Annotated in this window: 49 protein-coding genes (2 of these 49 running past the window's edge); 41 read left to right on the plus strand and 8 right to left on the minus strand. The window is 67.6% G+C overall.

The window, feature by feature from the left end; translation table 11 throughout:
* Both ASD15_RS05930 and ASD15_RS05935 read right to left on the minus strand, forming a co-directional pair.
* Positions 1-201, minus strand: the 5' portion of a protein-coding gene (locus tag ASD15_RS05930) for a DUF2249 domain-containing protein (RefSeq protein WP_057153882.1). Its footprint begins 63 nt before the window's first position; 201 of the gene's 264 nt are visible here — the first part of the coding sequence; its start codon is at positions 199-201; its stop codon lies beyond the left edge, outside the window.
* Between the two features lie 66 nt (positions 202-267).
* Complete coding sequence (locus ASD15_RS05935) at positions 268-2,550, minus strand: nitric-oxide reductase large subunit (protein WP_057153883.1); 2,283 nt, start codon at positions 2,548-2,550, stop codon at positions 268-270.
* Positions 2,551-2,708: 158 nt separating this feature from the next.
* On the opposite strand from ASD15_RS05935, the gene ASD15_RS05940 reads away from it, so the two are divergent.
* The 6 genes from ASD15_RS05940 (at position 2,709) to ASD15_RS05965 (ending at position 8,760) form a co-directional block, all read left to right on the plus strand.
* Positions 2,709-3,212, plus strand: coding sequence for an Rrf2 family transcriptional regulator (locus tag ASD15_RS05940; RefSeq protein ID WP_082551600.1), 504 nt, complete (start codon positions 2,709-2,711; stop codon positions 3,210-3,212).
* A 78-nt stretch (positions 3,213-3,290) separates the two neighbouring features.
* Positions 3,291-4,553, plus strand: coding sequence for a nitrate/nitrite transporter (locus ASD15_RS05945; protein WP_057153884.1), 1,263 nt, complete (start codon positions 3,291-3,293; stop codon positions 4,551-4,553).
* 21 nt (positions 4,554-4,574) lie between these two features.
* Entirely contained in the window at positions 4,575-5,960 is a 1,386-nt protein-coding gene (locus ASD15_RS05950) for a NarK family nitrate/nitrite MFS transporter (RefSeq protein ID WP_057153885.1), read from the plus strand.
* The gene (gene hemN / locus ASD15_RS05955) at positions 5,954-7,390 is read left to right on the plus strand and encodes an oxygen-independent coproporphyrinogen III oxidase (protein ID WP_057153886.1); all 1,437 of its coding nucleotides are present in this window, start codon (positions 5,954-5,956) and stop codon (positions 7,388-7,390) included. The genes ASD15_RS05950 and hemN overlap by 7 nt, the downstream gene beginning before the upstream one ends.
* A 19-nt stretch (positions 7,391-7,409) precedes the next feature.
* Complete coding sequence (locus ASD15_RS05960; RefSeq protein WP_057153887.1) at positions 7,410-8,096, plus strand: Crp/Fnr family transcriptional regulator; 687 nt, start codon at positions 7,410-7,412, stop codon at positions 8,094-8,096.
* A gap of 10 nt (positions 8,097-8,106) precedes the next feature.
* The gene (locus tag ASD15_RS05965) at positions 8,107-8,760 is read left to right on the plus strand and encodes a carbonic anhydrase (RefSeq protein ID WP_057153888.1); all 654 of its coding nucleotides are present in this window, start codon (positions 8,107-8,109) and stop codon (positions 8,758-8,760) included.
* Between the two features lie 371 nt (positions 8,761-9,131).
* On the opposite strand, the gene ASD15_RS05970 is transcribed toward ASD15_RS05965, so the two are convergent.
* Positions 9,132-9,521: a hypothetical protein gene (locus ASD15_RS05970; protein WP_057153889.1), complete on the minus strand. Its 390-nt coding sequence runs from the start codon at positions 9,519-9,521 to the stop codon at positions 9,132-9,134.
* A gap of 222 nt (positions 9,522-9,743) precedes the next feature.
* Between ASD15_RS05970 and ASD15_RS32170 the strand changes: the two genes are divergently transcribed.
* The 9 genes from ASD15_RS32170 to ASD15_RS06010 all read left to right on the plus strand — a co-directional run bounded on the left by ASD15_RS32170 (position 9,744) and on the right by ASD15_RS06010 (position 21,474).
* Positions 9,744-9,983: a hypothetical protein gene (locus tag ASD15_RS32170; protein ID WP_157200833.1), complete on the plus strand. Its 240-nt coding sequence runs from the start codon at positions 9,744-9,746 to the stop codon at positions 9,981-9,983.
* Positions 9,984-10,150: 167 nt separating this feature from the next.
* Entirely contained in the window at positions 10,151-13,858 is a 3,708-nt protein-coding gene (locus ASD15_RS05975) for a nitrate reductase subunit alpha (RefSeq protein WP_057153890.1), read from the plus strand.
* Complete coding sequence (gene narH / locus ASD15_RS05980) at positions 13,855-15,411, plus strand: nitrate reductase subunit beta (RefSeq protein ID WP_057153891.1); 1,557 nt, start codon at positions 13,855-13,857, stop codon at positions 15,409-15,411. The genes ASD15_RS05975 and narH overlap by 4 nt, the downstream gene beginning before the upstream one ends.
* Positions 15,412-15,478: 67 nt before the next feature.
* Positions 15,479-16,159: a nitrate reductase molybdenum cofactor assembly chaperone gene (gene narJ, locus ASD15_RS05985; protein WP_057153967.1), complete on the plus strand. Its 681-nt coding sequence runs from the start codon at positions 15,479-15,481 to the stop codon at positions 16,157-16,159.
* 10 nt (positions 16,160-16,169) lie between these two features.
* Complete coding sequence (narI, locus tag ASD15_RS05990; protein WP_057153892.1) at positions 16,170-16,853, plus strand: respiratory nitrate reductase subunit gamma; 684 nt, start codon at positions 16,170-16,172, stop codon at positions 16,851-16,853.
* A 10-nt stretch (positions 16,854-16,863) separates the two neighbouring features.
* Entirely contained in the window at positions 16,864-17,628 is a 765-nt protein-coding gene (locus ASD15_RS05995) for a peptidylprolyl isomerase (RefSeq protein ID WP_057153893.1), read from the plus strand.
* 132 nt (positions 17,629-17,760) lie between these two features.
* On the plus strand, positions 17,761-18,735 hold the full coding sequence (gene moaA, locus ASD15_RS06000) for a GTP 3',8-cyclase MoaA (protein ID WP_057153894.1): 975 nt from the start codon (positions 17,761-17,763) through the stop codon (positions 18,733-18,735).
* Positions 18,736-18,797: 62 nt separating this feature from the next.
* Complete coding sequence (locus tag ASD15_RS06005; protein ID WP_057153895.1) at positions 18,798-20,780, plus strand: type IV pili methyl-accepting chemotaxis transducer N-terminal domain-containing protein; 1,983 nt, start codon at positions 18,798-18,800, stop codon at positions 20,778-20,780.
* 28 nt (positions 20,781-20,808) lie between these two features.
* Positions 20,809-21,474, plus strand: a complete 666-nt coding sequence (locus tag ASD15_RS06010) for a response regulator (protein WP_057153896.1) — start codon at positions 20,809-20,811, stop codon at positions 21,472-21,474.
* Positions 21,475-21,523: 49 nt separating this feature from the next.
* On the opposite strand, the gene ASD15_RS06015 is transcribed toward ASD15_RS06010, so the two are convergent.
* Positions 21,524-21,775: a heavy-metal-associated domain-containing protein gene (locus ASD15_RS06015; RefSeq protein ID WP_082551601.1), complete on the minus strand. Its 252-nt coding sequence runs from the start codon at positions 21,773-21,775 to the stop codon at positions 21,524-21,526.
* A 189-nt stretch (positions 21,776-21,964) separates the two neighbouring features.
* Between ASD15_RS06015 and ASD15_RS06020 the strand changes: the two genes are divergently transcribed.
* From ASD15_RS06020 to ASD15_RS06105, 18 genes are all read left to right on the plus strand, one after another.
* On the plus strand, positions 21,965-23,227 hold the full coding sequence (locus ASD15_RS06020) for an NnrS family protein (RefSeq protein ID WP_057153897.1): 1,263 nt from the start codon (positions 21,965-21,967) through the stop codon (positions 23,225-23,227).
* 1 nt (position 23,228) lies between these two features.
* Positions 23,229-23,600, plus strand: coding sequence for a hypothetical protein (locus ASD15_RS06025; protein ID WP_057153898.1), 372 nt, complete (start codon positions 23,229-23,231; stop codon positions 23,598-23,600).
* Positions 23,601-23,714: 114 nt separating this feature from the next.
* Positions 23,715-25,172 (plus strand): Gfo/Idh/MocA family protein, encoded by a 1,458-nt coding sequence (locus ASD15_RS06030; protein WP_057153899.1) that lies wholly within the window; start codon positions 23,715-23,717, stop codon positions 25,170-25,172.
* Positions 25,173-25,367: 195 nt separating this feature from the next.
* Positions 25,368-28,280, plus strand: a complete 2,913-nt coding sequence (locus ASD15_RS06035; protein WP_057153900.1) for a TonB-dependent receptor domain-containing protein — start codon at positions 25,368-25,370, stop codon at positions 28,278-28,280.
* Positions 28,281-28,377: 97 nt separating this feature from the next.
* Complete coding sequence (locus ASD15_RS06040; RefSeq protein WP_057153901.1) at positions 28,378-30,627, plus strand: hypothetical protein; 2,250 nt, start codon at positions 28,378-28,380, stop codon at positions 30,625-30,627.
* Positions 30,624-32,219 carry a DUF5060 domain-containing protein gene (locus ASD15_RS06045; protein ID WP_082551602.1) on the plus strand — a complete coding sequence of 532 codons (1,596 nt, stop codon included), beginning with the start codon at positions 30,624-30,626 and terminating at the stop codon, positions 32,217-32,219. The genes ASD15_RS06040 and ASD15_RS06045 overlap by 4 nt, the downstream gene beginning before the upstream one ends.
* Before the next feature lie 11 nt (positions 32,220-32,230).
* Entirely contained in the window at positions 32,231-33,634 is a 1,404-nt protein-coding gene (gene pelA, locus ASD15_RS06050; RefSeq protein WP_229418077.1) for a pectate lyase, read from the plus strand.
* 152 nt (positions 33,635-33,786) lie between these two features.
* On the plus strand, positions 33,787-35,424 hold the full coding sequence (locus ASD15_RS33635) for a methyl-accepting chemotaxis protein (RefSeq protein ID WP_082551603.1): 1,638 nt from the start codon (positions 33,787-33,789) through the stop codon (positions 35,422-35,424).
* Positions 35,425-35,503: 79 nt separating this feature from the next.
* Positions 35,504-36,751, plus strand: a complete 1,248-nt coding sequence (locus tag ASD15_RS06060) for a hypothetical protein (protein ID WP_157200834.1) — start codon at positions 35,504-35,506, stop codon at positions 36,749-36,751.
* An 85-nt stretch (positions 36,752-36,836) separates the two neighbouring features.
* Positions 36,837-38,210, plus strand: a complete 1,374-nt coding sequence (locus tag ASD15_RS06065; protein ID WP_057153903.1) for a 3-oxoacyl-ACP reductase — start codon at positions 36,837-36,839, stop codon at positions 38,208-38,210.
* 91 nt (positions 38,211-38,301) lie between these two features.
* Positions 38,302-38,967, plus strand: coding sequence for a response regulator (locus tag ASD15_RS06070; protein WP_057153904.1), 666 nt, complete (start codon positions 38,302-38,304; stop codon positions 38,965-38,967).
* A gap of 23 nt (positions 38,968-38,990) precedes the next feature.
* A complete protein-coding gene (locus ASD15_RS06075; RefSeq protein WP_162249881.1) occupies positions 38,991-39,764 on the plus strand; it encodes a helix-turn-helix transcriptional regulator in 774 nt (257 codons plus the stop codon).
* On the plus strand, positions 39,761-40,666 hold the full coding sequence (locus tag ASD15_RS06080; RefSeq protein WP_057153906.1) for a cohesin domain-containing protein: 906 nt from the start codon (positions 39,761-39,763) through the stop codon (positions 40,664-40,666). Before ASD15_RS06075 ends, ASD15_RS06080 begins: the two co-directional genes overlap by 4 nt.
* Positions 40,667-40,819: 153 nt before the next feature.
* A complete protein-coding gene (locus tag ASD15_RS06085; RefSeq protein WP_082551604.1) occupies positions 40,820-42,610 on the plus strand; it encodes a metallophosphoesterase in 1,791 nt (596 codons plus the stop codon).
* Positions 42,611-42,625: 15 nt separating this feature from the next.
* Positions 42,626-43,231: a cohesin domain-containing protein gene (locus ASD15_RS06090; protein WP_057153907.1), complete on the plus strand. Its 606-nt coding sequence runs from the start codon at positions 42,626-42,628 to the stop codon at positions 43,229-43,231.
* Between the two features lie 74 nt (positions 43,232-43,305).
* Positions 43,306-44,478 (plus strand): kelch repeat-containing protein, encoded by a 1,173-nt coding sequence (locus ASD15_RS06095; protein ID WP_162249882.1) that lies wholly within the window; start codon positions 43,306-43,308, stop codon positions 44,476-44,478.
* A 100-nt stretch (positions 44,479-44,578) separates the two neighbouring features.
* Positions 44,579-47,101 carry a beta-galactosidase GalB gene (gene galB, locus ASD15_RS06100; RefSeq protein WP_057153909.1) on the plus strand — a complete coding sequence of 841 codons (2,523 nt, stop codon included), beginning with the start codon at positions 44,579-44,581 and terminating at the stop codon, positions 47,099-47,101.
* An 83-nt stretch (positions 47,102-47,184) separates the two neighbouring features.
* Positions 47,185-47,592, plus strand: coding sequence for a DUF3597 domain-containing protein (locus ASD15_RS06105; protein ID WP_057153910.1), 408 nt, complete (start codon positions 47,185-47,187; stop codon positions 47,590-47,592).
* Positions 47,593-47,612: 20 nt separating this feature from the next.
* Here the strand turns inward: ASD15_RS06105 and ASD15_RS06110 are convergent, their stop codons facing one another.
* Both ASD15_RS06110 and ASD15_RS06115 read right to left on the minus strand, forming a co-directional pair.
* Entirely contained in the window at positions 47,613-48,611 is a 999-nt protein-coding gene (locus ASD15_RS06110) for an MBL fold metallo-hydrolase (protein WP_057153971.1), read from the minus strand.
* An 11-nt stretch (positions 48,612-48,622) separates the two neighbouring features.
* Positions 48,623-49,444: an alpha/beta fold hydrolase gene (locus tag ASD15_RS06115; protein ID WP_157200841.1), complete on the minus strand. Its 822-nt coding sequence runs from the start codon at positions 49,442-49,444 to the stop codon at positions 48,623-48,625.
* Between the two features lie 192 nt (positions 49,445-49,636).
* On the opposite strand from ASD15_RS06115, the gene ASD15_RS06120 reads away from it, so the two are divergent.
* The 6 genes from ASD15_RS06120 to ASD15_RS06145 all read left to right on the plus strand — a co-directional run bounded on the left by ASD15_RS06120 (position 49,637) and on the right by ASD15_RS06145 (position 55,681).
* Entirely contained in the window at positions 49,637-50,722 is a 1,086-nt protein-coding gene (locus ASD15_RS06120) for a sensor histidine kinase (protein ID WP_082551606.1), read from the plus strand.
* The gene (locus ASD15_RS06125; RefSeq protein WP_057153913.1) at positions 50,719-51,333 is read left to right on the plus strand and encodes a response regulator transcription factor; all 615 of its coding nucleotides are present in this window, start codon (positions 50,719-50,721) and stop codon (positions 51,331-51,333) included. Before ASD15_RS06120 ends, ASD15_RS06125 begins: the two co-directional genes overlap by 4 nt.
* A gap of 95 nt (positions 51,334-51,428) precedes the next feature.
* Positions 51,429-51,869 (plus strand): response regulator transcription factor, encoded by a 441-nt coding sequence (locus tag ASD15_RS06130; RefSeq protein WP_057153914.1) that lies wholly within the window; start codon positions 51,429-51,431, stop codon positions 51,867-51,869.
* 9 nt (positions 51,870-51,878) lie between these two features.
* Entirely contained in the window at positions 51,879-53,375 is a 1,497-nt protein-coding gene (locus tag ASD15_RS06135; RefSeq protein WP_057153915.1) for a bifunctional diguanylate cyclase/phosphodiesterase, read from the plus strand.
* 33 nt (positions 53,376-53,408) lie between these two features.
* A complete protein-coding gene (locus tag ASD15_RS06140) occupies positions 53,409-55,106 on the plus strand; it encodes a methyl-accepting chemotaxis protein (protein ID WP_057153916.1) in 1,698 nt (565 codons plus the stop codon).
* Complete coding sequence (locus ASD15_RS06145) at positions 55,103-55,681, plus strand: response regulator transcription factor (protein ID WP_057153917.1); 579 nt, start codon at positions 55,103-55,105, stop codon at positions 55,679-55,681. Before ASD15_RS06140 ends, ASD15_RS06145 begins: the two co-directional genes overlap by 4 nt.
* Before the next feature lie 15 nt (positions 55,682-55,696).
* Here ASD15_RS06145 and ASD15_RS06150 read toward each other — a convergent pair whose 3' ends face one another.
* Positions 55,697-56,191 carry an Ohr family peroxiredoxin gene (locus tag ASD15_RS06150; RefSeq protein WP_057153918.1) on the minus strand — a complete coding sequence of 165 codons (495 nt, stop codon included), beginning with the start codon at positions 56,189-56,191 and terminating at the stop codon, positions 55,697-55,699.
* A 280-nt stretch (positions 56,192-56,471) separates the two neighbouring features.
* Between ASD15_RS06150 and ASD15_RS06155 the strand changes: the two genes are divergently transcribed.
* Complete coding sequence (locus tag ASD15_RS06155) at positions 56,472-56,951, plus strand: carboxymuconolactone decarboxylase family protein (RefSeq protein ID WP_057153972.1); 480 nt, start codon at positions 56,472-56,474, stop codon at positions 56,949-56,951.
* Between the two features lie 56 nt (positions 56,952-57,007).
* Positions 57,008-57,658: a response regulator transcription factor gene (locus ASD15_RS06160; RefSeq protein ID WP_057153919.1), complete on the plus strand. Its 651-nt coding sequence runs from the start codon at positions 57,008-57,010 to the stop codon at positions 57,656-57,658.
* Here ASD15_RS06160 and ASD15_RS06165 read toward each other — a convergent pair.
* Positions 57,642-57,671, minus strand: the end of a protein-coding gene (locus ASD15_RS06165; protein ID WP_057153920.1) for an Ohr family peroxiredoxin. It continues 465 nt past the right edge of the window; only the last 30 of its 495 coding nucleotides appear in the window; its start codon lies off the right edge, out of view; its stop codon occupies positions 57,642-57,644. The two genes, ASD15_RS06160 and ASD15_RS06165, sit on opposite strands and share 17 nt — an antisense overlap.

The raw sequence follows: 57,671 nt of genomic DNA on the forward strand, positions 1-57,671 counted from the left end.
GCGCACGCGGGGGCCGAAGACCTGGTCGATCTGGCGCAGCAGCGGCAGCGGGTCATGGTCGTTACAGAAGCGCATCACCTCGCCGGGCTGCAGGGATTGCAGCGCGCCGAAGATGGCGGCATGGCGGAAACGCTTGGACACGCCGCGCGCGTCAAAAGGATAGATGCCGGTGGCGGTGGGAGCGGAACAATCGTGGGGCATGGCGAAACTCCTTGAAGTTGAAGGGGGGCGGCATAGCGCCCCCGGGCTTGCGAAATCGTTACGGGATCAGGACTGGCGGACCGCGGCGGCGCCGGGTGCCGCCACGGCGGCGCGCGGCTGGCCGGCGCGCAGCAGGCGCCATGCGAACAGCGCCAGGAACAGCGTGCCGGCTGCGAACACCACGTCGCCTGGCACGCGCATCCAGACCAGGGTTTCCATCAGCGGCGAGTGCACCACTTCAGGCGAACGGGCGAACCACATGCCGGTGCTGATGCTGGCCCAGGCCTGGTAGACGCCGGCCGGCGCCAGCGACAGGAACACCATCATGGCCAGGCCGATGTTCAGGCACCAGAACATGGGGCTGAGCAGGCGGTCCGACCAGGCGGCGCGCTCGCTCATGCCGCGCAGGCAGAACAGCAGCAGTCCGATGCCGAGCATGCCGTACACGCCAAACAGCGCGGCGTGGCCGTGGGCGGCGGTCATGTTCAGGCCCTGCATGTAGTACAGCGCGATCGGGGTGTTGATGGCAAAGCCCAGCAGGCCGGCGCCCACCGTGTTCCAGAAGCCCACGGCGATGAAGCACAGGATGGCCCAGCGGTAGCTGGAGACCCACGGCGCGGCCTTGCTGCGCTGGTAGTTGCGCCAGGCTTCGATGCCGAGCATGGACAGCGGCACCACTTCCAGCGCGGAGAACATGGAGCCGATGGCGATGACGAAGGTAGGCGTGCCGGTGAAGTACAGGTGGTGCAGGGTGCCCAGGATGCCGCCGAACAGGAACACGATGGTCTCCAGCACGATGGCGCTGTTGGCGGCCGCCGCGCGGATCAGGCCCAGGCGGGTGAACAGCAGGGCGATGACGGCCGTGGCGAACACTTCGAAGAAGCCTTCCACCCACAGGTGCACCAGCCACCAGCGCCAGTATTCAACCATCGAGTAGTGGGTGCTGCGGCCCCAGGTAAGCGAAGTGGCATAGAAGCCGCCGATGCACAGCGCCGACAGGAACACCATGACAATCAGGCCGCGGCTGTCGGACGGCTTCTTCAGCGCCGGCCACAGCGCGCGGCCCAGCAGCGTGACCCAGAACAGCAGGCCGACGAACAACAGGATCTGCCAGATGCGGCCCATGCTGGTGAACTCCAGGCCCTGGTTGCCGAGCCAGAAGGCAAAGGCGCTGCCCCTGTGCTGCAGGGTGCCCAGCCAGCCGCTGACGGTGGACCCGGCCACGATGAACAGCAGCGCGTAGAACAGCACGTTTACGCCCAGCTTCTGGTATTTCGGTTCATGCCCCGAAATGGCGGGCGCGATATACAGGCCGGTGGCCAGCCAGGCGGTGGCGATCCACAGCACCGCGAACTGGGTGTGGATGGTGCGGCTGACCACGAAGGGCAGCACGTCGGCCAGCGGCAGGCCGAAGAAGCTCTGGCCCTCGACCGCATAGTGGGCGGTGATGACGCCCATGGCGACCTGCACCAGGATCAGCGCGATCACCACGAAGAAGTACTTGCGCGTGGCGCGCATGGACGGCGTGGGGGCCAGCTTGAGCAGCGGGTCGGCCTTGGCCGGCACCGGATCGGCTTCCTCGCTGCTGCGCGCATGGAACATCACCATGGCGGCGATGGCGCCCAGCATCAGCACGATGCTGGCCACCGACCAGATGCCGGCGCTGGCGCCGGGACGGTTGCCCACCAGGGGCTCGTGCGGCCAGTTGCTGGTGTAGCTCAGGCCCGCTTCGCCGGGACGGTCGGTGGCGGCCGCCCAGGCCGACCAGAACACGAAGGCCGGCAGCGCCGCCAGTTCTTCCGGATCGGTGAGCGAGTTGGCTGTCATGGCGTATTGCTCGCGCAGGGCGTCGAGCGCGCGGTCGTCGCCGAACAGGCCGGTATAGTGGCGCGCCACTTCCTGCACCGCGTCGGCGCGGTCCGGCGAGAGCACGATGGCGCCGCGGCCGGGATCATACGTATTGCTGCGCATTTCCTGCTGCACGCGCGCGTCCAGCGCGGCCTGGGCCGGCTTGCCGAGCGACTCGTAGGGCGCCTTGTGCTCGCGCAGGGCCCAGATCTGGCGCAGCGCCAGTGCCTCGCGGTGCAGCCAGTCGGCCGACCAGTCCGGCGCCACATAGCTGCCGTGGCCCCAGACAGTGCCCAGCTGCTGGCCGCCGGCCGCCAGCCAGGCCTGCTGGCCGCGCTGCACTTGCCCCTCGGAGTAGAGCAGGCGTCCTTCGGTACTGACGATTCGTTGCGGGATGGGCGGGGCGGCCAGGTAAATCTCGGCGCCGACCCAGCCCAGGACGGCAAAGGACAGGGCGCAGATGACTGCGAGCCAGGTCCAGAGTTTGCGCGTAGCGTGCATGGTTTCCTCGGTATGGTTGGTTGGGACAGTGCGATTTTTAGCCAGGCCGACAAAACAGGCAAATGAAATGCAGCTTTTCTTGATCTGGGTTATGTCCGGGCTTTCCGGGCGGGGCAATAATGGCGCCAATAGCAAACAGATACGCCAGGGAGCCCGCCATGAGATTGAGCAGTTACACCGACTACACGCTGCGCACGCTGATGTTCCTGGCGCGCCGGGGCGGCAGTGCGGCCACCATCCAGGACATCGCCGACCTGCACGGCCTGTCGCGCCACCACCTGGGCAAGGTGGTGATGGACCTGGCGCGCGGCGGCCTGGTGCGCACCTTGCGCGGGCGCGGCGGCGGCATCACGCTGGGTGTGGCGCCGGGCGCCATCAATATCGGCGCAGTGGTGCGCCGCACCGAGACCGGTTTCGACATGGCCGCCTGTTTCGGCGCCACCGGGCAGGTGTGCGCGCACCAGGGCTGCTGCGGGCTGAAAGGCGCCCTGGAGGCAGCCACCGCCGCCTACCTGGCGCGGCTGGACGCGCTCACGCTGGCCGATCTGGTGCCGGGCAGGGGGCCGGCGATGGCGGCGGTGCCGATGACCGGCCCCAAACCGTCGCCGATTCCCGGACTAGTCATTTCGGACGAGGCGGCTAGCCTTTTTGCCTTGCCGTGATACACCTCCGGCCAATATCGGGGCGCCGCGCCGCCGCGTAACCTGACGTCATCCGATAGTCTGTCAGGGAGAACCAAGGTGGCACTCAATAACAAGGAAGGCACAGCGGTCCGCGTGCTGGCCAGCAGCACGTTCGCATTCACCATCTGCTTCGCGGTGTGGATGATGTTCGCGGTGCTCGGCATTCCCATCAAAAAATCGCTGGGTCTGAACGAGACCCAATTCGGCCTGCTGGCCGCCATGCCCGTGCTGAGCGGCTCGCTGGTGCGGGTGCCGCTGGGGATCTGGTGCGACCGCTACGGCGGCCGCATCGTATTCTTCCTGCTGATGCTGGCCACCGTGCCGGCCATCTACCTGATCGGCCTGGCCACCGAGTACTGGCAGTTCCTGGCGCTGGGCCTGATGATAGGCCTGGCCGGCGGCTCCTTCTCGGTTGGCACTCCCTACGTGGCGCGCTGGTTCCCGAAAGAGCGGCGCGGCCTGGCCATGGGCATTTTCGGCGCCGGCAACTCCGGCTCCGCGCTGACCAAGTTCGTGGCGCCGGCCATCATCGCGGCGTGGGGCTGGCAGTCGCTGCCCGCCGTGTACGCGGCCGGCATGCTGATCACCGCCATCGCCTTCTGGATGTTCAGCGCCACCGATCCCTCGCACAACGTGGCCGGCACGGTCAGTTTCGCCCAGCAGATGAAGGTGCTCAAGGACCGCCGCGTGTGGCGCTACTGCCAGTACTACTCGGTGGTGTTCGGCGGCTACGTCGGCCTGGCGCTGTGGATGACCAAATACTACGTGGCCGAATACGGCTTCGACCTGCGGCTGGCCGCGCTGCTGGCGGCCTGCTTCTCGCTGCCGGGCGGCGTGCTGCGCGCGCTGGGCGGCTGGATCTCGGACCGCTACGGCGCCTATCAGGTCACCTGGTGGGTGATGTGGGTGTGCTGGGTGTGCTTCTTCCTGCTGTCCTATCCGCCAACGTCGATGGTGGTCAAGACCGTCAACGGCCCGCTGCAGATGGACCTGGCGCTCACGCCCTGGATGTTTACCGCGCTGCTGTTCGTGGTCGGCATCGCCATGGCCATCGGCAAAGCCTCGGTGTTCAAGTTCATCGGCGATGAATTCGCCGACAACATCGGCGCCGTCTCCGGCGTGGTCGGCCTGGCCGGCGGCCTGGGAGGCTTCGTGCTGCCCATCATGTTCGGCGCGCTGCTGGACCTGACCGGCGTGCGTTCAAGCGCCTTCATGCTGCTGTACGGCACCGTGTGCGTCTCGCTGGTGTCCATGCATTACTCGTTTGGCCGCTCCGGTACCCCGTCGGCCGCCCAAGCGCCCTTGGCCAAAGCTGCCTAATCCTCGTTTTCAGGAGAAATCATGAGCAAATATCTAATCAGTACCTGGGAGCCCGAAGCACCGTCCTTCTGGCGCGACGGCGGGCGCGACACCGCCAACCGCAACCTGTGGATCTCCATCCCCGCGCTGGCGCTGGCCTTCGCGGTGTGGATGGTGTGGAGCGTGGTGGTGGTCAACCTGCCGGCCATCGGCTTCCAGTACAGCACCAACCAGCTGTTCTGGCTGACCGCGCTGCCCGGCCTGTCCGGCGCCACCTTGCGCATCTTCTATTCCTTCATGGTGCCCATCTTCGGCGGGCGCAAGTGGACCACCATCTCCACCGCCTCGCTGCTGATCCCGGCCATCGGCATCGGCTACGCGGTGCAGGACGTAAACACCGGCTATCCGACCATGCTGGTGCTGGCGCTGCTGTGCGGCCTGGGCGGCGGCAATTTCGCCTCCTCCATGGCCAACATCAGCTTCTTCTTCCCCAAATCGCAAAAAGGCTACGCGCTGGGCATGAACGCCGGCCTGGGCAACCTCGGGGTGTCGGCGGTGCAGTTCGTGGTGCCGCTGGTGATCACCATGGGCGTGTTCGGCGCCATCGGCGGCGAGGCGCAGACCGCCGTCAAGAATGGCCAGAGCACCACCATGTGGCTGCAGAACGCAGGCTTCATCTGGGTACCGTTCATCGTCGTCAGCAGCCTGCTGGCATGGTTCGGCATGAACGACCTGGCCTCTGCCAAGGCGTCCTTCGCCGACCAGGCCGTGATCTTCAAGCGCAAGCATAACTGGCTCATGTGCTGGCTCTACACCGGCAGCTTCGGCTCCTTCATCGGCTACTCGGCCGGCTTCCCGCTGCTGATCAAGACCCAGTTCCCGGACGTGAACCCGCTGCAGTACGCCTTCCTCGGCCCGCTGGTGGGCGCGTTGGCCCGCGTGGTGGGCGGCATCATCTCCGACAAGCTGGGCGGCGCGCGCGTCACCGTGTGGACCTTCGCCGGCATGATACTGGCCGTGTACGGCGTGCTGCAGTTCCTGCCGCACGAGGGCGTGGCCGGCAACTTCAACGGCTTCTTCTGGATGTTCATGCTGCTGTTCGCCGGCACCGGCGTGGGCAACGCCTCGACGTTCCGCATGATCCCCGTGATCTTCCTCACCGAGCGCCAGCGCGCCGCCGCGGGCCAGCCCAAGGCCGTGCAGGAGCAGGCCGTGATCGAAGCGAACAAGGAAGGCGCAGCGGTGCTGGGCTTCACCTCGGCGGTGGCCGCCTACGGCGCCTTCTTCATCCCCAAGAGCTACGGCACCTCGATCGCCCTGACCGGCGGCCCCGGCGCGGCCCTGTGGTGCTTCATCGGCTTCTACGTCAGCTGCATCGCGCTCACCTGGTGGTGCTACGCACGCAAAAACGCGGCCATGCCATGCTAACCATTCCCATCACCCCCTCGGTCGAGTTCGACGCGGCGCTGGTGCGCCGCCTGACCCAGGCCGGGCCGCGCTACACCTCTTACCCGAGTGCGGACCGCTTCCAGTCCGCCTTCGGCGAGGCGGACTACCGCAGCGGCGTGGCGGCGCGCCGCGCCGAAGCCGAAGCAGGGCAGGCGCGCGGGCTGTCGCTGTACGTGCACATCCCGTTCTGCCAGTCGCTGTGCTACTACTGCGGCTGCAACAAGATCATCACGCAGGACCGCGGCAAGGCGGTGCAGTACCTGGACTACCTGGAGCGGGAGATCGGCCTGCAAGGCGCGCTGTTCGCCGGCATGAACCGGGTCGAGCAGCTGCACTTCGGCGGCGGCACCCCCACCTACCTGGACGACGCCCAGATGGACGGCCTGCTGGCCTGTTTGCGCCGCCGGTTCGCGTTCGCCTCCGACGAGGAAGGCGAATTCTCGGTCGAGATCGACCCGCGCACCGTCACGCCCGAACGCATGCATGTGCTGCGGCGCCAGGGATTCAACCGGGTCAGCCTGGGCATCCAGGACTTCGACCCGGCGGTGCAGCGCGCCGTCAACCGCATCCAGCCCTACGGGCAGACCGCCGGCGTGCTGGCCGCTGCGCGCGCGGCCGGCTTCCGTTCCGTCAGCGTGGACCTGATCTACGGCCTGCCGTGCCAGAGTCCGGACAGCATGGCCGTCACGCTGGAGCAGGTGATCGGCCTGAAGCCGGACCGGCTGGCGCTGTACAACTACGCCCACCTGCCGCACCTGTTCAAATCGCAAAGCCTGATCGATGCGGCCGCGCTGCCGGACCCGGAGACCAAGCTGGCCATGCTGGCGCTGTGCATCGAGCGGCTCACGGCCGCAGGCTACGTCTACATCGGCATGGACCACTTTGCGCTGCCGCAGGACGACCTGGCGCGCAGCCAGCGGGAAGGGCGGCTGCAGCGCAATTTCCAGGGCTATTCCACGCACGCCGAGAGCGATATGGTGGCGCTGGGCGTGTCGGCCATCAGCCAGGTGGGCGGCTGCTACAGCCAGAACGAGAAGACGCTGTCGGCCTACTATGCGGCGCTGGATGAAGGGCGCCTGCCGGTGGCGCGCGGGGTCGCGCTGGACGCGGACGACTGCCTGCGGCGCAGCGTGATCGGGAAGCTGATGTGCGACTTTGCGCTGGATTTCGCGGCGCTCGATCTCACCGGGCTGGACGCGCCCGGCGGCGCGGCGGGCTATTTTGCCGCCGAGCTGGAGCGCCTGAAGCCGCTGGAGGAGCAGGGCCTGCTTTGCCTCGGCAGCAAAGGCGTGAAAGTCAAACTGCGCGGGCGCCTGCTGATCCGCAACATCTGCATGGTGTTCGACCGCTATCTGCATGAACAGGCCGAAACCGGCCCGCCGCCCCGGCGCTATTCCGCGACCATTTGAGGCGGCGCAGGAGACCAATATGGACCGTAACAAAATCAAGCCCCAAACCTTCCTGTCGCGGGTGCCGCTGTTTAACACCCTGCAGGAAGAAGAGCTGGACCGCATCGCGCTGGGCTGCACCGAGCTGCGGGTGGAGCGGGGCGACCTGATCTTCCAGCGCGGCGACCCGTGCAGCGGCTTCCACGTGGTGCTGTACGGCCGCGTGAAGCTGGCGTTCCACTCGGCGCACGGGGCCGAGAAAGTGATCGAACTGATCGGGCCGGGCCACAGCTTCGGCGAAGCGCTGATGTTCATGAACAGCCCCTACATCGTCACCGCGCAGGCGACGGAAGACAGCCTGCTGCTGCACGTGGCCAAGCCGGCCATCTACCGCGAAATTGAAAACGCGCCGGCGTTCGCCTGCAAGATGCTGGCAGGACTGAGCCAGCGCATGCACAGCCTGATGTCCGACCTCGAGTCGTACGCGCTGCGCTCGGGCACCGAGCGCGTGGCTGCCTTCCTGCTCAAGCAGCCGGCGCAGGAAGCGGCGGGGGAGGTGTCGCTCACGCTGCCGGTGTCGAAGGCTGTGCTGGCGTCGCGGCTGAGCCTCACGCCGGAGCACTTCTCGCGCATCATGGCAGAGTTGAGCGCGCGCCAGCTGATCGCGTTCAAGGGGCGCAGGGTGGCGATCCTGGACCAGGCCGCGCTGCGCCTGTGCGCGGGCTGAGGAGGGCGCCATGCAAGACATCGAAAAATTCGTACAAGGCTTCGGCCGCTTCCAGCAGCGCTACTTCGGCGACACCCACGGGCTGTACGACAGCCTGCGCGCGCGGCAGACGCCGGGCACCTTGCTGATCGGCTGCTGCGACTCGCGGGTCGACCCGATGCTGCTGACGGGCAGCGACCCGGGCGACCTGTTCGTGGTGCGCAACATCGCCAACCTGGTGCCGCCGTGCACGCCGGACGCGCCGCCGGGGGTGAGCTCGGCGATCGAGTTCGCCGTATGCAACCTGGAGGTGGAGCGGGTGATCGTGCTGGGGCACGCGCGCTGCGGCGGCATCCGCGCCCTGATGGGGCCGCGCCAGCCGGTGGCCGAGACCGACTTCGTGGGGCGGTGGATGAAGATTGCCGAACCGGTGGCGCGCGAAGTGCGGCAGACGCTGGGCCACCGCGGCCCGGACGAGCAGCACAAAGCCTGCGAGCTGGCCAGCATCCTGCATTCGCTGGACAACCTGCTGACCTACCCCTGGATCAAGCGCCGCGTCGACGAAGGCAAGCTCAAGCTGCACGGCTGGTACTTCGACATCGAAAGCGGCGCCCTGATGGCCTACTCCGCCCGCCGCCAGCAATTCCTCCCCCTGGTCTGCCCCCTCACCCGCCAGCCAGCCTGAGCCGCAATCCCCCCCATTCGGGGTCAGACCCCGGAGTGGGGCGATTGCGGCTCAGGACGTCTGCATCTGTACGCAAACTCCGAATCCATAAAAATAAGCCCTGTCTGGGGTCCGACGCGGGAACTGGCCATACTCCGCCAAGTTCAGCCAGGCTGAGCCGCATTGTTTCACTTCGGGGTCAGACCCCGAATGCTTGAAATGCGGCTCAGCTTGCTGGTATTTCTGAGGAGGAATCTTAATCGGCCGTCGGAACTCTGGCGCTGTCTTCGGTTGTTTCTGACGGTTTTTGCAGCCGGCCTGAGCCGCATCCCTGCCAATTCGGGGTCTGACCCCGAATTGGCAGGGATGCGGCTCAGGCCGCTTGGGGGGGATCAGGCGGGTTCGGGGCGCAGGAGGCGGCCTTGGCGGTCGAAGGCGAGCATCCAGTCGAGCTGGCCGTCCTGGATGGCGCGCAGCATGCGCCGCAGGGCTTGCTCGACCGTGCCGGCGGGGGGCTGGGCGCCCGCTGCGCCAGACAGCGCGCTGACCATCACCATGTCCCATTGCGCGCCGATTTCGGCCGCTTCGCCGGCCAGCTGGCCGAAACTGGCCACGTCTTCCGGCGCCTTGTCGGCGCACATCACCGGGATCAGCGTCTGCGGCGCGTCCGCGCCACGGTGACCGGGCGCCGACTCGGCCATGCTGAAGGCGAACAGCAGCCGCTGCGGCTGATCCTGCGCGGCGGCGGCGGCGAGCAGGTCTTCAAAACTGGCGATTTTCATGTGGTTTCCTTGTCATTGTTGGATGGGGACTGCCGCGCGCGGCGGCCATGCCGTAGGTATATCCCAGCCGCGCCCGCACGGCTATAGGCGGTCGGCACGAGGGCGCATAGGCATTTCGCACGAGGCGCCGCGCCGCCCGGCTGGGCTTGATGCACATCAAGGCGGCGCGCGCGGCGGCTGCCGACAATGGCGGCGCGGGCAGGTGCCCGTTTTCAAGGAGTCATGATGTTCCGATCCCAAAGGCCCGCGCCCCTTGGCCTGGCCGTGCAGGCCGCGTCGCTGGCGGCGCTGGCCGCCATGCTGCTGCTGGAGTGGCGCGATCATCCGCCGCCGCCGGCGCCGTGCCTGTGCGCCCAGCCGCGGCCGGCCCACCCGGCCCAGTCAGCCCAGCTTGCCCGCCCCGCGCGCCCCGGCGGTGCGCCCGCCATTCCCCTGTGCCGCCCATCCGGAGCGGCGTCCTAGTCACAAAGCACTATCCGGCTTACTCCTTCTCGCCGTGCCGGATGCACTTCTTGCCAATATCCAATAGGGCGCCGTCTTCGTAGACTGCTTCCATCGACGGCTCCATGCATGTTGCGTGGAGCGGTGTTTATAGCCCGGCGCCCGACAGGCGCCAGCGAGGAGCCAGCATGAGTCATTTTTTGGATCGCCTGAATTTCTTCAGCAAGGCCAGGTCAACCTTTTCCAACGGCCACGGCGCCGTGGTGGACGAGGACCGCACCTGGGAGAACGCTTACCGCCAGCGCTGGCAGCATGACAAGATCGTGCGCTCGACGCACGGCGTGAACTGCACCGGCTCCTGCAGCTGGAAGGTGTATGTGAAGAACGGGCTGATTACCTGGGAAACCCAGCAGACCGATTATCCGCGCACCCGCCCGGACCTGCCCAACCACGAGCCGCGCGGCTGCCCGCGCGGCGCCAGCTATTCCTGGTACGTGTACTCGGCGCAGCGCGTGAAGTATCCGATGGTGCGCGGCCGCCTGATGGAGATGTGGCGCGAGGCGCGCGTGACCATGGATCCGGTCACCGCCTGGGAGTACATCAGCCAGGACCCGGCCCGCGCGGCCCGCTACAAGACCGTGCGCGGCCAGGGCGGCTTCGTGCGCGCTTCGTGGGACGACGCCAACGAGATGATGGCCGCCGCCAATGCCTACACCATCAAGAAGTTCGGCCCGGACCGCATCGTCGGCTTCTCGCCGATTCCCGCCATGTCCATGGTCAGCTACGCGGCCGGCACGCGCTACCTGTCGCTGATCGGCGGCGTGGCGCTGAGCTTCTATGACTGGTACTGCGACTTGCCTCCGGCCAGCCCGCAGGTATGGGGCGAGCAGACCGACGTGCCGGAATCGGCCGACTGGTACAACTCGACCTACCTGATGGTGTGGGGCTCGAACGTGCCGATGACGCGCACCCCCGACGCCCATTTCTACACCGAGGTGCGCTACAAGGGCACCAAGACCGTGGCCGTGTCGTCCGACTTCGGCGAGATGGCCAAGTTCGGCGACATCTGGCTGGCGCCCAAGCAGGGCACCGACGCCGCGCTGGCCATGGCCATGGGCCACGTGATCCTGAAGGAATTCCACACCGAGGGCCAGTCGAAGTACTTCAAGGAGTACGCCAAGCAGTACACCGACTTCCCCATGCTGGTGCTGCTCAAGGAGCATAATGGCCACCTGGCGCCGGACTACTTCCTGCGCGCCTCGCACCTGGACCACAGCCTGGATGAGACCAACAATCCGGAATGGAAAACCCTGGTGATCGACGAGGCCAGCGGCGCCATCGTGGCGCCGGCCGGCTCGATCGGCTTCCGCTGGGGCGAGTCCGGCAAGTGGAACCTGGAGATGAAGCAGGGCGGCAACGGCCAGCCGGTCGATCCGCAGCTGTCGCTGCTGGGCGCCGGCGGCGAGGTACTGCCGGTGGCCTTCCCTTACTTCGGCGGCAAGGACGCTTCCGATATCCTGCTGCGCAACGTGCCCGTCAAGCGCCTGACCCTGGCCGACGGCAGCAGCGCGCTGGTGGCCACCGTGTTCGACCTGACCCTGGCCAACTACGGCGTGGACCGCGGCCTGGGCGGCGGCAACGTCGCTTCCAGCTACGAGGACGACGTGCCCTACACGCCGGCCTGGCAGGTCAAGCACACCGGCGTGAAGGCGGCCGACGTCATCACCGTGGCGCGCCAGTTCGCCGAGAACGCCGACAAGACGCGCGGCAAGAGCATGGTCATCGTGGGCGCGGCGCTGAACCACTGGTATCACATGGACATGACCTATCGCGGCATCATCAACATGCTGATGATGTGCGGCTGTATCGGCCAGTCCGGCGGCGGCTGGGCGCACTACGTGGGCCAGGAGAAGCTGCGTCCGCAAACCGGCTGGACGCCGCTGGCCTTTGCGCAGGACTGGAACCGTCCGATGCGCCAGATGAACGGCACCTCCTTCTTCTACGCCCACACCAGCCAGTGGCGCCATGAGAAGCTGCACACCGACGAAATCGCCTCGCCGCTGGCCGGCGGCGACGTGGCGCCGATGACGCTGCTGGACTATAACGCCAAGGCCGAACGCCTGGGCTGGCTGCCTTCCGCGCCGCAGCTGCAAACCAATCCGCTGGAAGTGACGCGCGCCGCCGCCGCCGCCGGCATGGCGCCGGGCGCGTATGCGGTACAGCAGATCAAGGACGGCAAGCTGCAGTTCTCCTGCGACGATCCGGACAACCCCGCCAACTTCCCGCGCAATATGTTCGTGTGGCGCTCCAACATCCTGGGCAGCTCGGGCAAGGGCCACGAGTACTTCCTGAAGTACCTGCTGGGCACCCAGAACGCGCTGATGAGCGACGAGGACCATTGCATCAAGCCGCGCGACGTCAAGGTGCGTCCCGCCGCGGAGGGCAAGCTGGACCTGCTGGTGGTGCTGGACTTCCGCATGTCCACCACCTGCCTGTATGGCGACATCGTGCTGCCGACCGCCACCTGGTACGAAAAGGACGACCTGAACACGTCCGACATGCACCCCTTCATCCATCCGCTGTCCGAAGCCGTGCAGCCGCTGTGGCAATCGCGCTCGGACTGGGAGATCTACAAGGGACTGGCCAAGAAGTTCGAGGAAATCGGCGGCGCCTACCTGGGCACGCAGCAGGACCTGGTGCTCACGCCGCTGATGCACGACACCCCCGGTGAACTGGGCCAGCCTTTCGATCCCAAGGACTGGCGCGCCGGCGAGTGCGAGCCGGTGCCGGGCAAGACCATGCCCAACCTGACCGTGGTGGAGCGCGACTACACGCAGATCCACAAGAAGTTCACCTCCATCGGCCCGCTGCTGGAGAAACTGGGCAACGGCGGCAAGGGCATCAGCTGGAAGACCGGCCACGAAGTCGACGTGCTGCGCGGCATCAACCGCACTGTGCTGGCCGAGGGCGTGAGCCATGGCCAGCCGCGCCTGGACACGGCCATCGACGCGGCCGAGATGATCCTGTCGCTGGCGCCGGAAACCAATGGCCACGTGGCGGTCAAGGCCTGGGAGGCGCTGTCGAAGATCACCGGCCGCGACCACACCCATTTGGCGCTGCCGCGCGAGCATGACAGCATCCGCTTCCGCGACGTGCAGGCGCAGCCGCGCAAGATCATTTCCTCGCCCACCTGGTCGGGCCTGGAGTCGGAAGAGGTGAGCTACAACGCCTGCTACACCAACGTGCACGAACTGATCCCATGGCGCACGCTGACCGGCCGCCAGCAGTTCTATCAGGATCACCGCTGGATGCGCGACTTCGGCGAGGGCCTGTGCGTGTACAAGCCGGCCATCAATACCAAGACCACGGCGGCCACGCTGGGCGCCAGGCCGAACGGCAACAAGGAGATTGCGCTCAACTTCATCACGCCGCACCAGAAGTGGGGTATCCACTCCACCTATTCGGACAACCTGCGCATGCTGACGCTGTCGCGCGGCGGACCGCACGTGTGGCTGTCGGAGACGGACGCCAAAACGGCCGGCATCGTGGACAACGACTGGATCGAGGTGTTCAACGTGAACGGCACGCTGACGGCGCGCGCCATCGTGAGCCAGCGCGTACCGGAGGGCATGACGCTGATGTACCACGCCCAGGAAAAAATCGTCAACACGCCGGGCGCCGAGATGTCGGGCAAGCGCGGCGGCATCCACAACTCGGTCACCCGCGCCGTGACCAAGCCGACCCACATGATCGGCGGCTATGCGCAACTGTCGTGGGGCTTTAACTACTACGGCACGGTGGGGTCGAACCGCGATGAATTCGTCCTGGTGCGCAAGATGAACAAGGTGGATTGGCTGGAAGGTCCGCTGGTGGAAAAACAAGGGAGCAAAGCATGAAAATTCGCGCGCAAATCGGCATGGTCCTGAACCTGGACAAGTGCATCGGCTGCCATACCTGCTCGGTCACGTGCAAGAACGTGTGGACCAGCCGGGACGGCGTGGAGTACGCCTGGTTCAACAACGTGGAAACCAAGCCCGGCATCGGCTATCCCAAGCAGTGGGAGAACCAGGACAAGTGGAACGGCGGCTGGCGCCGCACCGGCGCGGGCAAGATCGAGCCGCGCCAGGGCAGCCGGCTGAAGATACTGGCCAACATTTTCTCCAACCCGAACCTGCCGCAGATCGACGAGTATTACGAGCCGTTCACCTATGACTATGAGCGCCTGCAGAACGCGCCGCTGTCGGAAACGCCGCCCACCGCCCGTCCCATTTCGGTGCTGACCGGGAAGAAGATGGACAAGATCGAGTGGGGTCCGAATTGGGAGGATGACCTGGGCGGCGAGTTCGCGCAGCGCAGCCAGGACAAGCTGTTCGACAATATGCAGAAGGAGATGTACGGCACCTTCGAGAACACCTTCATGATGTACCTGCCGCGCCTGTGCGAGCATTGCCTGAATCCGACTTGCGTGGCGTCCTGCCCGTCGGGCTCGGTGTACAAGCGCGAAGACGACGGCATCGTGCTGATCGACCAGGACAAGTGCCGCGGCTGGCGCATGTGCATCTCCGGTTGCCCGTACAAGAAGATTTACTACAACTGGTCGTCCGGCAAGGCCGAGAAGTGCACCTTCTGCTACCCGCGCATCGAGGCGGGCCAGCCTACCGTGTGCTCGGAGACCTGCGTGGGCCGCATCCGCTACCTGGGCGTGCTGCTGTACGACGCCGACCGCATCGAGGCCGCCGCCTCGGTGGCCGACGAGCGCGACCTGTATCCGTCGCAACTGGGCCTGTTCCTGGACCCGCACGATCCTGCCATCATCGAGGAAGCGCGCCGCCAGGGCATCCCGGACGCGTGGCTGGAGTCGGCCAAACGCTCGCCGGTCTACAAGATGGCGGTGGAGTGGAAGGTGGCGTTCCCGCTGCATCCCGAATACCGCACCTTGCCCATGGTGTGGTACATCCCGCCGCTGTCGCCAATCCAGGCGGCGGCCGAATCGGGCAAGCTGGGCCGCAACGGCATCCTGCCGGACACGCAAAGCCTGCGCATCCCGGTGCAGTACCTGGCCAACCTGCTGACGGCGGGCGACCAGGTGCCGGTGGTGAGGGCGCTGGACCGCATGCTGGCCATGCGCGCTTACATGCGCGGCAAGAGCGTGGAGGGCGTGGAGCTGCTGGACGTGCTGAAGCAGGTTGGCCTGGACAAGGCCACCGTGGAGGACATGTACCACATCATGGCCATCGCCAACTACGAGGACCGCTTCGTGATCCCGAGCAGCCACAAGGAGATGGCCGAGGACAGCTTCAATGAGAAGGGCAGCTGCGGCTTCAGCTTCGGCAACGGCTGCTCGGACGGCGTGAGCGACGCCAGCCTGTTCGGCAAGCGCAAGCACGGTTCCACCATCTTTGTGTCCATGCCCAAGTCGCGCAAGAAGAAGGAGGCGCTCGATGTCTGATCTAGCCCATGATCTGGCCCATGAGACGGCCCCGGCGTCGCCGCTGGCCGCCGCCGCGAACGGCGCCATGCGCGGCCTGCAGGTGCTGTCGGCCCTGCTGCTCTACCCGGAAGCGGAGATGATCGCCGCGCTGCCCGAGCTGCGCCAGGCGCTGGACAGCCAGCCTTTCTGGCAGGCGCGCCTGCAGCCGCTGTTCGACCACCTGGGCGGCGCCCGGCTGATCGACCTGCAGCAGCAGTACGTGCAGACCTTCGACCGCAGCCCCGGCCACTCGCTGCACCTGTTCGAGCATATCCACGGCGAGTCGCGCGACCGCGGCCAGGCCATGGTGGACTTGCTGGCCGAGTACAGCAAGCACGGCCTGCAAATGGTGGGCGACGACCTGCCGGACTATGTGCCGCTGTTCCTGGAGTTCCTGTCGCAGCAGGACGCGGACACCGCGCTGCCGCTGCTGGGCGACGCGATCCATGTGCTGGCCCATCTGGGCCGCAAGCTGCGCGCCTCGGGCAGCCCGTACGCCTGCGTGTTCGACCTGGTCGAAACGCTCAGCCCCGTCGTCCCCGAGGAGCTGAGCGAGCCGCCGGTGCGCGACATGGACGAGGCGCTGGAGACCTTCGGCCCCGGCGCCGACGGCGTCGAGCCGCTGCTGGCCGGCGCAGCGATGGGTATCGGCGCGGCCGGCCCCATCGCGGGCGGCCAGCAACCCATCCATTTCTACCCGCGCGCGGCCGGCGCGGCGCAACCCTGAGGAGAGAATCATGAGTTACCTGCACCAATTCCTGTTCGGGATTTATCCCTATATTGCGCTGGCGGTGTTCCTGCTGGGCAGCCTGGTCCGCTTCGACCGCGAGCAATACAGCTGGCGTTCGGAATCCAGCCAGGTGCTGCACACCGGCCTGCTGCGCTGGGGCAGCCCGCTGTTCCATCTCGGCGTGCTCGGACTGCTGGGCGGCCACGCGGCCGGCCTGCTGACACCGGTCGGCGTGTGGGATGCGCTGGGCGTAACCCACGGCGCCAAGCAGATGGTGGCCATGGTGGCCGGCGGCGTGATGGGCAGCCTGTGCCTGATCGGCCTGCTGATGCTGCTGGCACGCCGCTTCAGCAACGACCGCGTGCGCCACGCCACCAGCCTGAAGGACAAGCTGGTGCTGCTGTGGCTGCTGGCCACCTTGCTGCTGGGCCTGAGCTCCATCTTCGTCTCGGCCGGCCACATGGACGGCCACATGATGGTGCTGCTGATGAACTGGGCCCAGCACGTGGTGACCTTCCGCGGCGACGCCGCCAGCTTCATCGTCGATGCGCCGCTGGTGTTCAAGCTGCACCTGTTCATGGGCATGTCGCTGTTCGTGATCTTCCCCTTCACCCGCCTGGTGCATGTGTGGAGCGGCTTCGGCGCGCTGGCCTATCTGAACCGCGCTTTCCAACTGGTGCGTTCGCGCTAAGGAGAACACTATGGGTATTGCCATCAACGGTGTCGACATCACCGACGCGCAGATCGCCAGCGAGCTGCCGCACCACCGGCACGCCGCCAATCCGCTCAAGCAGGCGGTGCACGAGGTGGTGCTGCGCCAGCTGCTGCTGCAGGAGGCGGCCCGCCTGGGTGTGGGCGCCGGCCTGGAGGGACAGCCGCTGGACGAGGATGACTTGATCGAGGCGCTGTTCGAGCTGGAGCTGCGGGTGCCGCCGGTCACGGACGACGCCTGCCGCCGCTACTACCAGGGCCGGCTGGAGCGCTACCGCACCGGCGCCGTGCTGGAGGCGCGCCACATCCTGTTCCAGGTGACGCCCGCCGCGCCGCTGGAGCTGCTGCGCGGGACGGCCGAGCTGCTGCTGGCCGAGCTGCAGGCCAACCCGGAGCGCTTCGAGGAGCTGGCGCGCACCTATTCGAACTGCCCGTCGGGCGCCGTGGGCGGCAGCCTGGGCCAGCTGCAGCGCGGCCAGTGTGTGCCGGAGTTCGAAGCGCTGCTGTTCCGGCTGCAGCCGGGCGAGCTGGCCGGGCGCCTGCTGGAAACCCGCTTTGGCTTGCATATCGTGCAAGTGATGCGCAGCGATCCGGGCCACCTGGTGCCGTACGAGGCGGTGGCGGCGCAGATCGCCGACGAACTGGGGCGCCAGAGCTGGCAGCGCGCGCTGCACCAGTACATGCGCATCCTGGCCGGCCGCGCCGCCATCGAGGGCGTGGAGCTGGAAGGCGTGGACACGCCGCTGGTGCAGTAAGCAGGCATAGGCATGTAGGGGAACGGGACAGGGGGCTAGTCATTTCGGGCTAGTCCCCTAGTCCTTCATGGGCAGTGGCAAAGACCGCCCGCGCCGCTACAATCGGCTTAATCGATATGAAGGAGCATCACGATGTTAAGCGACCGGTTTGGCCGTAGCATCGATTACCTGCGGGTGTCGGTGACGGATCGCTGCGATTTGCGTTGCACATATTGCATGCCCAAGGATTTCAAGGGTTTCGAGGATCCGCCGGACTGGCTCAGCTTTGAAGAAATCGAACGGGTGGTGGGCGCCTTTGCCCGCCTGGGTACGCGCCGCGTGCGCCTGACCGGGGGCGAACCGCTGACGCGGCGCGGCCTGCCGCGGCTGGCCGCCAGCCTGGCCGCCTTGCCGGGCGTGCAGGACCTGTCGCTGTCCACCAACGCCACCCGGCTGGCGCGCCATGCCGCGGCGCTGCGCGCAGCTGGGGTAGGGCGCCTGAACGTGAGCCTGGACGCGCTGGACCGCCAGGCCATGTGCAGCATCACCGGGCGCGACAGCCTGCCGTCCATCCTGGAAGGGCTGGCCGCCGCCAGGGCAGCGGGTTTCGACCCGATCAAGATCAATATGGTGGCAATGCGCGGCGTAAACGACAGCCAGATCGACGCCATGGTGGCGTTTTGCATAGCACAGCGCTTCATGCTGCGCCTGATCGAGGTCATGCCCATGGGCGCCAGTGGCCAGGACGCCAGCTTCATGGACCTGGCGCCGGTGCAGCGCCGCCTGCAGGAGCGCTTCGGCCTCAGGCCGCAGGCGCTGGAACTGGGCGGCGGCCCGGCGCGCTACCTGTGCACGCCGGACGGGGAAGTCAGCATCGGCTTCATCACGCCGCTGTCGCAGCACTTCTGCGCCACCTGCAACCGGGTGCGGCTGTCGGTGGACGGCACCCTGTACCTGTGCCTGGGCCAGGAGGAGAAATGCGAGCTGCGGCCGCTGCTGCGGGGCGGGGCCAGCGACGCGGAACTGGAGCAGGCCATCCGCGCGGCCATCGAATTGAAGCCGCAGCAACACGATTTCGGCCGCCAGCCGGAGAAGATCATTCGTTTCATGTCGCAGACCGGGGGCTAGCAAGCGGGCGCTGCCGTGTATACTTAACGTCGTACAGCATTGCAGCGCAAAGGAGAAGCACCATGGCAGAGAGCATTGCGGCAGGCCGCGCAGCGGGCAGTACCGGCGCGCGCGCGCCGCTGTTTGCAGCCTGGCAACGGCTGTCGACGCGCATCGTCGGCGTGCTGGTGAGTTTCCTGGCCGTGGCCCTGCTGGTCATCGGCGGCACCTTGCTGCTGTCCTGGCAGCTCGAGGGCAGCGCCGCCGCCATCAACGTGACAGGCAGCCTGCGCATGCACAGCTACAAGCTGGGCATGCAGTTGAGTAATTTGCAAGCCCGGCAGGACAACGCGGCCGCGCGCGAAGAGATCCGCCTGCAGACCGCAGTCATCGGCGACACGCTGTCGCAGCTGCGCCACGGCGATCCGCGCCGCCCGCTGTTTTTGCCGCCGGCATCCCCCATCCGCAGCAATTTCGACCAGGTCGAGCGCCAGTGGCGCGACGAGCTGGCGCCGCTGGCGGCCACGCTGCTGCGCCAGCAAAGCGTGAGCGCCACCGATGCCCGCATGCTCGAGGGGCGCACCGCGCGCTTCGTGGCGGCCGCCGACGCCCTGGTGCAGCAGATCGAGCGCGACAGCGAAGAGCGCACCTTCTGGCTGCGCGGCTCGCAGCTGATGCTGCTGGCGCTGGCGCTGGTGGGCACGGTCAGCATCATCTACCTGTTCTTCAATATGATCGTCACGCCCGTGACCCGGCTGCAGGAGGGCATGGAGCGCATGCGCGAGCGCGATTTCGAGGTGCGCCTGCCGGTCGACAGCCAGGACGAGCTGGGCCAGCTGACCACCGGCTTTAACCAGATGGCCGACCGCCTGCAGCGCGTCTACGGCGGGTTGAATGAACTGGTGAGCAGCAAGACCGCCGCGCTGGAGGAGCAGAACAGGGAGCTGGCGCTGTTGTACGACAGCGCCGCCTTCCTGCAGCAGCCGCAATCGGCCGAGGCGCTGTGCGAGGGCTTCCTGCAACGCCTGTGCGACTATTTCAAGGCCGACGGCGGCACCGTGCGCATGCTGGACCCGCTGCGCAGCAACCTGCACATGCTGGTGCACCGGGGCATTTCGGAGGAACTGGCGGAGGATGAACACTGCATCAAGGTGGGCGACTGCCTGTGCGGCGACGCGGTGCAGCAGAAAGTCTCGGTGGTGCACGACATGCGCCGCACCGATCCGGCCCGGAACCTGCGCTGCCACCGCGAGGGCTATGCCACCGTGTCGGTATTCCACATCTATGCACAGCAGCAGCACCTGGGCTTCTTCAACTTGCATTTCCGCGAGCCGACCCTGATCGACGCTGGCCGCCGCGCCTTGCTCGACACCCTGGGCCAACTGCTCGGTACCGCCATCGAGAACCAGCGCCTGGCCGGGCGCGAGCGCGAGATGGCCATTTCGGAGGAGCGCAACCTGGTGGCGCAGGGCCTGCACGACAGCATCGCCCAGGGCCTCAATTTCCTGCATCTGCAGGTGCAGATGCTGGAACAGTCGCTGGCCGCCGGCGAGCAGGACGAGGCGGCAGACATCGTGCCGCAGCTGCGCGCCGGCGTGGAGGAGAGTTACCAGGACGTGCGCGAACTGCTGCACAATTTCCGCGCCCGCCTGCCGGAGGGCAATATCGCCACCTCGCTGCAGGAAACGGTGGACAAGTTCCGGCGCCAGACCGGCATTCCGGCCGAACTGGTGGCCGACAGCGACGGCGCGCCGCTGCCGCGCGAGCAGCAGCTGCAGTTGCTGTTTATCGTGCAGGAGGCGCTGTCGAACGTGCGCAAGCATGCCGGCGCCACGCAGGTCAACGTGTGCCTGCAGGACCGCCAGGACTTCAGCCTGAGCATCGAGGACAACGGCGCCGGCTTTGCGCCGGAGCTGCTGGCACAGCGTGGCGAAGGCCACGTCGGCATCCATATCATGCGCGAGCGCGCGCAGCGCATCGACGCCAGGCTCGAAGTGCAATCCAGCCCGGGCAAGGGCACCCGCGTCGAGCTGCACCTGCCCAAGGCGGTGCGGCGCGCCGCCTGAACCGAACAACACCGCAGAAAGGTAATCCATGCAAGCTGCCGACCAACCCATCACCGTGCTGCTGGTTGACGACCACACCCTGTTTCGCAGCGGCGTGCGTTCGCTGCTGCAGCGCCACCCGGAGTTTTCCGTGGTGGGCGAGGCGGCCGACGGCGTGGAAGGCATCAAGCGCGCGCAGCAGCTCAAGCCGCAGGTGGTGCTGCTGGACCTGAACATGCCTGGCATGTCCGGCGTCGAAACGCTGCAGCTGATGCTGCAGGACTGCCCGGACAGCGCCATCGTCATGCTCACCGTGTCCGAGGATGCGACCGACCTGGCGGTGGCGCTGCGCGCCGGTGCGTCCGGCTACCTGCTGAAAAATATCGATACCGAGGCGCTGACGCGGGCCATACGCCGCGCCGCGGAAGGGCAGACCGTGGTGGCCGAGGCCATGACGGCCAAGCTGGTGGCCCAGCTGCACGGCGCGCCGTCGGCGCCGCCGGTGTCGGACCTGGACAAGCTGACTCCGCGCGAGCGCGACATCATCGCCGGCCTGGCGCGCGGCGAAAGCAACAAGCTGATCGCGCGCACGCTGGACCTGTCGGAAAGCACGGTGAAGATCCACGTGCAAAATGTGCTGAAGAAGCTGAAACTGAACAGCCGGGTGCAGGCGGCGGTGTATGCCGTCGAGCACCGGCTGACCGGGGAGCGGTAGCTCTTGCCTTAGTTGGCGCGGCAGACGTGGCTGCCGCGCCGGCGCTGGCTTAGCCGCCGCAGCAGCCGCCGCAGCATCCGCCGCCGGTGCCCGCCGGCTCGGCCGGATAGCCGGCCTGCGCCAGGCTGCCCGCCAGCGACTGCGGCGTGGCCTGGCGCTCGTCGTACTGCACGCTGGCCAGGCAATTGAGCAGCGACACGCGCACGTCCGCCACGCCGCCGACCCCTGCCAGCACCTTGGCCACCTTGTCGGCGCAAGCTTCGCCGTTCATGCCGTCGATTTTCAATACTGCGTTTTGCATTTTTCTCTCCATCTATCAATGTATCAATTGGTGCCGTCAGCGTAAGCCAGGCGCGCCCTGGCGTCGATGGGAAATACCTTTTGCGCAGCGGTATTTCTGTATTCCTTGACTTGGATCATCTTTGCCCGTGACGGCGCTTCACAAGCTTTGCGGACGCGCAGAAAATGTGCTTTTTAGGAGCACCAAATCATGAGCCTGATGCATATCGAAGAGCCTCCCGCCGCAGTGCGCGGCGCCACACACTTGCCGCACTTCCAGCGCCATCCCTTGTGGCGGCTGGGCTTCCGACCCTTCTACCTGGCCGCCGCGCTGCTGGCCGCGCTTGCCGTGCCGCTGTGGATGGCGCGCCTGTACGGCTGGCTGGACGGCTTCGGCGCGGCGCTCCACATCGGCGTGGGCTGGCATATGCACGAGATGGTGTTCGGCATGGCCAGCGCCGTCATCGTCGGCTTCCTGTACACGGCGGGCCGCAACTGGACCGGGCTTGGGACCCCGGCCGGCGGCAAGCTGGCCGCCATCGTGCTGCTGTGGGTGGCCGGACGGGTGGCCATGCTGTTCGGCGGCGGCGAAGCCGGAGCCAACGCTTCCCCCCCGGCGCTGCTGGCCGCGCTGGTGGACCTGGCTTTCCTGCCGGTGGCGGCGTGGCCGCTGTGGCGCGTGCTGCAGCAGTCCGGCAACCGCCGCAACTATTTCCTGGTCGGCTTGCTGGCCTTGCTGGCGCTGGCCAACGCGGCCTATCACGCCGCCACGCTGGGCTGGCCGGGCGCCGTCATCGCGCCCGGCCGCGCGGTGCAGGCCGCCATCCTGCTGATCGTGGTGATGGAGTCAGCCATTGGCACCCGCGTCATCCCCATGTTTACGCGCAACGGCGCGCCCGGCAGTGCGCCGGTCAGCCATGTGCGCACCGACCAGGGATCGATCGGCCTGCTGGCCGCCACCGCCCTGGCCTGGACGGCCGCGGCGCCTGCCTGGCTGCTCGCGCCGCTGGCTGGCGCAGCCGGCGCGCTGGTGCTGCTGCGCCTGTGGCGCTGGCAGCCGCTGCGCACCGTGCGCGTGCCGCTGCTGTGGGTGCTGCACCTGTCCTACGCCTGGATAGGCGCAGGCATGCTGCTGCTGGCGCTGGCCTCGATGGGCATGGTGTCCGCCAGCGCCGCCTTCCACGCGCTGGCGGTCGGTTCCATGGCGGGCCTGATCATCGGCATGATGACGCGCACCACGCTGGGCCACACCGGCCGCATGCTGAAAGCGGGCAGGGCGGAGACGGCCATGTTCGTGCTGATCCAGCTGGGCGCGCTGGCGCGCGTGGCGGCGGCCCTGCTGAGCGGCATCGGCGGCCTGTATGCCGCGCTGCTGCTGGTGAGCGCGGCCTGCTGGAGCGCCGCCTTCGCCGCCTACGCGCTGGTGTATGCGCCTTACCTGGCCAGCGCCCGCATCGACGGCAAGGAGGGCTGACATGGCGCCGCATCCGCAAGCCGCCGACATCGCCCTGTTCGCCGAAGTGCACGACGCGCTGCTGGAGCAGGTGGCCGACCTGCTGCAGCGCCCGGAACCGGCGCTGGCGGCCGGCCTGATTGGCCTGATCGACGACCTGGAGTCCGATTTCGGCGTGGAGAACGACCTGATGGCGGCGCTGGCCTGTGACAGCCATGCGGCGCACGCCGCCCAGCATGCGGCGCTGCTGGCCTGGCTCAGGGGCTTGCCGCTGGGCGACGCGGCCGCCTGCCGCGCCGCGCTGGCGGCCTTGCCCGGCTGGTTCGAGCACCACCTGGACCGCTGGGACACGCTGCTCGCGCTGGCCCTGCGGGAGGCCGCCCATCCCATGTGATCACTTGTTTGATTGGTCCAGCCAATTTTGTAATTGGTCTTGCCACAGTTTTCCCGCAGGGCTACCATGTTCCCGGCACTATTGCCTGGAAGATGATAACTGAGGGGAGACAGCATGGACGAAAAAGGTCGCGGACCGATGGGCCGGCGTACAGTATTGAAGGCGGCGGGCGCCGCCGGGCTGGCGTTGGCGGCAGGGGCGGGCAATGTCTTTGCGGCCGAGGCGCGCAAGCGCTACGCCGTGGTGGGCGTGGGCTCGCGGGCGCGCATGTTCACCGGCGCCATCACCGGCGCCTACAAGGAGCGCAACGAGATCGTGGCGGTGTGCGACCGCAACCCGGGCCGCGCGGCGCTGGCGGTCAGGAAGATCAGCGCCACCGGCAGCGGCACGCCGAAAGCCTATGCGCCGGACGACTTCGAACGCATGATCCGCGAAACCAGGCCGCAGTTCGTCATCGTCACCACCACCGACGCCAGCCATGACGACTACATCGTGCGTGCGCTGGACGCCGGCTGCGACGTCATCACCGAAAAGCCGATGACCACCACCGCCGACAAGGCGCAGCGCATCCTGGACGCCGTCAAGCGCAGCGGGCGCCATATCCGCGTCACCTTCAACTACCGCTATTCGCCGCCGCGCACCCAGGTCAAGGAGCTGCTGATGAGCGGCGAGATCGGCGACGTGCTGTCGGTGGACTTCACCTGGCTGCTCAACACCAGGCACGGTGCCGACTATTTCCGCCGCTGGCACAGCGACAAGGCCAATTCCGGCGGGCTGATGGTGCACAAGGCCACCCACCATTTCGACCTGGTGAACTGGTGGCTGGGCGCGCAGCCGGAAACCGTGCACGCTTTCGGCTCGCGCCAGTTCTATACCCCGGTAATGGCCAAGCGCATGGGGCTGCAGGGCGCGCACCAGCGCTGCCTGACGTGCACCGAGAAGGCCAAGTGCGGTTTCTACTTCGACCTGGCGGCGGACAACGGCCTGAAGGAACTGTACCTGGACAACGAGAAGCACGACGGCTACTACCGCGACCAGTGCGTATGGCGTCCCGAGATCAACATCGAGGACACCATGAACGTCATGGTCCGCTACGACAATGGCGCGCAGCTGAACTACGCGCTGTCGGCCTACGACGCATGGGAGGGCTATCACATCGCCTTTAACGGCACCAAGGGCCGCATCGAGCACCGCATCGTGGAGTCGGCCGGGGTGGCGGGGGCCAGTGAGATCCAGAGCAAGAGCAACAACGTGCAGACGCGCGTGATCCCGCTGCGCGGCAACGCGCGCGAAATCGAACCGTGGACCGGCACCGGCGGCCATGGCGGCGGCGACGACGCCATGCTCAAGGAGATTTTCGGCGACGCCCCGGCGGACAAGTACAAGCGCGTGTCCGACGAGCGGGCCGGGGCGTATTCCATCCTGGTGGGCGTGGCGGCCAACCGGTGTTTCGAAACCGGCGCCACCGTGCGCATCGCCGACATGGTGACGGGACTGACGCCGCCGGACCGCGCGCCCATGCCGGACCGTAGTGCGCCGCTGCCCATGCCGGCGCGGGTGAAGATGCCCTGAGGCCGCCCTCAGCGGCCGGGCATAAGGCTGGCTGCGGCGTGCATCGATGTGGACAAATAGCAACGTCGTAGCCAGTCTGGTCTGAACTGTGAGGTTTTTCTTGTTAAGGTGGTCTAACCAATTTACTATCTGGCTATACCAAATAAAAGATTGATCGAGCCACTTCGATTGCCTACCTTAAGGAGGAGACCCCCCATGAAGCAAGCAGGTAAACCCAATTTACAACGTGCGGCGCTGGCTGCAGCCGTCAGCCTGGCGGTGTTGCAGATGGCCGCTCCGGCCCATGCGCAGACCGCCCCGGCGGGCGAGCAGCAGGTGCAGGCCGTGGTCGTCACCGGCTCGCTGATCCGCCGCGTCGCCGATGAGGGCGCCACCCCTCTGACCACCGTCAAGGCCACCGAACTGGAAGCGCGCGGCCACACCGAGCTCAAAGACCTGGTGCTGGAGCAGCCGCAATCGCTGTCTCTGGGCACCAACTCCGGCGCCGCAGGCCCCGTGACCAACCTGCGCGGCCTGGGCCCGATGCGCACCCTGTCGCTGCTGAACGGCCGCCGCCTGGCCAACGAGCCGCTGCAGGACCAGTATGTATCGGTCAACGTGATGCCGCGCATGGCGCTGGACCGCGTGGACACGCTGAGCGGCGGCGCCGCATCGATCTACGGCGCGGACGCCATCGGCGGCGTGCAGAACTACTGGACCAAGCGCGGCTACCAGGGCGCCGCCATCAAGGCCGAATACGCCACGCCGGAGATGAGCGGCGGCGGCGACACCAAGAGCATCGGCGCCATCTTCGGCTACGGCAACCTGAACAAGGATGGCTTCAACGCCTATATCGCCGTCGATCACCAGAAGAAAACCGCGCTGTTCCAGGCCGACCGCCCCAAGCAGCATGATCCGGAGATCCTGCGCACGCTGGGCCTGGGCCTGCTGCCCGATGCGCGCAACCCCAGCCCGATCGCCAACTTCGGCTTCACCCGCGCCGCCAACTCGAACTACAACCCGGCCTTCGCCACCGGCTGCGCCGCGCCGTACGCGCTGCCGACACTGGGCAACGCCAGCGCCAACACGCCGCCGGTGTACGCGCCTGGCTGCTACCGCAATCCGCTGTTCTGGAACGCCGTCACCGACGGCAGCGAGATCACCAACGTGGCCGCACGCGCCAGCTGGAACCTGTCCGGCGGCCACCGCATCGACCTGGACGTCCTGCGCAGCAATTTCACCGTGCAGAAGTACCGCGGCATGCAGGTGCCGGGCGCCACGCAGCCGTTCACCACGTACTCGCTGCCGTCCACCAGCCGCTTCTACCCGGGCAAGGGCATCACCCCGGGCGTGCAGGTCGTGGGCAGCAACACCGGGTCCAACACGCCGGCCATGTTCATCGACAGCAGCAAGACGCCCGGCGCGGTCAGCAACCTGAACCTGAACAACCGCACCGTCTTCTTCCAGTGGGGCCCGGCCGAACTGGGGCCTGCCTACCGCAACGACGAGCAAAGCAACAACCGCATCGTGCTGTCGGCCGAAGGCGAAGTGCTGGGCTGGGACTACCGCACCGGCTTGAACTACGGCGCTTCCGAGCGCGACACGCGCGTCGGCGAAGGCTACATCCTGTACAGCAAGGCGCAGGAAGGTTTCGACAAGGGCATCCTCAATCCGTTCGGCCTGCAGGACGAAGCCGGCGCGCAGTACCTGCGCGACATCCAGGCCAACGACTACACCTATCGCCTGAACAAGGCCTACAACAAGAGCGTGGACGTGACGTTCTCGCGCGCCCTGATGGCGCTGGGCGGCGGCGACCTGACCCTGGCGGTGTCCGGCGAATTGCGGCGCGATTCGGCACGCACCTTCAACGCACCGCTGGACTATGTGCTGAAGAAGGCCGACGGCAGCTACAATATCGACGCATCCGGCAACGTGGTGCAGTCCGACCTGGTGGGTGAAACCCCGCAGGGCGTGGCCAAGAAGCTGAAGCGCGACATTTCCTCGCTGGTACTGGAGATGGATGCGCCGCTGACGTCCAGCTTCCTGCTGAACGGCTCGGTGCGCGCCGACCACTACGACGACCTGAAGCAGACCACCGTCAATCCCAAGCTGGCCGCGCGCTGGCAGCCGATCCAGTCGCTGGTGCTGCGCAGCTCCCTGTCGACCGGCTTCCGCGCCCCGTCCATCATGGACATCCAGAACCCGACGCCGGAAGTGCGCACCCAGGTGATGGACGATCCGGTCCTGTGTCCAAGCTCGCAGCCGACGGTGGCCGGCACCGGTACGCCAAAGGCTGGCTACACCGCCGACCAGGTCTGCAACGTGACCACCAACTACTGGACCAAGACGCCGAACAACGCCTTCCTCAAGCCTGAAAAGTCGCGCGGCTTCTCGTTCGGCGGCGCTTACGAGCCGATCAAGGACCTGGCGCTGACGGTCGACTACTGGGGCCTGAAGCTGAAGGACGTGCTGGGCGCGCTGACTATCGCCGAAGTGCAGCAGAACCCGGCCAAATACGCCGAGTACATCATCCGCGGCTCGAACGGCGTGATCGACCACATCGTGGCCAGCCAGGCCAACCGTGGCCAGTCCCGCATCCGTGGCGCGGACGTGTCGGCCAGCTACCGTTTCCCGGCCACCAGCATCGGCACCTTCAACGCGAAAATCGACGCCACCTGGTACCACAAGTACGAGTTCCAGAGCGAGAAGGACGGCGCATGGCTGTCGAACATCGGCATCATCACCAACGATGGCCGCTTCGGTGGCGCAGGTCCAAACTCCGGCCTGGCGGGTATGCCGCAGATCAATCCGCGCTGGAAGTACACCGCGGCTGTGACCTACAACACCGGCGACTGGAGCAGCACCCTGTCGCAGCGCTTCCAGACTGGCCTGAACGACCTGACCCCGCGCGCCGGCTCCTCGCTGACCACGGTGGATTCGTACAGCCAGTACAACCTGAATGTGCGTTACAAGGGCTTCAAGAACACCACCATCAGCCTGGGTGTCAACAACCTGACCAACGAATGGCCGCCACTGACCTCCAACAGCATCTACAGCGGCGGCTATGTGACCAGCATGGCCGACATGATGGGCCGTGTGTACCGCTTGTCGGTTGAATACAAGTTCTAAGGAACTTGCATGAAGGGCGCGGCTCCGCTATGCGGGGCCGCGCTTGTTTGCATTTGCCGCCTTGCCGGCGCGCACAGACAGGAGGCCGCATTCCGCCATGACGCACCGTAGCCGCACCGGTATCGCAGGTATCATTGGTATCGCATTCATTCTCGCGTTGGCGGCAGGCGTGCCGGCGCACTCCGCCAATCCGATCGACCGCCAGGCGCTGGCGGCTCGGCACTCGCCGCATCTGACCGCCATGGATATCATGGCCCCGCTCAGCGTGGGCAATGGCCGCTTTTGCTTCACGGCCGACGTCACCGGCCTGCAGACCTTTCCCGAACACTACCGCGCCGGCGGCACGCCGCTGGAAACGCAGGCGCGCTGGTCCTGGCACCAGAACGCCAATCCCAATGGCTACAAGCTGTCCGACGCCAACCGCGACTACACCGCGTACGGGCGCACGCTGGGCTATCCCACCAGGTCCACCACGCCGGCTGGAATATGGCTGCGCGAAAATCCGCACATCCAGCCGCTGCCCCAGATCGGATTCGTGCTGGCAGGCGAGGGTGCACGCGCGCTGACAGCCGCCGACGTGAGCGCCATCGACCAGCGGCTCGACCTGTGGCGCGGACAGCTGGACAGCCGCGTCAAGCTGCTCGGCCAGCCGGCGCGTGTGCAAAGCACGGTCAGCCCTGACAGCGACACGCTGGCGCTGCGCATCGACACGGCGCTGTTCGCCAAAGACCTGGCCGGCGGCGGAAGCCTGAGCGGGGGCCGGGTTGCGGTGCGTATCGCCCTGCCGCTGGGCTACGACCTGGCAGCCGCCAGGCACAATCCGCCGCTGGACTGGTCGCAGCCCGGCGCCCACCAGACCACCGTGCTGGCGCAAACCGCGCGCACCCTGTCGGTTGAGCACAGCCGCGACGGCTCGCGCTACGCCATGACACTGGCCGCCGGCGCACCGCTCACGATCAGGCGCAGCGGCCCGCACACTTTCGACATCACGCCCGCGTCCGGCCGCGCAATGGACCTGACGCTGACCTTCACCCAGCGCAGTCCCGCGCCCGCCGCCGGGCCCGATGCCGGCGTCGCCGCCCCCATCGCCGCCAGGCTGGCCGCCGCACCGCCTGCAGCGGCCGTTTTCGCCCGCAGTGCTGCTCACTGGCGCGCCTACTGGCAATCCGGCGCCGCCGTCGACTTCAGCGGCAGTACCGATCCGCGCGCGCACGAACTGGAGCGCCGCGTGGTGCTGTCCCAGTATCTGGCCGCCATCCAGCTCGGCGGCGAGTTGCCCGCGCAGGAAAGCGGCCTCACCACCGCCACCTGGTTCGGCAAGCACCATACCGAAATGGTCTGGTGGCACACCGCCCACTTCGCGTTGTGGGGCCGCCCGGCTTATACCGCCCGCACGCTCGGCTGGTACCAGCGCACCTTGCCCTCCGCCCGCGCCGTGGCGGCGGAACGCGGCCTGAAAGGCGCGCGCTGGATGAAGATGACCGGCCCGGAAGGCCGCGAAAGCCCCGGCGGCAATCCGCTGATCGCCTGGAACCAGCCGCACGCCATCCACCTGGCCGAGCTGCTGTACCGCGCCGATCCCACGCCCGCCACCGTGGCGCGCTACGGCGAACTGGTGTCCGAAACTGCGCAGGCCATGGCCTCCATGCTGCACTGGGATGAAGCGGGCCAGCGCTACGTGCTCGGCCCGCCGCTGTGGATAGCGCAGGAAATTTACGACCAGTCCACCAGCATGAACCCGGCCTACGAACTCAGTTATTGGGCCTGGGGCCTGGAACAGGCACAGCAATGGCGCGAGCGCGCCGGCCTGCCGCGCGACCCGGACTGGGAGCACAAGCGCACCCACCTGTCCGCACTGCCGCAGAAGGACGGCAAGTACGTCGCCGTCGAATCCCATCCCGACACCTGGGACAACGTGGACAGCCGCCACGACCATCCATCCTTCCTGATGGCGCTCGGCCAGCTGCCCGGCGACGGCGTGGACCGCGACACCATGCGCCGAACGCTGGACGCTGTTCTGGCCCACTGGGACTGGGCCACCAAGATCTGGGGCTGGGATTACCCCATGATCGCCATGACGGCGGCCCGCCTGGGCGCCACGGAGCAGGCCGTGAACGTGCTGCTCAAATCGGACGGCCCGAACAACGGCTACACGCAGGCCGGCCACAATCCCAACAAGGGCTTGCCTGTCTATTTACCCGGCAACGGTGCGCTGCTGGCCGCCGTCGCCCTGATGGCTGGCGGCTGGGACGGCGCCCCAGCATGCGCTGCCCCTGCCTGCACCGCCCCCGGCTTCCCCGCAACAGGCTGGACCGTGCGCGCCGAAGGATTCAGGAGATTGCCATGATTCGACACGCATTTTTTCGCGCAGCCTTGCTTGTGCTCAGCTTCGCACTCGGCTTCGCCCCGGCCCGCGCCGGGGCGCAAGGCCCGCAAGCCACGCCGGCCGCTGTGGAGCGCTGGGGCAGCACGGAGATCACGCTGCCCGGGCCCAGTACCGGCAACCCCTTCATGGAAATCGATTTCTCCGCAACGTTCACCCAGGGCGCGCGCAAGGTCACCGTCCCCGGCTTCTACGACGGCGGCGGCCAGTACAAAGTGCGCTTCATGCCGGACGCGGTGGGCGTGTGGCGGTACGAGACCCACAGCAACCGCCCCGAACTGCGCGGCCACAAGGGCCAGCTCGCCGCCGTGGCGCCGTCGGCCGGCAACCACGGCCCGGTACGCGTGCGCAACGTGCGCCATTTCGCCTATGAGGACGGCACGCCGTACTGGCAAGTCGGGACCACCAGCTACGCCTGGGCGCACCAGACCGAGGCACTGGAACAGCAGACGCTGAAGACGCTGGCCGGCGCGCCGTTCAACAAACTGCGCATGGCCATCTTCCCCAACCATGACGACAAGAGCGAAGCGCCGCGCTTCCCCTTCGCCGGCCAGGCGCCGAAGGCGTGGGACTTCACGCGCTTCAATCCCGAATTCTTCCGCCACCTTGAACAGCGCGTCGGCCAGCTGCGCGACATCGGCGTCGAAGCGGACCTGATACTGTTCCACCCGTACGACAAGGGTTACTGGGGTTTCGACCGCATGCCGGCCGATGTGAACGAACGCTACCTGCGTTACGTTGTGGCCCGGCTCAGTTCCTACCGCAACGTGTGGTGGTCCATGGCCAACGAGTTCGACTTCCTCAAGGAGAAGAGCATGCCGGAATGGGACAGCTACTTCCAGACCGTTCAGGCCAGCGACCCGTACCAGCACCTGCGTTCCATCCACAATGCCTTCGTGTTCTACAACCACACCAAGCCATGGGTGACGCACGTGAGCGTGCAAAGCGGCGCCATTGCGGAAGACTACGAGCGCGCCGTGCTGCTGCGCGACGTCTACAACAAGCCGGTGGTGTACGACGAGGTCAAATACGAAGGCAATTTCTCGCGCCGCTGGGGCCAGCTCAAGCCCGAGGAAATGGTGCTGCGTTTCTGGATGGGCGCCATCGCGGGCACCTACGTCGGCCACAGCGAAAGCTATGAAGACCCGAACGGCATGATGTGGCTGGCGAAAGGCGGCGTCTTCAAGGGCGCAAGTCCGCCGCGCCTGGCCTTCTTTCGCAAGATCCTGAGCGAGAGCCCGTCCGCGGGGCTGGAGCCGATCGACAAATGGCAGGGCCATCCCTTCGCGGGCAAGCACGCCGAGTACTATCTGGGCTACTTCGGCCTCGGCGCGCCGAAGGAATGGCCTTTCCTGTTGTTCAAGACCGGCCTGCAGGACGGCATGAAATTCCGGGCCGAGGTCATCGACACGTGGAATATGACGGTCACGCCGGTGGACGGCACGTTCGAGATCGTCAAACGCGACAACTACTATTTCGCCGACAAGAACGGCCGCAGCATTGCGCTGCCCGGCCGGCCTTACATGGCGCTGCGCATCGTGAGGGTACAGCAATAATGGATACGAATATGAACAAGCCACACATGGCGCGCCTGCCGCAAGCCGTCGCCACTGCCTGCACCGTTTTCGCCGCCGCCGCGTTGCTGGCCCTTGGCGCGCCACCGGTTGCGGCGCATGCGGAAGTTGTCGGCCACATGCAGACGCCGGAAGCGCTGAGCGAAGCCCGCATCGCCAGCCTGGCGCAGGCGGAGCAGGGCGCCTGGCTCGCCTATCTTGCCCGTTCGCGCGCGTTGATGGCAGCCGACAAGGCCGCGCTGGCCGCCGAACGCGGCGGACAAGCTGCGCCCGCCGTCCCAGGCACAGCTCCCGCAGCCCCCGCGCCGGCCGCAGCCACACCGCCTGCCGCAGCCACCGTGCCGGCCGCGCCGCCGCGCAACGCCAGCGGCGATGGCGGCATGCCGCTGAACCATCCCGCTGCCTGGTACAGCGGCGCCGAGGCGCGCCGGGTGGCCGCCAACATTGCCAGCTTCCAGACGCCGGCCGGCGGCTGGGGCAAGAACGCCGACCGTTCCGCCGCGCCGCGCCAGCGCGGCCAGCACTACGTGGTGGACGACATGTACCCCGGCGCCGGCGCCACCAGGGACGCCTGGAGCTACGTCGGCACCATCGACAACAACGCCACTACCTCCGAGCTGCGTTTCCTGGCGCGCGTGCAGGCGCAGGCCCCCGGCGCCGACGGCGACGCCTACCGCGCGGCATTCCTGAAAGGCCTGCGCTACCTGCTCAACGCGCAATTCCCGAATGGCGGCTACCCCCAGGTCTACCCGCTGCAAGGCGGCTACCACGACGCGATCACCTACAACGACAACGCCATGGGCAGCGTGGTCCTGCTGATGTCCGAGATCGCCGCCGCACAGGGCGATTTCGCCTTCGTCCCCGCCGCCCTGGCAGGCGAGGCGGCTGCCGCGAACGCCAGGTCGGTGAAGCTGATCGTGGCCACCCAGCTGGTGGCCGGCGGCGTGCGCACCGGCTGGTGCCAGCAGTACGACGCGCTCACGGCGGCCCCGGTCGGCGCGCGCAACTTTGAACCGGTCGCGCTGGCCAGCGGCGAAAGCGCCGGGCTGATCACGCTGCTCATGCGCCTGCCCGACCCGGCGCCCGATACAGTGGCCGCGGTGCGCAACGCCGCCGCCTGGCTGCGGCGTGCCGCGCTGCGCGACGTCGCATGGACCGGCAAGGAGCCCGGCGTGGGCCGCAAGCTGGTGGCCAAGCCCGGCGCCGGCCCGCTGTGGTCGCGCTTCTACGACCTTGCCACCATGAAGCCCATCTTCGGCGACCGCGACCGCAGCATCCATGACGACGTCAATGCCATCAGCCTGGAACGCCGTAACGGCTACGCATGGTTCAGCAACGGCCCGGCCAAGGTTCTGGAAGCGTACGAACGCTGGCCGGCCGCGCGCATTGTTAATTGACCTGGACAACGCATGCAGTTAAAATAGATGCAACCTAGAAACATTTACATGTCGAAACCCAAGCTCCGTTTCAGCATCACACACAGGTGACAGCATCGTTCCGCCCCGATCAGCGCCGGGACGATGGCATTGCCCTGAAAACGGAGTTCCACATGTTCGCCAAAACAACCATCCGGTTGCGTCTTGTTTCCACCATGCTGTTGCTGGGCCTGCTGATTGTCGGCACCGGCTTGAGCGGCCTGCATGGCATGAACACCATCAATACCAGCTTGCGCGACGTCAATGCCAACACCATGCCGTCCGCGCTTGCGATTCTCAATTCGCAGTTGTCGCTGAGCCGTGCCCGCCTGGCGATGGACCGCGTCACCATGCATCCGGACGATCCGGACGCGGCCAGGACGCTGCAGCGCGCCGTCTCCTTCGTGGCGGAATCGGACAAAGCCTGGGGCAGCTATCTGGCGCTGCCGCAGAATGCGGCCGAGAAGGCGCTGTCGGACGAAATGGACAGCCGCCGCCGCAAATTCGCCGACGAGGGCTTCCATCGGCTGGTGGCGGCGGTCCGGGCGGGCGACGCCGCCAAGGCGGACGCTATCACGATGAAGCAGATGCAGCCGCTGTTCACCGCGCTGTCCGAGAGCGCGGCCAGGCTGACCGACTTCCAGGCCCGCAGCAATATGGCGCAGTTCGAGGCCAGCCAGGCCATGTACAGCCAGCGCCTGTGGCTGACGCTGGGCGCCATCGGCGGCGGCGTGCTGCTGATGCTGATCGCCTGCGTATCGCTGCTGCGTTCCATCCTGCACCCTATCGACCAGGCGGTCGGCCATTTCAACAGCATCGCCGGCGGCGACCTGTCCGGCCGCATCGCTGCGGACGGCCACGATGAAATGGCGGTGCTGATGCGCGGCCTGGCCGCCATGCAGGCCAAGCTGGCGCTGCTGGTGCGCGGCGTGCGCGACGGCACCGCGTCCATCGCCACGGCCACCCATGAAATCGCCGAGGGCAACCTGGACCTGTCGCGCCGCACCGAGCAGCAGGCCGCCAGCCTTGAGGAAACCGCCTCCTCGCTGGAAGAACTGACCGCCACCGTGCAGCAGAATTCCGAGCGCGCGCGCCAGTCGAACCAGTTGGCCCAGGCGGCCTCGGAGATTGCCGTCAAGGGCGGCGCCATCGTCAGCGGCGTGATCGGCACCATGGGCGCCATCCGCGAGTCGTCCACCCGTATCCAGGACATCATCGGCGTGATCGACGGCATCGCCTTCCAGACCAACATCCTGGCGCTGAACGCGGCGGTGGAAGCGGCCCGCGCCGGCGAGCAGGGACGCGGCTTCGCCGTGGTGGCCTCGGAAGTGCGCAGCCTGGCGCACCGCAGCGCGGACGCGGCCAAGGATATCAAGAGCCTGATCGGCGACTCGGTCGCCAAGGTGGACAGCGGCGGCCAGCAGGTGGGCGAGGCCGGCGCCACGATGGACGAGATCGTGGCCAGCATCCGCCGCGTGGCCGACATCATGGCCGATATCGCGGCGGCCGGGCACGAACAGGAAATGGGTATCGGGCAGATCAACCAGGCAGTGGCCGAACTGGACGACGTGACCCAGCAGAACGCGGCGCTGGTGGAGCAGGCCGCCGCCGCGTCGGAATCGCTGAAGGAACAGGCGGAAAGGCTGGCCGACGTGGCAGGCGCCTTCCGCATCGATGGCGGCCAGGCCGCGCCTGCGGCGCTTGGCCGCACCGTGCCGCTGCGGCCGGGCGCGCACCGTGCCGTCCCTGCCGGCCGCCTGCTGAGCGCCTGACCTGTCCAGCACCCCGTCGGCCCTTGCGAACGTAATACTTTCGAGTAATATTGATAAAATCATAAACTTGGGAGGGCAAATGAGAACTGGCGCGCTGGTAGTGATGACGGTGGCGATGGCCGGCAGTTCGGCCGCAGCCAATCCGGACCCGGAAGTGGATCTGCCGAAGGCCGAACTGGCAGTGCAGGCGCAGCACGCTATCCTCGCCAGGCACGCCGCTGCGACGGCCGAGGTCGAGAAGGCGAAGAATTCACTGTCGTGGCTGCTACAGCGGCTTGGCAACCAGCGCTCGTTTACCGGCGACGCCGATGGTGCGATGGAAGCCTTCGATCAGCAGCATCTGATCCTCCGCCGCCCCGCCCGCACCTTCGCCGACGACCTTGACCGGCTTGCCGCCGCCAGCGCGGACGACGCGCTGGAAGCCATCGTGCGCGAAGCGCGCAAGCACCGCGTCGTCATCCTGAATGAAGCCCACCACGTTCCGCTGCACCGCGCCTTCGCGATGCGGCTGGCGCGCGAGCTGCGCAAGATCGGCTACACATGGCTGGCGGCGGAGACGTTTGAAAAAACCGTGTTCGGGAAGGGCTACCTGGCGCTGTCCGACGGCTACTATTCGCGCGAACCCGTATTCGGCAACTTCCTGCGCGACGCCGCTGGGGATGGCTGGAAAATGGTGCAGTATGAGCCGTTCGATCAGGTGGAGGGCGAGACTTTCGCCCAGCAGACCGAAAGGCGCGAGACGGGCCAGGCGCGCAACCTGGTGGAGCGCGTTCTGGCCAAGGATCCGTCCGCCAAGGTGTTCATCTTTGTCGGCTATGGCCACGCGGCCGAGATGCCGCGCGTCGGCAACGGCACAGGCACTGCCATGATGGCCGCGCAACTGAAGCACATGACGGGACTGGACCCGCTGACGATCGACCAGGTCGCCATGATTGCCCACATCAAACCGGAAGCGGAGCACGCCATGTACGTCAAGACGGTTGAGCGCGAGCACCGGAAGACGCCCTTCGTGCTGCGCTCTCCGTCCGGCGGCTATGAGGTATTCGGCGGCTACCGGTACGAGGTGGACATGCAGGTGGTTCACCCGCGTTATGGCAGGGATGGCGCAACCGGCCGTCCTGCGTGGATGGGCACGCTGGCTGGTTTCAAGCCGGTCAGCGTGCCGGCCGATTTGCTGCCGCTGGAAGGGACGCACCTGCTGTACGCGCACCTGAAGGGGCAGCCGGCCGATTCCGTACCTGCCGATATTGTCAGGCTGGAAGCGGGAAAACCTGCGCCGCAGTTCATGTTGCCGCCGGGGGAATACAGCTACAGCATCCGGAAATAGAGGGATTTGCCGAGTCAACCGGCGCTGCCGCTCGGTTATGATGGCCGCCTGTGTGACACCGGGATACTCGGCAAGGATGAGCGGCATGAGCGACATACTGATGAAATTGCACGGCAACCGCCTGGCTGCGCCGTTGGCGCGGGCGCTGGGTTTGCCCAAGCCGGTGAAGCTGGCGCGCGCGGCGGGCGGCTACGAAGCGCGGCCGTTCGAGGGCAAGAGCGCGCTGCTGTGCGCGGCGGCCGGCGGCTATGCGGCGGCCGCGCTGCGCGGCGTGCTGGAGGAGGCCGGCGCCGCCGTGCTGGCGGCGCCGCCGGACGATGAGCGCTGGCAGGCCGCCATCGTGGTGATGGACGCCACCGGCTGCCGCGCACCGGCCGACTACCGCGCGCTGTACGACGCGTTTCATCCCGTCATGCGCCGCATGGCCCGCAACGGCCGGGTGCTGGTGCTGGCGCCGCTGCACCAGGCGGGCGGCGATCCGGTGCAGGCTGCCGTGGCGCGCGGCGTCGAAGGGTTCAGCCGCTCGCTGGGCAAGGAACTGGGACGCAAGGGCGTCTGCGTGAATACGGCGTATGCCGCCGCCGACGCGTTGGACCGGCTGGCCGGCGTGGTGCGCTTCTTTTGCGGCGCGCAGTCCACGTATGTGTCGGGACAGGCAGTGCGCGTGACCGCGCGCGTGGCGGCGCCGGCATCCGCTGCGCCTGCCGCACCGCGGCAGGTGCAAGTCCTGGCGGGCAAGACGGCGTTGGTCACCGGCGGTGCGCGCGGCATCGGCAAGGCCATCGTGGAGCGGCTGTCGCAGGAAGGCGCCCGCGTGATCTGCCTGGATGTGGCCGGCGCCGCCGAGGAGATGCGCAGCACCTGCGCGCAGTACGGCGCAATGCCACTGAGCCTGGACATCACCGCACCAGGGGCCCCGGCACGGCTGGCGGACTTCCTGCGCAGCGAAGGCGGCGGCGTGGACATCCTGGTGCACAATGCCGGCGTGACGCGCGACCGCACGCTGTCGAACATGCAGCCGCAAGAGTGGGACCTGGTGGTAAACGTCAATTTCGCCGCCATCGCCGCCATCGACGCCGAATTGTTGTCGCGCGGCCTGCTGCGCGAGCAGGGGCGCATCGTCTACCTGTCCTCCATCAGCGGCGTGGCCGGCAATTTCGGGCAGACCAACTACGCCGCCACCAAGGCGGCGCTGATCGGCTATGCGGCGGCGCAGGCGCCTTTGCTGGCGCCGCGCGGCATCTGCGTCAATGCCATCGCGCCGGGCTTCATCGAAACCGCGATGACGGCCAAGCTGCCGTTCTTCACGCGCGAAGTGGGCAGCCGCCTGAATGCGCTGATGCAGGCCGGCCAGCCCAGGGACGCGGCCGAACTGGTGGCCTTCCTGAGCAGCCCCGGCGCCTGCGGCGTCAGCGGCGAGACCATACGCGTGTGCGGCCAGGGCGTGATGGGAGCATGACGCCGCGGCGCAACACGTTGTCATGTCATTGTAATAATCCTGTGATCCAATAAGGCCCGCCGTTAAAACATAAAACAGGGACCAGGGGACCATGGGCTTCAGAGTGATGGTGGTCGAGGACGAACCGGCGATCCAGGCGCTGATCGCAGCCTCGCTGAGCGGTTACGAAGTGCGCTGTGCGGGCAGCGCGGAAGCGGCCTTGCTGCTGCTGGCGCAGGCCACCCCGGACCTGGTGCTGCTGGACTGGGGCTTGCCAGGCCAGTCCGGTATTGATCTGCTGTGCCGCTTGCGCGCGCACGGGCGCACCCGCGCGCTGCCGGTCATCATGCTGACCGCGCGCAGCCAGCAGCAAGACCTGGTCTTCGCGCTTGAGTGCGGGGCCGACGACTATGTAGCCAAGCCCTTCAGCCCGCGCGAGCTGCGGGCCCGCGTGCAGGTGCAACTGCCGCGGCAGCCGGGCATGGAGCTCAATGGGCTGCAGCTGGATCCGGAGTCGCAGAGCGTGTCGGCCGGCGCGCACGACCTGGCGCTCGGGCCGGCCGAATTTTCGCTGCTGCGCCATTTCATGCGCTACCCGGAGCGTACCCATACGCGCGCGGCTTTGCTGGCGCAGGTGTGGGGCAACGACAGCACCGTCAACGAACGCGCCGTCGACACCCGGGTGCGCCGTTTGCGCCAGGCCCTGCACGCCAGCGGCCACCATGCCATGATAGAGACGGTGCGCGGCGACGGCTACCGGCTAACCGTGCCGCGCTGATGGGCCGGTCCGCGCATTTCAGCATGGACGACATCGTCACGCCGTCGGCGTACGAATTGGAATACCTGGTGCGCATCATCGAGCGCGCCGCCACGGTGCGCACGCGGGCAGGGCTGTCGTCATGGTCGCAGGGCCTGCTGCAAACGCTGCTGCCGCACCAGGCCATGGTGTGCATGCAGTTCGATGCGCGCGGTGCGCTGCGGGACGCGCAGTGCCTGCATGGACATATCGCCCATGCTGCACTGGAGGAGCCTTTGTGTGCATTGGCGGCGCGGCTGGCCGCCGTCTGCCAGCGGCACTACAGTTTGCCGTGCGCGGTGGCGGAGGGCGCAGGCGGCCCGGCAGCGCTGGCTGAGGCGTGCCGCGAGATCGCGGCGCTGGTGCCGGGCGGCCTGTTGCTGCATGGCGCGGGCAAGCTGCAAAGCGGCGAGAGCCTGTTCGTCCTGTTCGGCATGCCGGACCGGGACCGGGCGCGGCACAAGTACTTTATCGAGCTGCTGCTGCCCTGCCTGCATCTGGCGTGGCAGCGGCAGGCGGCCCACGGGGTGCCGCGTCCGGCCGTGCAAGCACAGGCGCTGCCGCTGGCGCTGGCCGAGCCGCTCACCGGGCGCGAACTGGAAATCCTGCGCCGGCTGCAGGAGGGGAAGATCAACGCGCAGATCGGCCAGGCGCTGGGAATCAGCGCGCACACGGTAAAGAAGCATGTCTACAATATCTACCGCAAGCTCAATGTTCAGAACCGCGTCCAGGCGCTGGCGCGCGCCGCCGCGCTGGCGTTGATCGCGGCGGCTGCATGATGCGGGAAGAGGCCGCGGGGTTGCCGGCTTGGGCGCTGGCTCTGGCGCTCACCCTGGCACCGGCCACAGGCGGCGCCGCCGGGGCGGCCAAGCCCTTGACGCTGGAACTGTACAACGTGAGCTTGCAGCAGGCTTTCGACCAGTTGGGCCAGGCTTGCGGCCTTGCGTTCGACTACGCCGGCGGCGTGCGCACCGACCGCCGCATGTCGCTCTTGCTGAAGGAGGCCGAGGCGGAATCTGCCTTGTACCATGCGCTGCGCGCGAACAGCCTCGAGATGCTGCCGTTGCAGGATGGCCGCGTGCGCGTGGTGCACGCCGCAGTAACCGACGATACGCCCACGGTCGTCTTCGGCAATTCGTCCATGCTGATAGAGGTGATCAAGGACGAAGCGGACGTAGGCGAGCAGCGTGCCCGCATGCAGCCTGCCCTTGCGCCGGCCGGGGCGGCGCTTGCCGCCGACGCAACACGCGCAACGCATGCCGGGCGCAGCGCCGGCACGCTGCTGGACTGGAAAATCCGCCCGCGCTCGCGCGTCGGCAGCAACTTCACGGTGCAGCTGTTCCTGCGCTCGGACCGGCCGGTGGACGCCATGCCGCTCACTGTCAGCTTCGACGGCCAGGCATTCGAAGTGGTGCGGGTGGAGGCGGGCGGCTACTGGGGGCCGCAATCCGGTTTCAGCAGCCGCGTCGATCCGCAGGGAACCATCGCACTGGAAGCGGCGCGCCGGGGGGGAGCGCCATTCCCGTCCGCAAACGGGCTGCTTGCCACCATTACGCTCCGCGCCGTGGGCGCCGCGCAGGCCGCGCACATCCAGGTCGTTTCGGCCCGCGCGCTGGATGGAGCAGGCAGGGACATGGGCGTTGCGGTTCCGCTGCGGCACGCCATGCTGGTCCAGCCCTGAGCCGGGGCAGCCACGGGCAATGCGCTGGACGCGTAAGCCGTTCGGCCTATTTTCAGTGTCAATGATGACATCACGTTGACACACTTGCAATCTACCATCCTCGGCTGAGCTGCGGCCTGCGCAGCGACACCCACTCCGACACGGAAGCCGACTATGCATATCCCATTCAAACTGAAACACCACCTGCTGCTGGCCGCCCTGGGCATGAGCGCCGCCATGGCGCAAGCAGAGCCGTTCAAATTCGGCGTCATGGCCGACACCCAATGGACCAGCAACGACGCAGGCAACAACCCGAACACCGTTGCGCTGGGCATCATCAACCAGATCCTGCCCAAGTTCGTCGAGCAGCAGGTGAAGTTCGTGGTGCAGGTGGGCGACCTCACCGACAACGGTAGCACCGGCGGGCTCGATACCTGGAACGTGGCCGCCCAGACCCTGTACAACAATCGCATCGGCTTCTATCCGGTGCGCGGCAACCATGAGCCATCGGCCAACGCCGCCAATCGCTTCAAGGCCAACTTCCCGCAAACGCAGGGCCAGGGCGCCAACGTGGCCGGCGCCGTCAACCACGCCAGCCCGGCAAGCCCGGTGGGCCTGACCGGCCTGACTTACTCGTTTGACTACGGCAACACCCGCTTCATCGCAGTGGACCAGTACACCCGCACCGCAGGCAGCACGCCTACGGTCAATTCGGCCGCGCTGGACCAGGTCGGCTGGATCGGCCAGCAGCTCGACGGCAAGCCGGCCGACAGCCACGGCTTCGTCTTCGCGCACAAGGAACTGGTGGGCCAGAATCATACCGACGTGCTGCTGGGCGCGGACCCGTCGGCCAACGCCGCGCAGCGCAACGCGCTGATCGGCGCCATGGCGCGCAACAAGGTACGCTACTTCCTGGGCGGCCACGACCATATGCACCACCGTTCCATCGTCAAGAGCCCGGACGGGGCCGCCACCGTGCAAAACATCATCCACTCGTCGGACAGCTACAAGTTCTACGTGCCGTCGGTGCCGTCGAAGGACCAGGTGTACAACGCCGCCAACCGCCAGGAAATGCCGATTGCGCAGGAGCTGTTCAGCATTGGCTACTATATCTTTACCGTGGACGGTCCGCGCCTGACGGTGGACCACTACGCGTCCGACAACGGCTGCGGCGGCTCGCTGGGCGCAGGCCGCGATTGCGACCTGACCCGCACCCCGGCGTTGACCTTCTTCAAGCGCGAGAGCTACGGCTACAGCCTGAATGGCAAGGAGTTCATCGTCCAGCCGGGCGCCAGCTTCGCTGCCATCGCCGACGCGGCGCCGGCGGGCGGCAACTGGGGCGGCACGAAAATGGCGATCGTGGACGGCGCCAACGCCGTTTCCACCACGCTGTATGACGGCCGCGTTGCGATCCAGGACGTCAACACCGGCTGGTCGGCCCGCGCCGAGATCGACGCCAACGGCGCCGCCAGGCTGAAAAGCGACGCGCTGACCCTGTGGGGCATGGAAAACGCCATCGGCAGCGAAGAGGCCGACGTCTACACGCTGTCGCTGAGCTACGACGCCAATGCGCGCGGTCCGCTGGCGCTGGTGGCCCGTCCGTTCAACGGCAGCGCCTGGGAACAGGCGGCGGCACGCAACATCGGCGGCAGCGCCAAGTTCGTGGTCGGCCCATGGAAGAGCGGCTACGCGCTGGGCACGTACGGCGTCGATCCGGCCACCCGCACCGCGTGGGCAGTGGTCAACCGTGGCGGCGAGTTTGCTGTGGCGCAAACCAACAACGGCGACCTGAATGGCGACGGCGTGGTGGACAGCCGCGATGTGGCCCTGTTGACGCAAAAGGTCAACCGCGACGCGTCCGAACTGCCTGCCGCCGACCTCGACAACGACGGCAAGATCACCGCGCTGGACGCCCGCAAGCTGGCCAGCATCTGCACCAGCGTCAACTGCGCCATCGCCAACTAATCCCAAGGAGCCACCATGTTCAAGCTGATTTGCAAGCACGCCGCCAAACACGCCCGCAAGGCCATCACCTCAACCCTGCTGGCCGCCGGCGTGCTCGCCGCCGCCAATCCAGCCGTGGCCACCACGCTTGGCTTCTCCCCTGCCGCAGGCAGCGTCGCCGTGGGGGCCAGCGTAGCCGTGGACGTGCGCATCTCGGACCTGGCCGCCGGTGCTGACCTGGGCGCGTTCGACTTCAACGTGCTGTTCAATTCCGGTGTACTAAGCCTGACCGGATATACCCTGGGCGCGGCGCTGGGCGACCTGTCCGCTTTCGAAGCGCTGGACGTCAGCCTGGGCAAGGGCGCTGGCGGCGTGTTCAACCTGGCCGAGATCTCGCTGCTGTCCGACCTGGCCTTGCAGCAGGATTCATTCACCCTCGCCACGCTGTACTTCACCGCCGTGGCGGCCGGCAGCAGCGCGCTGTCGCTGGACGGGGTGGTGCTGGCCGGCGCTTTCGGCAACGCGGTGGCGGCGGACCTGGGGGGCGCCGCCGTTAGCGCCGTACCGGAACCGCAAGCGCTGCTGCTGTTCATGAGCGGCCTGGCGCTGCTGGGTGCCGTCCGCCGCCGGCGCAAGCAGTAATGTAGCGGGCGCCCGGCCACGCGCCGGGCGCCATGCAGCAAGGCATCAACCCCACACTCCGCCCCATCCCCGCCATGACTTCTATCCTCAAGAGATTCACCCGCCATGCCGCGCTGCCGTGCGCTGCCTTGCTGTGCGTTGCCGTGCTTGGCGTGCTTGCCGCGCCAGCCGAGGTGGCAGCCGCGCCTGCCGCCTTGCGCAATGGCGAAGCGGCGCCCATGCTGGTCGCGCGCCAGGGCCACACAGCCACCGTGCTGCCCGACGGCACGGTGCTGGTCGCCGGCGGCATCGGCCGCGACGGCGCCGCCACGACACACGCCGAAATCTACGACCCCAAGACCGACAAGTGGACCGAGGCGGAAACCATGACGGTGGCGCGTTCGCAGCACGCCGCCACCTTGCTCGCCAACGGCAATGTGCTGGTGACCGGCGGCGTGGACCGCACTACCTTCCGCAACAACGCCGAGGTCTACGACCCGGGCGCGAACACCTGGTTTGCGCTCGGCCCGATGAGCGAAGCGTTGCGCGCCGCCCATACCGCGACCTTGCTGCGCGACGGCCGCGTCTTCATCGCCGGCGGCCACGGCTATCCGGACGACGACGAATACGAAGACACGGTGGCGCTGGCTACCGCCGTCATCTACGACCCGCGGTCGCAAAGCTGGACCAAGGCCGCACCCATGCGCAGCGCGCGCCAGTTGCACGCGGCCACGCTGCTGGCCAACGGCAAGGTGCTGCTGAGCGCGGGGGCAGGGGAGTTCGGCGGCTTGTCGGACAGCGAACTGTACGACCCCGCCAGCGACAGCTGGTCGGCCGGCGGCGTGCTGCGCGAGCCGCGCTGGTCGCACACGGCCAACCTGCTGCCGAACGGAAAAGTGCTGGTGACGGGCGGCTTCGGTTCCAACCGTTCGCTGGCCAGCTCGGAACTATACGACGCGCAGCAGCACAAATGGATGCCGGCCGCGCCGATGGCCGCCGCGCGCCATTTGCATACCGCCACCTTGCTGCCCAGCGGCCGGCTGCTGGCCGAAGGCGGCGTGGTAGCCAGCGGCGCGCTCCCCACGGCCGAACTGTACGACTACGCCAGCGACCGCTGGTCTCCTGCCAAGGCGGCGCTGCGCAAGCGCTTCAGCCACTCGGCCACGCTGCTGCCGGGCGGCCGGCTCTTGTTGCTGGGCGGGCTGGACGCGAACGACATCCTCTCCAGCGCAGAGGTGTTCAGCCTGACTGCGGTCGAAGCGCCGTAGGTAGTCCTTTTTTCGCTTTTGCTATACGAATTTCGGTATTGATCAGTAAAGCTTTTCAAGTCGATACTAGGCGCCCGATCTGCTCATTTATACGCCCAACATGCGCCTGTTACCCCACCTGCTGCTCGCCGCCGGCGTGGGCATGAGTGTCTCCGCCCATGCCGCCGAACGCATCTCCTTCAATGCCGACTGGCGCTTCATGAAGGGCGAGCCGGCCGGCGCGCCCGGCGCCGCTGCGGCGGCCGGACTGGACGACAAAGCCTGGCGCAAGCTGGACCTGCCGCACGATTTCGGCATCGAAGGCCCGTTCAGGCAGGAGTATGAGGGCGAGACCGGCAAATTGCCGTGGTGGGGCGTGGCCTGGTACCGCAAGACCTTCACCGCCCCGGCGGGCGACGCCGGCAAGCAGGTCTATCTCGACATCGACGGCGCCATGTCGCACGCCACCGTGTGGCTCAACGGCCAGCAGGTGGGCGGCTGGCCTTATGGCTACAGCTCCTTCCGCGTGGACCTGAGCAAGCACCTGAAACCCGGCGCCGAGAACGTGCTGGCGGTGCGCATCGACAACCCGCCCGAGTCTTCGCGCTGGTATCCCGGCGGCGGCATCTACCGCAACGTGTGGCTGGTGAAGGCCGCGCCGTTGCACGTGGCGCACAACGGCACCTTCGTTACCACCCCCATCGTCAAGGCCGATGCCGCCACGGTTGACGTGCAAGTCACGCTGGAGAACAACGGCGGCGCCACGGCAGCGCAGGTATCCACCGCGATCTACGCGCTGGACGCGGCGGGCCGCCGCACCGGCGCCGCGCTGGCGCAAAGCAGCCCGTCGGCGCTGGCCAAAGTGGGCGCGGGGCGCCAGATCCTGCTGGCGCAGTCACTGCAGGTGAGCCAGCCCAAATTCTGGAGCCCGAAGTCGCCGCAGCGCTACGTGGCGGTGACCACGGTGTCCGGCCAAGGCAAGGTGGTGGACCAGGTGGAAACCCCCTTTGGCATCCGCACCGTGGCCTTCGACGCGCAGCGCGGCTTTCTGCTGAACGGCGAACGGGTGGTGATACAGGGCGTGTGCATGCACCACGACCTGGGCGCGCTGGGTGCGGCGCTCAATGTGCGCGCGCTGGAACGCCAGCTCGAGATCCTGCGCGACATGGGCGCCAACGCCATCCGCACCACGCATAACCCGCCCGCGCCGGAGCTGCTGGACCTGGCAGACCGCATGGGCTTCCTGATCGTGGAAGAGGCATTCGACGCCTGGCGGCTGGGGAAAAAGAAGAACGACTACGGCCTCCTGTATGACGAGTGGCACGAGAAGGACTTGCGCGCCATGGTGCGGCGCGACCGCAACCACCCCAGCATCATCATGTGGAGCATCGGCAACGAGATCCGCGAGCAGGGCGAACCGGAAGGGTGGAAGGTGGCTGCGCACCTGTCCGACATCGTGCGCAGCGAGGACCGCACGCGCCTGACCACGGCCGGCTTCAACCACGTCGTCTCCGGCTACAACGGCTTCCAGACAGCGGTGGACGTGGTGGGTTTCAACTACAAGCCGTGGGAGTACCCGGCGTTCCACAACAGCGCACCCCACATCCCGGTGATCGGCAGCGAGACCGCGTCCACGGTCAGCTCGCGCGGCGAGTACTTCTTCCCGGTCAGCGACGACAAGTCGCAGGGCATGGCCAATTTCCAGGTCAGCAGCTACGACCTGTCGGCGCCGCGCTGGGCCTCCGCGCCGGAGCTGGAATTCAAGGGGCTGGACGACAATCCCTTCGTGGCCGGCGAATTCGTCTGGACCGGTTTCGACTACCTGGGCGAACCGACGCCGTACAACGCCGACAGCACCAACGTGCTGAATTTCACCGACCCGGCCGCCCGCGCGCGCGCCGAGCAGGAACTGGCGGCGCTGAGCAAGGTCAAGGTGCCGTCGCGCAGTTCCTACTTCGGCATCGTCGACCTGGCGGGCTTCAAGAAGGACCGCTTCTATCTGTACCAGGCGCGCTGGCGTCCGGATCTGCCGATGGCGCACCTGCTGCCGCACTGGAACTGGCCGGAGCGGGTGGGGCAGGTCACGCCGGTGCACCTGTACACCTCGGGCGATGAGGCTGAGCTGTTCCTGAACGGGAAATCGCTGGGCCGCAAGCAGCGCGGCGCGCGCGATTACCGCCTGCGCTGGGACGAGGTGGTGTACCAGCCCGGCACGCTGAAGGCGGTGGTGTACAAACAGGGCAAGCCGTGGGCGGAGGACACTGTGAAGACGGCGGGCAAGGCGGCCAGGCTGGCGCTGACGGCGGACCGCAGCGCGCTGCGGGCCGACGGCGCGGACCTGTCGTTTGTCACGGTGGCCATCACCGACAAGCAGGGCCGGCCGGTGCCGCGCAGCAGCAACGCGGTGCGCTTCACCGTCAGCGGCCCGGGCGAGCTGGTCGCCACCGACAACGGCGACGCCACCAGCCTGGTGTCTTTCCAGTCGCCCGAGCGGGCGGCGTTCAACGGCCTGGCGCTGGCTATCGTGCGCACGAAGGCGGGGCAGTCCGGTACTATCACCGTCAGCGCGTCCAGCGATGGTCTGGAGGGGGGCAAGGCGACGCTGACCAGCAGCGCCGCAGGCCAGACTCCGAACGGGCGCTGAGTCCAGGCAGAACCCGTGCAGCACCCGTACAGACCCGTAGCGGACGCTTCGTCGACGTTGCACCACTTTGGAAGGGTTATACCATGGGTATCCTGAGTAATATCTTCAGCAAGATCTTCCCCGGCTCGCATCCTGCGGTGACGCAGGCGAGCGCTCCTGCGGCGCCGGCGGCGCCGGCCGCGCCCGCATCGGCTCCGGCCCCGGCCCCGGCGGCTGCGCCCGCCGCCATGCCCGAAGTGGACGTGGTAGCCATCCTGGACCAGAAGGCGCAGAGCGCCGGCCAGCCGCTGAACTGGCGTACCTCCATCGTCGATCTGCTCAAGCTGCTGCAACTCGATAGCAGCCTGGATGCGCGCAAGGAGCTGGCCAAGGAGCTGCACTACAGCGGCGACACCGGCGATTCGGCGGCCATGAATATCTGGCTGCACAAGCAGGTAATGGCGAAACTGGCCGCCAACGGTGGCAAGGTGCCGGCCGACCTGGCCTCCTGAAGCCGGCGCGCCGGGACCGGCTAGTCTTGTCCCGGCGTGCCTTCATAGTTCACCGGCAGCCAGCGGTAGCCGGTCCCTCCGCTGGCCGTACCGATCCGGCCCAGGCCCGGGAAGGCGATGTGGGCGGCACCCACCACCATGTGGCCGCTGGCTGCCATCTCCAGCAATTGGCGGCGCTGCTGCTGCGCGCCTGCGGCGTCGCTGTCGTATTTGACGGTGGCCTCCGGGTGCGGAAACTGCAGCGGCGCCACATGCACGATATCTCCCCACACCAGCAATTGGCGGCCCTGGCTTTCCACCAGATAGGCCGCGTGTCCGGGCGTGTGCCCCGGCGCCGGCAGGGCCTTGATGCCGGGCTCGAGCTGGCCGTATTCGGCGTAGGGCCGCAAGCGGCCGGCAGCCTGGTAGGGCGCCACCGAAACCCGCGCGCTGTCGAAGAAGCTGCGCAGGAACTCCGGCGCGGCGTCCTGGGCGGCCTTGCTCAGCCAGTAGTCCGCTTCGCCTTGCGCCATGCGCAGCACGGCGTTCGGAAACGCCGCCATGCCCTGGCGCATGATGCCGCCGGCGTGGTCCTTGCGCAGGTGGGTGAGCAGCACCGTGTCGACTTGCTCCGGCTGGTAGCCGGCCGCGCGCAGGTGCTGCAGCAGCCTGCCGCAGCAGTCGCCATACAGGGCGCCTGCACCGGCGTCGATCAGGATCAGGCGCTGGCCGGTGTTGACGAGGAAGGCGTTGATGGAACCCTGCACCGGCTGCGCCAGGCCTGCATCGTCCAGGTCGCGCCCGGCCTGCGCCGGCGTGATGTTGTTCATCACCGTGTCGATGGGGAAGGCGTGCGTGCCGTCCGACAGCACGGTAATCTCGAACTGGCCCAGCAGCATGCGGTAGTAGCCGGGCGCCTGGCTGCGCACCTGCGGCGCCGCCGCTTGCGCGGGCGGGGCCAGCGATGCAAGCGGCAGTGCGAATTGCAGCATGGCGGCGGCCAGCAGCGGGAAGGTGAACCTGGTGTTGGTCGCGGCCATGGTGCGCAAGATCAGGAACGCAGGAAGGCCAGCAGCTCGGCGTTGAGCTTGTCCTTGTGGGTGGACGGCAGGCCGTGCGGCGCGCCTTCGTACACGCTCAGCGTACCTTGCGGCAGCAGTTCCACGGCGCGGCGGGCGGTGGCGGCGATCGGCACGATCTGGTCGTCGTCGCCGTGGATCACCAGGGTCGGCACCGTCATCTTCTTCAGGTCTTCCGTGAAGTCGGTCTCAGAGAATTGCTTGATGCAGGCGTAGGCGCTGCGGATGCTGCACTGCATGCCCTGCAGCCAGAAGGTGTCGCGCAGGCCTTGCGAATCCCTGGCGCCTTCGCGGTTGAATCCGTAGAAGGCGGTGGTGAGGTCCTTGAAGAACTGCGAGCGGTCCGCTTGCACCGCGCTGCGGATGCCGTCGAACACTTCCATCGGCACGCCGTTCGGGTTGGCCGGGCCCACCAGCATCTGCGGCGTGACCGCGCCCACCAGCACCGCGCGCGCCACGCGGCCGGTGCCGTGGCGGCCTATGTAGCGCGCCACTTCGCCGCCGCCGGTGGAATGGCCCACCAGCGTGGCGCCGTTCAGGTCCAGCGCCTCGATCAGCGTGGCAAGGTCGTCGGCATAGGTGTCCATGTCGTTGCCATGCCATGGCTTGCTCGACAGGCCGTGGCCGCGGCGGTCGTGTGCGATAACACGGTAGCCGTGTTCTGCCAGGAACATCATCTGGTCTTCCCAGGCGTCGCCCTGCAGCGGCCAGCCGTGGCTGAACACCACGGCCGGGCCATGGCCCCAGTCTTTAAAGTTGATCAGCGTGCCGTCGCGGGTGGTAACGGTGTTGATAGTGCGGGTGGTGGTCATGGTTGCTCCCATTGGTTAAGTGGAGCCGCCATTCTGCGCAGCGCACGAAAGCCCGTCCATCTGGACTAAGGGAGAGACCCTGGCCGCCGCCGCATCATACTTTGGTGTGGGTTTCCCGCACGCGCGGCCGCACTATAATATGGCCATACCACTCCGTTTGAAGAAGGGCAGTGCATGGTCCGGGTTCAAGGCAGCCCTTTGCTGTCGATTTTGCTGGTCGGCCTGACGCTGACCATATTCGCTGTTGATGCGTTCACGCCGCTGGACGTGGCGATCGCCGTCATGTACGTGGTGGTGGTGCTGCTGTCGGCCAGCGTGTGGCGCAGGAGCGGCGTGATGCTGACCAGCGCGGTGTGCCTGTGCCTCACGCTGCTGGCCTACGCGCTGTCGCATGCGGCCACATTCTCCGGCCCGGCCTCCGGCCGCATGGTGGTGAGCCTGGCGGCGATCGGCATCACCGCCTGGCTGGCGCTGCGCTGGCAGGCCGCCACCAATGCGTTGATCGCGCGCGAAGAGGCGCTGCACCGCTCGCAGGCGCAGCTGGCCCATGTCACCCGGGTGACCATGCTGGGCGAGCTGGCGGCCTCCATCGCGCATGAAGTGAACCAGCCGCTGGCCGCCATCGCCACCAACGGCGAGGCCAGCCTGCGCTGGCTGAACCGCCCGCAGCCGGAGCTGGGCGAGGCGCGCGCCGCCATCGGCAGCCTGCTGGAGGCGGCCGGACGCGCCAGCGAAGTGATACGCCGCATTCGCGCGCTGGCGCGCCGCAGCGACCCGCGCCACCTGCCGCTGGCGCTGAACGACGTGGCGCTGGAAGCGGCCGGCCTGGTGCGGCGCGAACTGGCCAGCCACCAGGTGACGCTCAAGCTGGACCTGGCGCCCGGCCTGCCGCAGGTCTGCGGCGACCGCGTGCAGCTGCAGCAGGTGCTGATCAATCTGCTGATGAACGCCATGCAGGCCATGCAGCACTGCGCACCCGGGCAGGCTGTGCTGACACTGCGCACCCGCAGCTGCGACGAGGGCGGGGTGACGTGCAGCGTGGCCGACACCGGTCCCGGCATTCCCGCCGACCACTTGCCCAAGCTGTTCGATGCCTTCTTCAGCACCAAGGAAGACGGCATGGGCATGGGCCTGCCGATCTGCCGCTCCATTATCGAAACGCACGGCGGGCGCATTTGGGCCGGCGCGCAGGCCGGGGGCGCCGTGCTGCTGTTTTCCTTGCCCGCCCTGCGGCGCAATATGCCGGAGGGGGCGCCATGATCGTCTATATCGTGGACGACGACGCGCCGCTGCGCGCGGCCATTTCCAGCCTGCTGCGCTCGGTTGGCCTGCGTGTGGCCGATTTCGGCTCCGTGCCGCAGTTCCTGGCGCACCGGCGCGAGGAAGCGGCCAGCTGCCTGCTGCTCGACGTGCGGCTGCAGGGCATCAGCGGGCTGGATTTCCAGGCAGAGCTCAATCGCGACGGCGTGGCCTTGCCCGTGGTCTTCATGACCGGCCACGGCGACATCCCGATGTCTGTGCGCGCCATGAAGGCTGGCGCGCTCGACTTCCTGGCCAAGCCGTTCCGCGACCAGGACCTGATCGACGCGGTCAACGCGGCGCTGGAGGCGGACCGCGCCCGGCGCGAGGCCGGCCAGGCGCAGCAAGCCTTGCAGGCCTGCTACCAGTCGCTCACCCCGCGCGAGCGGGAGATCATGGCGCTGGCGGCCAGCGGCCTGATGAACAAGCAGATTGCCGCACAGGTGGGCACCAGCGAGGTGACCGTCAAGATCCACCGTGGCAACGCCATGCGCAAGATGCAGGCGCGCACCTTCGCCGACCTGGTGCGCATGGCCGAAGCGCTCGGCATCGACACGGCGCGCCCGGGCTGAACCAGCCAAGGGTATAGCCGTACTATACCCATGTATGATTTCGCCGCCGCGGCGCCGCCTGTATCGTGCTCCCATGATGTTTCAGGGAGTACGCCGTGTCCAGTTTTACCAGTTCCAGTCCAACGCAGGGCCCTTGCCGCGTCGCCATCGTCGATGACCACGACGACGTGCGCGGCGCCGTCAGCAGCCTGCTGCGTTCCTACGGCTACGCCGCCGCTGAATTCGATTGCGCCGAGAGCCTGCTGGCCGCCGGCGCGCAACACAACAGCCAATGCATCATCAGCGACCTGCAAATGCCGGGCATGAGCGGCATTGAGCTGCTTGAGCATCTGCGCCGCCAGGGCTGCACGGTGCCGTTGATCGTCCTGACCGCCTTCCCCGAGCCTGCAGTGCGCCAGCGCGCGCAGCAGGGCGGGGCGGCGGCCTTTCTCAGCAAACCTTTCCAGGGCGACGAGTTGATGCGATGCGTCAGCCAGGCTTGCGCCGCAACGATTCCTCCTTCGTCTTCAGAGCCATCCGCTTCATCCACCATTTAGGGAGCAGACATGAGTACAGCCTGGAATTCGCGCCGCACCGCCTACGCGCTGCTGGTATGCCTGATCGCCGCCAGCGTGGCGCTGTCGGTCCTGATCGAACGCTCCACCGGCGCCGGCATGACGCGGCTGGTGCACCTGTTCGACGTGGTGGCGCTGCTGACCGGCGCCTTCCTGCTGTACCACGTGCAGGCCCGCTTCCGGGTCGAGCAGCAACTGGCGTACCAGGCCGGGCATGATCCGCTGACCGGGCTGGCCCACCGCCGCTCCTTCGAGGCGCGCCTGCGCAGCCTTCCCGCGCGGCCGCACACCGTGGTGCTGGGCACCATAGACCGCTTCTCGCGCATCGTGGGCGGCTACGGCCACGGCTTCGGCGACCGCATGATCATCGGCCTGGCCCGGCGCATCCAGCATGCGGCCGAGGAATGCGGCGGCGAAGTGTACCGGCTGGACGGCGCCAACTTCGCCATCCTGTACCAGGGCCGCCGCGATAGCCCGGAGTTCGATACCGCCATCGGCGCCCTGCGCGCCAGGGCCGGCCAGCCGTATGTATGCGAAAGCCATGAAGTGTTTACCACCTTGAGCCTGGGCGCGGTGTGCTACCCGCAAGACGGCGCCGAGCCGGACGTCTTGCTGCGCAACGCCGACGCCGCCCTGCAGGCCGCGCGCCAAGCCGGCGGCGACACGCTGGTGCGCTATTCCGAGAGCCTGAACGCACAGGCCGGCCAGCGGCTGGACCTGGAAGCGCAGCTGCGCCGTGCGGTCGAGCGCGGGGAGCTGGAGCTGCACTATCAGCCGCAGCAATCGCTGTCGCACGGCGGCTTGATCGGCTTCGAGGCGCTGATACGCTGGCGCCGTGGCGGCGACCTGGTGGCGCCGGGCCATTTCATACCGCTGGCCGAGGAATCGGGCCTGATCGTCTCCATCGGCGAATGGGTGCTGGAGGAAGTGTGCCGCCAGCTTAGCGTGTGGCAGGCCGACAGCGGCCGGCGCCTGGTCATTGCCGTCAATATCTCGCCGCGCCAGTTCGCCGCGCCGGGCTTCCTGCCGCACATCGAGGCACTGCTGGCCGCCACCCACATCGATCCGTCCTGCATTGAACTGGAAATCACCGAAGGCGTGATGATGGAGAACGCCGAGAGCGCCATCGTGCTGCTGCAGCGCCTGCGCGCGCTGGGCTTGCGGCTGTCGATCGACGACTTCGGCACCGGCTTTTCCAGCCTGGCCTACCTGAGCCGCTTCCCGATCGACAAGCTGAAAATCGACCAGTCCTTCGTGCGCGACATGGGCACGGTGAAGGAGCAAAGCGCCATCGTGCAGGCCACCATCGGGCTGGGCCACAGCCTGGGCATGACGGTGATCGCCGAGGGCGTGGAAACCGAAGCCCAGCGCGCGCTGCTGCACGGCTGGCAGTGCGACGAAATCCAGGGCTACCACTACAGCCGCCCTTTGCCCGCCAAGGCCGCATTGAATTTCCTGCACGGCAGCATGCAGCTGCGCGCAGCCTGACGACAATAACCCCGCCACCAACCGGAGACTGACATGAACTGGTTCTACCACCTGAAGATTGCGCAAAAGCTGATCGCCGCCATTGCCGCCGTGCTGGCGCTTACCGTGGCGCTGGGCGTGTTTTGCTTCCTGCAGCTGCAGCACCTGAACCGTGTCAACAGCGAGATTATGCAGCGCTGGGCGCCGGCGGTGCGCAATGTGCTGCTGATCAAGGCCGACCTGCTGCGCTTCCGCACCTACGAGCTGCAGCATGCGCTGTCCACCCAGGCCGGCGAATTCGATTATTACGAAACGCAGATGAACAATGAAATGGCGCAGCTGCTGGCCGCAGTGGAGTCCTACGCGCAAGCGCCCAAGTCGGACGCCGAACAGGCCGGCTTCCAGCAATTCCGCGCCGCGCTGGATTCCTACCGCGCCGCCGCGCGCCAGGTGGTGGCGCTGAACCGCAGCGGCAACCGTGCCGCCGCACTGGCGGTGCTGCGCGGCGACTCGCGCAAATACAACTTCGAGGCATCCGGGCTGGTGGCGGGGCTGGTGGCAGCCGGCGAAGCGGGCAGCGAGGCGGCGGCGGCATCGGCCGCCGCCGCCTACGCCAAGTCGCGCACCATGATCAGCGGCCTGATCGCGGCCACCGTCGTCCTCGGCATGCTGCTGGCGGCCTGGGTGGCGCGGCTGATTTCGCAGCCATTGCGCCAGGCGGTCGATATCGCCCGGCGCGTCGCCGGCGGCGACTTGCGTACGGTGGCCGTGAGCGGCTGGCGCGATGAAACCGGCGAACTGCTGCGCGCGCTGAACGGCATGAACCAGCGCCTGCGGCAGATGGTGGGCCAGGTGCGCAGCGGCGCCGATACCGTCGCCGCCGCGTCCGAGCAGATCAGTGCCGGCAACGCCGACCTGGCCAGCCGCACCGAGCGCCAGGCCGCCTCGCTGGAGGAAACCGCCGCCACCATGGAACAGCTCACCGTCACGGTCGGCCACAATGCCGACAAGGCGGCACAGGCGCACAGCCTGATGGAGCGCACCGCTGCCCAAGCGCATAGCGCGGAAGAGGCGGTGGGCGCCATGCTGGCCACCATGGACGGCATCGATGCATCCTCGCGCCGCATCGGCGACATCGTCGGCGTCATGGACGGCATCGCCTTCCAGACCAACCTGCTGGCGCTGAACGCGGCGGTGGAAGCGGCACGGGCCGGCGAGCAGGGACGCGGCTTCGCCGTGGTGGCGGGCGAGGTGCGCAGCCTGGCGCAGCGCAGCGCGCAGTCGGCGCGCGAGATCAAGCAGCTGATCGCCGCATCCATCGAGCAGGTGGGCGAGGGCAGCCGCGTGGTGCACGGCGCCGGCGCCACCATCGCCGGGGTGACGGGCGGCGTGCGCCGCGTGGCCGGGCTGGTGGCCGAAATCAGCGCGGGCAACCGCGAGCAGAGCATCGGGTTGCAGCAGGTGAACCACACGCTGTCCGAGCTGGACGGCGCCACCCAGCAGAACGCTGCGCTGGTGGAGCAGTCGCTGGCGGCCTTGGTGTCGCTGGGCGAACAGGCGCAGCGCCTCACCCGCAGCGTGGACGTGTTCCGCCTGCGCGACACGCAGCAGGATGCCAGCGAAGGCGTGATCGACATGGCGCTGGAGCCGGCGCCCGCCGCAGCAGCCCCGGGCTGGCCGGTGCGGCGCGCCGGCGCCCCCCGGCGCCCGCGCGCCGCTGCCCATCCAGTCTACGTGGCGGGGGTGGTATGAGCGCCATCAAGGTCTACCTGCTGCACGACTGCCCCATCGTCAAGGCCGGCCTGAGCGCCATCCTGTCCGGCCAGCCCGGCCTGGACGTGAGCGCGCCGGGGGAATGGCCGGCGCCTGCCGCGGAAGGCGTGGTGATTGCCGACTACGCGGCGGTGATGCAGGCGGCGCGGCAGAAGGAGCGGCTGGCGCGGCTGATGGTGTTTACGTCGCTGCGCAAGGAATGCCAGGTGCTGCGCGCGATGGAGGGCGGCGTGCTTGGCTACCTGGTGCAGGAATGCGCGGCGGCGGACGTGGTGGCCGGTGTACACGCGGTGGCCCAGGGTACGCGCTACCTGTGCGCAGCGGCCAGGCTGGGCGTGGTGAGTTCGCTGGGCCGCCAGCAGCTCACGCCGCGCGAAGAGGAGGTGCTGCACATCCTGGCGCGCGGCTGTCCGGACAAGGCCATCGCGCGCGAACTGGGCATCGGCCTCGGCACCGTCAAGACCCATATGAAGCAGCTGATGCACAAGTTCGACGCCGCCTGCCGCACCCAGGTGGTGCTGGCGGCGTTCGAGCGCGGCCTGCTGGCGGCTTAGCGCGGGCGCAGTGGCCTATGTCGCCAGCGCGATCACGCTCAGCAGCCCCTCGCGCGCCATCTTGGCGTAGGGGCAGACCCGTTCGGCGTTGCGCACCAGTTCCTCCGCCGTGGCCTGGCGCAAGCCGGGCAGGCGGATCTTCACCTCCGCGGTGAGCAGGTACATGCCGTCCACCGGGTCGCGCGCGAAGGACACCGAGACCTCCACCGAGCACTCGGCCGCGCCCAGCCCGGCCCTGGCCGCCAGCAGGCAAAGCACGCCGTGGAAGCAGGCCGCGAAGCCGGCCGCGAACAGCTGCTCCGGATTGGTGCCGCCGCCCGGGCCGCCCAGTTCCGGCGGCAGGCGCAGCGCCAGCTCCAGGTTGCCGTCGTCCGAACGCGCCACGCCGGAGGCGCGCCCGTGCCCGGCCTCGCCGCCCGTCACTGTCACTGCCGTGCTGTAGAGGGTCTGGATGTCCTGCCCGACGTATTTGTCGAGCAGCGATAACGGCGGCGGCGCGAGCGGCTTCATTAGTGGTTGTCTCCCGGGTTTGGAACGCGCGGTGCACGCGTGGATATGCGCTATCCGGCTCAGTCTAAGCCTGCGCCGCTCGGTGCGCTAGATCCGTGCCGGGCGCCACAGTGTTGAGCGCCAGGCACCAATCGCCGGCGGCGGCCATCCGATTGGTGCCTGGCGCTCACCAGCGTGCGGCCCGCCATGTGCCTACCGCCGCCCCCGGCGCGCTCCTAGAATGGCTCTGTACCGCGCGCTTCCGCAAGCGGACACCGGACCCACCAACCAGGAGATCATCATGACCCACCGTATCAACTACCAGGAGCAATCCCCGGAACTGTTCAAGAAGCTCGTGGAGCTCAACACCGTCATCAAGCAAGGCGCGATCGAAGAATCCATCCTCGACCTGGTGGCGATCCGCGCTTCGCAGATCAACGGCTGCGGTTTCTGCGTGGACATGCACATCAAGCAGGCCACCATCCACGGCGAACGCCCGCTGCGCCTGCACCACCTGGCCGCGTGGCGTGAATCGACGCTGTTCATTCCGCGCGAACGCGCCGCGCTGGCCTGGACCGAAGTGCTGACCCGCCTGCCCGAGCAGGGCGTGCCGGACGACATCTACGAGCGTGTGCGCACGCAGCTGTCCGAAAAGGAGCTGTCCGACCTGACCTTCGAGATCATGGCCATCAACGCGTGGAACCGCATCAACGTCGCCTTCAAGTTCGTGCCCGGCTCGTACGACAAGGCCTTCGGCCTGGATAAAGCCCACCTCGAATAACAGCCATGGCGGGTTTTTCCCGCCTTCCGTGCCACGCCTGCTGCCTGGAGCCCATCATGAATGCACCGATCTGCCTGCTTACCAGCCGCGCCGCGGCCCACCGCACCAGGGTTTACCTGATGCACAGCTGTCCCATCGTCTGCGCCGGGCTGGGCGCCATGCTGGCCGGCCAGCCCGGCCTGGACGTGAGCGCGCCGGGGCAGTGGCCGTGCAGCGATGAGGCCTGCGTGGTGATTGCCGATTACGCGTCTGCGCTGCGCGCCGCGCGCGACTGCGGGGGAGCTGGCACGGAGCGGGCCAGGCGGCTGCTGGTGGTCACGCAGCACGGCAAGGAAGGCGAAGTGCGCCTTGCGGTGGATAGCGGCGTGCACGGCTACCTGCTGCAGGAGGCCGATGCCGGCGAACTGGTGGAATGCGTGCGCCTGCTCGGCATGGGCTGCCGCTATCTCGGCGCGGCCGCCAGCCGCAGCGTGGCCAACGCGCTGGGCCGCCCGCCGCTGACGCGGCGCGAGGCCGACGTGCTGTCGATCCTCTCGCGCGGCCATCCGGACAAGCTGATCGCGCGCGAATTGGGCATAGGCGTGGGCACGGTGAAAACCCACATGAAGCAGCTGATGCAGAAGTTCGAGGCGTCCACCCGCACGCAAGTGGTGCTGAGCGCGATGGAGCAGGGGCTGCTGGCCGGCCAGCTCAGTCCACCAGCGTAACGACGCTGAGCAG

The sequence above is a fragment of the Massilia sp. Root351 genome, from assembly GCF_001425045.1.
Taxonomy (GTDB): domain Bacteria; phylum Pseudomonadota; class Gammaproteobacteria; order Burkholderiales; family Burkholderiaceae_D; genus Rugamonas.

What these genes read in the sequence shown, in the direction of transcription:
- ASD15_RS05970 (WP_057153889.1), bottom strand. Translation starts at nt 9,521, where the DNA reads ATGAAAATCGCCAGTTTTGAAGACCTGCTCGCCGCCGCCGCCGCGCAG.
- ASD15_RS06020 (WP_057153897.1), top strand. Translation starts at nt 21,965, where the DNA reads ATGAGCCTGATGCATATCGAAGAGCCTCCCGCCGCAGTGCGCGGCGCC.
- ASD15_RS06160 (WP_057153919.1), top strand. Translation starts at nt 57,008, where the DNA reads ATGAATGCACCGATCTGCCTGCTTACCAGCCGCGCCGCGGCCCACCGC.
- ASD15_RS05935 (WP_057153883.1), bottom strand. Translation starts at nt 2,550, where the DNA reads ATGCACGCTACGCGCAAACTCTGGACCTGGCTCGCAGTCATCTGCGCC.
- ASD15_RS06080 (WP_057153906.1), top strand. Translation starts at nt 39,761, where the DNA reads ATGATGCGGGAAGAGGCCGCGGGGTTGCCGGCTTGGGCGCTGGCTCTG.
- ASD15_RS06045 (WP_082551602.1), top strand. Translation starts at nt 30,624, where the DNA reads ATGATTCGACACGCATTTTTTCGCGCAGCCTTGCTTGTGCTCAGCTTC.
- ASD15_RS06060 (WP_157200834.1), top strand. Translation starts at nt 35,504, where the DNA reads ATGAGAACTGGCGCGCTGGTAGTGATGACGGTGGCGATGGCCGGCAGT.
- ASD15_RS05965 (WP_057153888.1), top strand. Translation starts at nt 8,107, where the DNA reads ATGCAAGACATCGAAAAATTCGTACAAGGCTTCGGCCGCTTCCAGCAG.
- ASD15_RS06025 (WP_057153898.1), top strand. Translation starts at nt 23,229, where the DNA reads ATGGCGCCGCATCCGCAAGCCGCCGACATCGCCCTGTTCGCCGAAGTG.
- ASD15_RS06140 (WP_057153916.1), top strand. Translation starts at nt 53,409, where the DNA reads ATGAACTGGTTCTACCACCTGAAGATTGCGCAAAAGCTGATCGCCGCC.
- ASD15_RS06005 (WP_057153895.1), top strand. Translation starts at nt 18,798, where the DNA reads ATGGCAGAGAGCATTGCGGCAGGCCGCGCAGCGGGCAGTACCGGCGCG.
- ASD15_RS06155 (WP_057153972.1), top strand. Translation starts at nt 56,472, where the DNA reads ATGACCCACCGTATCAACTACCAGGAGCAATCCCCGGAACTGTTCAAG.
- ASD15_RS06105 (WP_057153910.1), top strand. Translation starts at nt 47,185, where the DNA reads ATGGGTATCCTGAGTAATATCTTCAGCAAGATCTTCCCCGGCTCGCAT.
- ASD15_RS32170 (WP_157200833.1), top strand. Translation starts at nt 9,744, where the DNA reads ATGATGTTCCGATCCCAAAGGCCCGCGCCCCTTGGCCTGGCCGTGCAG.
- ASD15_RS05960 (WP_057153887.1), top strand. Translation starts at nt 7,410, where the DNA reads ATGGACCGTAACAAAATCAAGCCCCAAACCTTCCTGTCGCGGGTGCCG.
- galB (WP_057153909.1), top strand. Translation starts at nt 44,579, where the DNA reads ATGCGCCTGTTACCCCACCTGCTGCTCGCCGCCGGCGTGGGCATGAGT.
- ASD15_RS06120 (WP_082551606.1), top strand. Translation starts at nt 49,637, where the DNA reads ATGGTCCGGGTTCAAGGCAGCCCTTTGCTGTCGATTTTGCTGGTCGGC.
- ASD15_RS06075 (WP_162249881.1), top strand. Translation starts at nt 38,991, where the DNA reads ATGGACGACATCGTCACGCCGTCGGCGTACGAATTGGAATACCTGGTG.
- ASD15_RS06125 (WP_057153913.1), top strand. Translation starts at nt 50,719, where the DNA reads ATGATCGTCTATATCGTGGACGACGACGCGCCGCTGCGCGCGGCCATT.
- ASD15_RS05995 (WP_057153893.1), top strand. Translation starts at nt 16,864, where the DNA reads ATGGGTATTGCCATCAACGGTGTCGACATCACCGACGCGCAGATCGCC.
- ASD15_RS06030 (WP_057153899.1), top strand. Translation starts at nt 23,715, where the DNA reads ATGGACGAAAAAGGTCGCGGACCGATGGGCCGGCGTACAGTATTGAAG.
- ASD15_RS06145 (WP_057153917.1), top strand. Translation starts at nt 55,103, where the DNA reads ATGAGCGCCATCAAGGTCTACCTGCTGCACGACTGCCCCATCGTCAAG.
- ASD15_RS06090 (WP_057153907.1), top strand. Translation starts at nt 42,626, where the DNA reads ATGTTCAAGCTGATTTGCAAGCACGCCGCCAAACACGCCCGCAAGGCC.
- ASD15_RS05940 (WP_082551600.1), top strand. Translation starts at nt 2,709, where the DNA reads ATGAGATTGAGCAGTTACACCGACTACACGCTGCGCACGCTGATGTTC.
- ASD15_RS06085 (WP_082551604.1), top strand. Translation starts at nt 40,820, where the DNA reads ATGCATATCCCATTCAAACTGAAACACCACCTGCTGCTGGCCGCCCTG.
- ASD15_RS06015 (WP_082551601.1), bottom strand. Translation starts at nt 21,775, where the DNA reads ATGCAAAACGCAGTATTGAAAATCGACGGCATGAACGGCGAAGCTTGC.
- ASD15_RS06135 (WP_057153915.1), top strand. Translation starts at nt 51,879, where the DNA reads ATGAGTACAGCCTGGAATTCGCGCCGCACCGCCTACGCGCTGCTGGTA.
- ASD15_RS06110 (WP_057153971.1), bottom strand. Translation starts at nt 48,611, where the DNA reads ATGGCCGCGACCAACACCAGGTTCACCTTCCCGCTGCTGGCCGCCGCC.
- ASD15_RS06040 (WP_057153901.1), top strand. Translation starts at nt 28,378, where the DNA reads ATGACGCACCGTAGCCGCACCGGTATCGCAGGTATCATTGGTATCGCA.
- ASD15_RS05975 (WP_057153890.1), top strand. Translation starts at nt 10,151, where the DNA reads ATGAGTCATTTTTTGGATCGCCTGAATTTCTTCAGCAAGGCCAGGTCA.
- ASD15_RS05950 (WP_057153885.1), top strand. Translation starts at nt 4,575, where the DNA reads ATGAGCAAATATCTAATCAGTACCTGGGAGCCCGAAGCACCGTCCTTC.
- ASD15_RS06070 (WP_057153904.1), top strand. Translation starts at nt 38,302, where the DNA reads ATGGGCTTCAGAGTGATGGTGGTCGAGGACGAACCGGCGATCCAGGCG.
- narJ (WP_057153967.1), top strand. Translation starts at nt 15,479, where the DNA reads ATGCGCGGCCTGCAGGTGCTGTCGGCCCTGCTGCTCTACCCGGAAGCG.
- pelA (WP_229418077.1), top strand. Translation starts at nt 32,231, where the DNA reads ATGAACAAGCCACACATGGCGCGCCTGCCGCAAGCCGTCGCCACTGCC.
- moaA (WP_057153894.1), top strand. Translation starts at nt 17,761, where the DNA reads ATGTTAAGCGACCGGTTTGGCCGTAGCATCGATTACCTGCGGGTGTCG.
- hemN (WP_057153886.1), top strand. Translation starts at nt 5,954, where the DNA reads ATGCTAACCATTCCCATCACCCCCTCGGTCGAGTTCGACGCGGCGCTG.
- narH (WP_057153891.1), top strand. Translation starts at nt 13,855, where the DNA reads ATGAAAATTCGCGCGCAAATCGGCATGGTCCTGAACCTGGACAAGTGC.
- ASD15_RS06095 (WP_162249882.1), top strand. Translation starts at nt 43,306, where the DNA reads ATGACTTCTATCCTCAAGAGATTCACCCGCCATGCCGCGCTGCCGTGC.
- ASD15_RS06010 (WP_057153896.1), top strand. Translation starts at nt 20,809, where the DNA reads ATGCAAGCTGCCGACCAACCCATCACCGTGCTGCTGGTTGACGACCAC.
- ASD15_RS06150 (WP_057153918.1), bottom strand. Translation starts at nt 56,191, where the DNA reads ATGAAGCCGCTCGCGCCGCCGCCGTTATCGCTGCTCGACAAATACGTC.
- ASD15_RS33635 (WP_082551603.1), top strand. Translation starts at nt 33,787, where the DNA reads ATGTTCGCCAAAACAACCATCCGGTTGCGTCTTGTTTCCACCATGCTG.
- ASD15_RS06065 (WP_057153903.1), top strand. Translation starts at nt 36,837, where the DNA reads ATGAGCGACATACTGATGAAATTGCACGGCAACCGCCTGGCTGCGCCG.
- ASD15_RS06035 (WP_057153900.1), top strand. Translation starts at nt 25,368, where the DNA reads ATGAAGCAAGCAGGTAAACCCAATTTACAACGTGCGGCGCTGGCTGCA.
- narI (WP_057153892.1), top strand. Translation starts at nt 16,170, where the DNA reads ATGAGTTACCTGCACCAATTCCTGTTCGGGATTTATCCCTATATTGCG.